General features: G+C 62.8%; 54 protein-coding genes (1 of these 54 only partly in view). 17 read left to right on the top strand and 37 right to left on the bottom strand.

The annotated features are described in order from the left end of the window. Positions 1 to 2,780, top strand: the 3' portion of a protein-coding gene (locus NLM25_RS17775) for an NHLP bacteriocin export ABC transporter permease/ATPase subunit (RefSeq protein WP_254137842.1). Its footprint begins 124 nt before the window's first position; the window shows 2,780 of its 2,904 coding nt (coding positions 125-2,904); its start codon lies off the left edge, out of view; its stop codon occupies positions 2,778 to 2,780. A gap of 117 nt (positions 2,781 to 2,897) precedes the next feature. Here the strand turns inward: NLM25_RS17775 and NLM25_RS17770 are convergent, their stop codons facing one another. From NLM25_RS17770 to NLM25_RS17725, 8 genes are all read right to left on the bottom strand, one after another. Then, a complete protein-coding gene (locus NLM25_RS17770) occupies positions 2,898 to 3,110 on the bottom strand; it encodes a hypothetical protein (RefSeq protein ID WP_254118190.1) in 213 nt (70 codons plus the stop codon). Between the two features lie 26 nt (positions 3,111 to 3,136). Next, the gene (locus NLM25_RS17765) at positions 3,137 to 3,349 is read right to left on the bottom strand and encodes a hypothetical protein (RefSeq protein WP_254137841.1); all 213 of its coding nucleotides are present in this window, start codon (positions 3,347 to 3,349) and stop codon (positions 3,137 to 3,139) included. Positions 3,350 to 3,375: 26 nt separating this feature from the next. Next, entirely contained in the window at positions 3,376 to 3,600 is a 225-nt protein-coding gene (locus NLM25_RS17760) for a hypothetical protein (RefSeq protein ID WP_254137840.1), read from the bottom strand. Between the two features lie 1,634 nt (positions 3,601 to 5,234). Further along, positions 5,235 to 5,447: a hypothetical protein gene (locus NLM25_RS17755; RefSeq protein WP_254137839.1), complete on the bottom strand. Its 213-nt coding sequence runs from the start codon at positions 5,445 to 5,447 to the stop codon at positions 5,235 to 5,237. A 26-nt stretch (positions 5,448 to 5,473) separates the two neighbouring features. Next, a complete protein-coding gene (locus NLM25_RS17750) occupies positions 5,474 to 5,686 on the bottom strand; it encodes a hypothetical protein (protein WP_254137838.1) in 213 nt (70 codons plus the stop codon). A gap of 26 nt (positions 5,687 to 5,712) precedes the next feature. Next, on the bottom strand, positions 5,713 to 5,937 hold the full coding sequence (locus tag NLM25_RS17745) for a hypothetical protein (protein ID WP_254137837.1): 225 nt from the start codon (positions 5,935 to 5,937) through the stop codon (positions 5,713 to 5,715). Between the two features lie 577 nt (positions 5,938 to 6,514). Beyond that, positions 6,515 to 6,712, bottom strand: coding sequence for a hypothetical protein (locus NLM25_RS17735; protein WP_254137836.1), 198 nt, complete (start codon positions 6,710 to 6,712; stop codon positions 6,515 to 6,517). 265 nt (positions 6,713 to 6,977) lie between these two features. After that, a complete protein-coding gene (locus tag NLM25_RS17725; protein ID WP_254118188.1) occupies positions 6,978 to 7,193 on the bottom strand; it encodes a hypothetical protein in 216 nt (71 codons plus the stop codon). A gap of 748 nt (positions 7,194 to 7,941) precedes the next feature. Between NLM25_RS17725 and NLM25_RS17720 the strand changes: the two genes are divergently transcribed. The 3 genes from NLM25_RS17720 (at position 7,942) to NLM25_RS17710 (ending at position 9,522) form a co-directional block, all read left to right on the top strand. Beyond that, positions 7,942 to 8,385: a hypothetical protein gene (locus tag NLM25_RS17720; protein WP_254137835.1), complete on the top strand. Its 444-nt coding sequence runs from the start codon at positions 7,942 to 7,944 to the stop codon at positions 8,383 to 8,385. Positions 8,386 to 8,682: 297 nt separating this feature from the next. After that, entirely contained in the window at positions 8,683 to 8,826 is a 144-nt protein-coding gene (locus NLM25_RS17715) for a hypothetical protein (RefSeq protein WP_254137834.1), read from the top strand. Between the two features lie 462 nt (positions 8,827 to 9,288). Then, positions 9,289 to 9,522 (top strand): DUF6894 family protein, encoded by a 234-nt coding sequence (locus NLM25_RS17710; RefSeq protein ID WP_254118186.1) that lies wholly within the window; start codon positions 9,289 to 9,291, stop codon positions 9,520 to 9,522. A gap of 363 nt (positions 9,523 to 9,885) precedes the next feature. Here NLM25_RS17710 and NLM25_RS17705 read toward each other — a convergent pair whose 3' ends face one another. Continuing rightward, on the bottom strand, positions 9,886 to 10,317 hold the full coding sequence (locus tag NLM25_RS17705; RefSeq protein ID WP_254137833.1) for a hypothetical protein: 432 nt from the start codon (positions 10,315 to 10,317) through the stop codon (positions 9,886 to 9,888). A 2-nt stretch (positions 10,318 to 10,319) separates the two neighbouring features. Then, positions 10,320 to 11,192 (bottom strand): formylglycine-generating enzyme family protein, encoded by an 873-nt coding sequence (locus NLM25_RS17700; RefSeq protein ID WP_254137832.1) that lies wholly within the window; start codon positions 11,190 to 11,192, stop codon positions 10,320 to 10,322. Between the two features lie 256 nt (positions 11,193 to 11,448). On the opposite strand from NLM25_RS17700, the gene NLM25_RS17695 reads away from it, so the two are divergent. The 3 genes from NLM25_RS17695 to NLM25_RS17680 all read left to right on the top strand — a co-directional run bounded on the left by NLM25_RS17695 (position 11,449) and on the right by NLM25_RS17680 (position 15,209). Further along, positions 11,449 to 12,357, top strand: a complete 909-nt coding sequence (locus NLM25_RS17695; RefSeq protein ID WP_254137831.1) for a DUF4399 domain-containing protein — start codon at positions 11,449 to 11,451, stop codon at positions 12,355 to 12,357. Between the two features lie 58 nt (positions 12,358 to 12,415). Then, positions 12,416 to 13,678, top strand: coding sequence for a caspase family protein (locus NLM25_RS17690; protein WP_254137830.1), 1,263 nt, complete (start codon positions 12,416 to 12,418; stop codon positions 13,676 to 13,678). 1,330 nt (positions 13,679 to 15,008) lie between these two features. Then, positions 15,009 to 15,209 (top strand): hypothetical protein, encoded by a 201-nt coding sequence (locus NLM25_RS17680; RefSeq protein ID WP_254137829.1) that lies wholly within the window; start codon positions 15,009 to 15,011, stop codon positions 15,207 to 15,209. Between the two features lie 83 nt (positions 15,210 to 15,292). On the opposite strand, the gene NLM25_RS17675 is transcribed toward NLM25_RS17680, so the two are convergent. From NLM25_RS17675 to NLM25_RS17665, 3 genes are read right to left on the bottom strand one after another with little or no spacing between them, the layout of a single operon-like run. Next, complete coding sequence (locus NLM25_RS17675) at positions 15,293 to 15,724, bottom strand: RidA family protein (RefSeq protein ID WP_254137828.1); 432 nt, start codon at positions 15,722 to 15,724, stop codon at positions 15,293 to 15,295. A 20-nt stretch (positions 15,725 to 15,744) separates the two neighbouring features. Then, complete coding sequence (locus tag NLM25_RS17670) at positions 15,745 to 16,923, bottom strand: acyl-CoA dehydrogenase family protein (RefSeq protein WP_254137827.1); 1,179 nt, start codon at positions 16,921 to 16,923, stop codon at positions 15,745 to 15,747. 16 nt (positions 16,924 to 16,939) lie between these two features. Further along, positions 16,940 to 19,261, bottom strand: a complete 2,322-nt coding sequence (locus NLM25_RS17665) for a bifunctional salicylyl-CoA 5-hydroxylase/oxidoreductase (RefSeq protein ID WP_254137826.1) — start codon at positions 19,259 to 19,261, stop codon at positions 16,940 to 16,942. A gap of 360 nt (positions 19,262 to 19,621) precedes the next feature. Here NLM25_RS17665 and NLM25_RS17660 point away from each other — a divergent pair, with 360 nt between their 5' ends. After that, positions 19,622 to 20,074: a MarR family transcriptional regulator gene (locus NLM25_RS17660; protein ID WP_254137825.1), complete on the top strand. Its 453-nt coding sequence runs from the start codon at positions 19,622 to 19,624 to the stop codon at positions 20,072 to 20,074. Between the two features lie 19 nt (positions 20,075 to 20,093). On the opposite strand, the gene NLM25_RS17655 is transcribed toward NLM25_RS17660, so the two are convergent. The 8 genes from NLM25_RS17655 to NLM25_RS17620 all read right to left on the bottom strand — a co-directional run bounded on the left by NLM25_RS17655 (position 20,094) and on the right by NLM25_RS17620 (position 27,863). Further along, a complete protein-coding gene (locus NLM25_RS17655; protein WP_254137824.1) occupies positions 20,094 to 21,740 on the bottom strand; it encodes an ATP-dependent acyl-CoA ligase in 1,647 nt (548 codons plus the stop codon). An 11-nt stretch (positions 21,741 to 21,751) separates the two neighbouring features. Then, complete coding sequence (locus NLM25_RS17650) at positions 21,752 to 22,909, bottom strand: ABC transporter substrate-binding protein (protein WP_254118175.1); 1,158 nt, start codon at positions 22,907 to 22,909, stop codon at positions 21,752 to 21,754. A 61-nt stretch (positions 22,910 to 22,970) separates the two neighbouring features. Continuing rightward, the gene (locus NLM25_RS17645) at positions 22,971 to 23,753 is read right to left on the bottom strand and encodes a cyclase family protein (protein ID WP_254137823.1); all 783 of its coding nucleotides are present in this window, start codon (positions 23,751 to 23,753) and stop codon (positions 22,971 to 22,973) included. Positions 23,754 to 23,787: 34 nt separating this feature from the next. Further along, the gene (locus tag NLM25_RS17640) at positions 23,788 to 25,029 is read right to left on the bottom strand and encodes an SDR family NAD(P)-dependent oxidoreductase (protein ID WP_254137822.1); all 1,242 of its coding nucleotides are present in this window, start codon (positions 25,027 to 25,029) and stop codon (positions 23,788 to 23,790) included. Next, positions 25,026 to 26,204 (bottom strand): thiolase family protein, encoded by a 1,179-nt coding sequence (locus NLM25_RS17635; protein ID WP_254137821.1) that lies wholly within the window; start codon positions 26,202 to 26,204, stop codon positions 25,026 to 25,028. Before NLM25_RS17635 ends, NLM25_RS17640 begins: the two co-directional genes overlap by 4 nt. Positions 26,205 to 26,216: 12 nt before the next feature. Then, a complete protein-coding gene (locus tag NLM25_RS17630) occupies positions 26,217 to 26,645 on the bottom strand; it encodes an organic hydroperoxide resistance protein (protein ID WP_375167832.1) in 429 nt (142 codons plus the stop codon). A 34-nt stretch (positions 26,646 to 26,679) separates the two neighbouring features. Next, positions 26,680 to 27,462 (bottom strand): aspartate/glutamate racemase family protein, encoded by a 783-nt coding sequence (locus tag NLM25_RS17625; protein WP_254137820.1) that lies wholly within the window; start codon positions 27,460 to 27,462, stop codon positions 26,680 to 26,682. An 80-nt stretch (positions 27,463 to 27,542) separates the two neighbouring features. Further along, entirely contained in the window at positions 27,543 to 27,863 is a 321-nt protein-coding gene (locus tag NLM25_RS17620; RefSeq protein WP_254137819.1) for a hypothetical protein, read from the bottom strand. Positions 27,864 to 28,086: 223 nt separating this feature from the next. Here NLM25_RS17620 and NLM25_RS17615 point away from each other — a divergent pair, with 223 nt between their 5' ends. From NLM25_RS17615 to NLM25_RS17600, 4 genes are read left to right on the top strand one after another with little or no spacing between them, the layout of a single operon-like run. Then, entirely contained in the window at positions 28,087 to 29,235 is a 1,149-nt protein-coding gene (locus NLM25_RS17615) for an ABC transporter substrate-binding protein (RefSeq protein WP_254137818.1), read from the top strand. Positions 29,236 to 29,271: 36 nt separating this feature from the next. Continuing rightward, the gene (locus NLM25_RS17610) at positions 29,272 to 30,315 is read left to right on the top strand and encodes a branched-chain amino acid ABC transporter permease (protein ID WP_254137817.1); all 1,044 of its coding nucleotides are present in this window, start codon (positions 29,272 to 29,274) and stop codon (positions 30,313 to 30,315) included. Beyond that, the gene (locus NLM25_RS17605; protein WP_254137816.1) at positions 30,312 to 32,081 is read left to right on the top strand and encodes an ATP-binding cassette domain-containing protein; all 1,770 of its coding nucleotides are present in this window, start codon (positions 30,312 to 30,314) and stop codon (positions 32,079 to 32,081) included. Before NLM25_RS17610 ends, NLM25_RS17605 begins: the two co-directional genes overlap by 4 nt. Continuing rightward, positions 32,078 to 32,791 (top strand): ABC transporter ATP-binding protein, encoded by a 714-nt coding sequence (locus NLM25_RS17600; RefSeq protein ID WP_254118167.1) that lies wholly within the window; start codon positions 32,078 to 32,080, stop codon positions 32,789 to 32,791. The genes NLM25_RS17605 and NLM25_RS17600 overlap by 4 nt, the downstream gene beginning before the upstream one ends. A gap of 186 nt (positions 32,792 to 32,977) precedes the next feature. Here the strand turns inward: NLM25_RS17600 and NLM25_RS17595 are convergent, their stop codons facing one another. From NLM25_RS17595 to NLM25_RS17570, 6 genes are all read right to left on the bottom strand, one after another. Then, positions 32,978 to 34,774, bottom strand: coding sequence for an NAD(P)/FAD-dependent oxidoreductase (locus tag NLM25_RS17595; RefSeq protein WP_254137815.1), 1,797 nt, complete (start codon positions 34,772 to 34,774; stop codon positions 32,978 to 32,980). A gap of 284 nt (positions 34,775 to 35,058) precedes the next feature. Continuing rightward, positions 35,059 to 35,784 carry a hypothetical protein gene (locus NLM25_RS17590; RefSeq protein WP_254137814.1) on the bottom strand — a complete coding sequence of 242 codons (726 nt, stop codon included), beginning with the start codon at positions 35,782 to 35,784 and terminating at the stop codon, positions 35,059 to 35,061. Next, a complete protein-coding gene (locus tag NLM25_RS17585; RefSeq protein ID WP_254137813.1) occupies positions 35,781 to 36,218 on the bottom strand; it encodes a thioesterase family protein in 438 nt (145 codons plus the stop codon). The genes NLM25_RS17590 and NLM25_RS17585 overlap by 4 nt, the downstream gene beginning before the upstream one ends. Next, positions 36,218 to 37,126 (bottom strand): fumarylacetoacetate hydrolase family protein, encoded by a 909-nt coding sequence (locus NLM25_RS17580; RefSeq protein WP_254137812.1) that lies wholly within the window; start codon positions 37,124 to 37,126, stop codon positions 36,218 to 36,220. Before NLM25_RS17580 ends, NLM25_RS17585 begins: the two co-directional genes overlap by 1 nt. Before the next feature lie 42 nt (positions 37,127 to 37,168). Continuing rightward, complete coding sequence (locus NLM25_RS17575; protein WP_254137811.1) at positions 37,169 to 38,275, bottom strand: cupin domain-containing protein; 1,107 nt, start codon at positions 38,273 to 38,275, stop codon at positions 37,169 to 37,171. Positions 38,276 to 38,342: 67 nt separating this feature from the next. Further along, positions 38,343 to 39,371 carry a carbon-nitrogen hydrolase family protein gene (locus NLM25_RS17570; protein WP_254137810.1) on the bottom strand — a complete coding sequence of 343 codons (1,029 nt, stop codon included), beginning with the start codon at positions 39,369 to 39,371 and terminating at the stop codon, positions 38,343 to 38,345. A 125-nt stretch (positions 39,372 to 39,496) separates the two neighbouring features. Between NLM25_RS17570 and NLM25_RS17565 the strand changes: the two genes are divergently transcribed. From NLM25_RS17565 to NLM25_RS17550, 4 genes are all read left to right on the top strand, one after another. Further along, positions 39,497 to 41,656, top strand: coding sequence for an indolepyruvate ferredoxin oxidoreductase subunit alpha (locus NLM25_RS17565; protein ID WP_254137809.1), 2,160 nt, complete (start codon positions 39,497 to 39,499; stop codon positions 41,654 to 41,656). Continuing rightward, positions 41,653 to 43,209 (top strand): indolepyruvate oxidoreductase subunit beta family protein, encoded by a 1,557-nt coding sequence (locus NLM25_RS17560; protein WP_254137808.1) that lies wholly within the window; start codon positions 41,653 to 41,655, stop codon positions 43,207 to 43,209. The genes NLM25_RS17565 and NLM25_RS17560 overlap by 4 nt, the downstream gene beginning before the upstream one ends. Before the next feature lie 155 nt (positions 43,210 to 43,364). Beyond that, complete coding sequence (locus NLM25_RS17555) at positions 43,365 to 43,832, top strand: MarR family winged helix-turn-helix transcriptional regulator (protein WP_254118158.1); 468 nt, start codon at positions 43,365 to 43,367, stop codon at positions 43,830 to 43,832. A 26-nt stretch (positions 43,833 to 43,858) separates the two neighbouring features. Beyond that, complete coding sequence (locus NLM25_RS17550) at positions 43,859 to 44,341, top strand: MarR family winged helix-turn-helix transcriptional regulator (RefSeq protein ID WP_254137807.1); 483 nt, start codon at positions 43,859 to 43,861, stop codon at positions 44,339 to 44,341. 82 nt (positions 44,342 to 44,423) lie between these two features. Here the strand turns inward: NLM25_RS17550 and NLM25_RS17545 are convergent, their stop codons facing one another. From NLM25_RS17545 to NLM25_RS17525, 5 genes are read right to left on the bottom strand one after another with little or no spacing between them, the layout of a single operon-like run. Beyond that, on the bottom strand, positions 44,424 to 45,152 hold the full coding sequence (locus NLM25_RS17545) for an SDR family NAD(P)-dependent oxidoreductase (RefSeq protein ID WP_254137806.1): 729 nt from the start codon (positions 45,150 to 45,152) through the stop codon (positions 44,424 to 44,426). An 11-nt stretch (positions 45,153 to 45,163) separates the two neighbouring features. After that, positions 45,164 to 46,780 carry an ATP-dependent acyl-CoA ligase gene (locus NLM25_RS17540; protein WP_254137805.1) on the bottom strand — a complete coding sequence of 539 codons (1,617 nt, stop codon included), beginning with the start codon at positions 46,778 to 46,780 and terminating at the stop codon, positions 45,164 to 45,166. 7 nt (positions 46,781 to 46,787) lie between these two features. Then, the gene (locus tag NLM25_RS17535; protein ID WP_254137804.1) at positions 46,788 to 47,264 is read right to left on the bottom strand and encodes an aromatic-ring-hydroxylating dioxygenase subunit beta; all 477 of its coding nucleotides are present in this window, start codon (positions 47,262 to 47,264) and stop codon (positions 46,788 to 46,790) included. After that, complete coding sequence (locus NLM25_RS17530; protein WP_254137803.1) at positions 47,261 to 48,601, bottom strand: aromatic ring-hydroxylating dioxygenase subunit alpha; 1,341 nt, start codon at positions 48,599 to 48,601, stop codon at positions 47,261 to 47,263. The genes NLM25_RS17535 and NLM25_RS17530 overlap by 4 nt, the downstream gene beginning before the upstream one ends. A gap of 19 nt (positions 48,602 to 48,620) precedes the next feature. Continuing rightward, entirely contained in the window at positions 48,621 to 49,571 is a 951-nt protein-coding gene (locus NLM25_RS17525; protein WP_254137802.1) for a PDR/VanB family oxidoreductase, read from the bottom strand. Between the two features lie 491 nt (positions 49,572 to 50,062). On the opposite strand from NLM25_RS17525, the gene NLM25_RS17520 reads away from it, so the two are divergent. Further along, complete coding sequence (locus tag NLM25_RS17520; RefSeq protein ID WP_254118151.1) at positions 50,063 to 50,266, top strand: hypothetical protein; 204 nt, start codon at positions 50,063 to 50,065, stop codon at positions 50,264 to 50,266. 34 nt (positions 50,267 to 50,300) lie between these two features. Here NLM25_RS17520 and NLM25_RS17515 read toward each other — a convergent pair whose 3' ends face one another. Genes NLM25_RS17515 through NLM25_RS17495 form a run of 5 tightly spaced genes read right to left on the bottom strand, consistent with a single transcriptional unit; the run spans position 50,301 to position 55,940 of the window. After that, positions 50,301 to 51,302, bottom strand: coding sequence for a formate dehydrogenase subunit gamma (locus tag NLM25_RS17515; protein ID WP_254141208.1), 1,002 nt, complete (start codon positions 51,300 to 51,302; stop codon positions 50,301 to 50,303). Between the two features lie 38 nt (positions 51,303 to 51,340). Then, positions 51,341 to 51,937, bottom strand: coding sequence for a formate dehydrogenase FDH3 subunit beta (gene fdh3B, locus NLM25_RS17510; RefSeq protein ID WP_007592757.1), 597 nt, complete (start codon positions 51,935 to 51,937; stop codon positions 51,341 to 51,343). 12 nt (positions 51,938 to 51,949) lie between these two features. Then, the gene (locus NLM25_RS17505) at positions 51,950 to 54,898 is read right to left on the bottom strand and encodes a formate dehydrogenase subunit alpha (protein ID WP_254137801.1); all 2,949 of its coding nucleotides are present in this window, start codon (positions 54,896 to 54,898) and stop codon (positions 51,950 to 51,952) included. Between the two features lie 11 nt (positions 54,899 to 54,909). Next, positions 54,910 to 55,119 (bottom strand): twin-arginine translocation signal domain-containing protein, encoded by a 210-nt coding sequence (locus NLM25_RS17500; protein WP_254118148.1) that lies wholly within the window; start codon positions 55,117 to 55,119, stop codon positions 54,910 to 54,912. A 29-nt stretch (positions 55,120 to 55,148) separates the two neighbouring features. Next, positions 55,149 to 55,940, bottom strand: coding sequence for a molecular chaperone TorD family protein (locus NLM25_RS17495; RefSeq protein WP_254137800.1), 792 nt, complete (start codon positions 55,938 to 55,940; stop codon positions 55,149 to 55,151). Positions 55,941 to 55,979: the final 39 nt, after the last annotated feature.

The raw sequence follows: 55,979 nt of genomic DNA, 5'->3' as shown, positions 1-55,979 counted from the left end.
TTCAAGTGGCAGCTGGTCACGTCGATTTGTTTGCAGTTCAGCCGACGGGCACGCGCCAGCATTTATTTCGTGTCGAAAACGGCGAATGCATTCTGGACCTGCACAATGCCTGCGAAACCTCGGGCAGCCGACTGCAAATCATCGCCGTCGGCCCCCCTGGGACTGCGCTTTTGGAGGTGCCGCGTAGTGCAGCGTCCTTTGGTCCTGTGTCTGGCTGGATTGCCCAATTGGCAACGTTCATGGTCCGCTCGTCGGCAAACGAAGCCGTTTCCGAGCTGGTGAGCGGTGAGGCGATCGAACTGCACCCGGACGAACGCCGTCGCGGTCCGATGCGGGAACTCCTGTGGGCACACCTCGAAGCCGGAACAGCAAAGGTCATGAACCTCGGCTCGAGCATCGCTCCCGGGCAGCCCCCCTCCCCTTTGACCGGTGGGCTGTGGGTGGAAGCCGGCGAGCACGGGTGCAAATTGCGTCTCGACCCGAACCCGCCAGATGCCGTGGTTCTCTGGTCCGCGATTGATCGATTCCAGGTGACGGTTATCGCCCATCTCGAGCGCAACCTGGCAGAGGGCGTCATTCGCGAGCGGGAGCGCCTGGTCCGGCGCGGCGAACTCATTGCGTCGCAAACGCTTGACTCGTTTGAGCGGCTCTCCGATGTCGTGGTCAGAAAAGCCGATCGCGCGCAATCCGAATGGGACCCGACAGATCCGCTGCTTTGCAGTTGCCGCGTTGTCGGAGAAGAACTGGGAGTACCAGTTACGCTTTCGCAGCGCGCTCAACCCGCAAGACAGGCCTTCAGCGAAATTCTGGAGATCGCTCGCACAGCCCAATTGCGGATCCGCCGTGTGCTCCTGCGCGACGTCTGGTGGAAGACCGATGCTGGACCGCTCCTCGGCTGGCACGGAGACGAACGCAGTCCAGTGGCTCTGGTGCGCAATCGGGCAAATACCTACACGATGTTCGACCCAAAGGGCGGAAGACGCCGCCCGGTCGATCGCTCCGTTGCCGGCGAGCTCAAACCGGAGGCCATCACTTTCTATCCGGCGTTGCCGTCCCGCCCGCTCCAATATCGCGATCTGCTTGCCTTTGCGATGCGAGGTGTTTCCGGCAACATCGCGCGCATCGCGTTGGCTGTGATGGCAATCGGGCTCCTGTCGCTGATGCCGCCACTGATCACCAACGTCCTGGTCAATTCGGTTATCCCGCGCACCGAGATCGATCAGCTTGTTGTTTGTGCGCTTGCGCTGACGGTCACCGCCGTAGCGATGGCCAGTCTGCAGATGATGCAAGGACGGGTCACGTTGAGGCTCGAAGGTCTGCTCGACTATAAGCTGCAGGCCGCGCTGATCGACCGACTGCTTCGCCTACCTACCTCTCTGTTCCGCGAATATACAAGCGGTGACCTGGTCGATCGCGCCATGGGCATCGACGCCACTCGCCGGATCTTCACGGGGCGTGTTCTGGGCGGCTTTACGTCCGCGTTCTTTTGTCTCTTCAGCATTGGGCTGATGCTCTACTATGACCTCCGACTCGGCGGCATTGCACTGCTGCTCACGGCGATTAGAGCGGTTGCAATTCTTGCCACGAGCGCCGTGCGACTCTACTACGAAACCAAGCAATTCAACCTGCAAGGCAAGGCCAGCGGCTTTGTGCTGCAATTGATTGCGGGAGTCGGCAAGCTGCGCGTGGCAGGCGCAACGGCGCGCGCGCTAGCGCGATGGTCGCAACAATTTGCCGTACAGAGGCGCTACTTCATCGCCTCGCAGCGAGCGGCCAACGCGCTGAGTACCTTTGATACCGCCTTTCCGATGCTGGCGACATTGACCATCTTTGCGCTTGCCTCCTACACCAACAGTCGCATTCTGCTCGATCTCGGTGCCTTTCTTGGCTTTCTGGCAGCGTTCGGACAGACCACGGCCGCGATCGGCAGTTGGGCCTCGAGCGTCAGTGAATCACTGGTGGCGATTCCTCACCTCAGCCGCCTGAAGCCCGTGATCTCCACCCCTGCCGAGATCTCTGAGGAACGGCGATCGCCCGGAGAGCTATCCGGAGAGCTCGAACTTTCCGGCATCGTCTTCCGCTATATGAAAGGTGGGCCGAAGGTCCTGGATGACATCAGCCTAAGCGTTGCGACGGGTGACTACGTCGCGATCGTCGGTCCCTCAGGTAGCGGTAAATCGTCGCTCTTTCGTTTGCTGCTCGGTTTTGAGCGGGCGGAGGCCGGCACAGTGTTCTACGACGGCAAGGCGCTCAACACGCTCGATATCAGCGCCGTGCGCCGGCAGCTTGGCGTAGTGCTGCAAGATACCAAGCTCGCAACCGGAAGCCTTTACGACAACATTTGCGGTGGCGTTGATTTACCGCTGGAGAAGGCCTGGGAGGCCGCCCGACTGGCGGCGCTGGATGCCGACATCGCGCAGATGCCGATGGGCATGCATACGCTGGTTGCGGAAGGCGTGAGTACGCTGTCAGGCGGTCAACGGCAGCGACTGTTGATAGCCCGCGCCCTTGCGCGCTCACCACGGATTCTTCTGTTTGATGAAGCAACCAGCGCGCTCGACAACCAGACCCAAAGCATCGTCGGCACCTCGCTGGAACGATTGAGCATCACCCGGATTGTGATTGCGCATCGCCTCAGCACCGTGCGCAATGCAGATCGCATTGTAATGCTCTTGCGCGGCAAAGTCGTGCAAGCAGGAAGCTATGCAGAACTCATGAGCGAGCCGGGGCCGTTTGCGGATTTTGCCGAGCGGCAGCTGCTTGAGCCGGCTCATCGCTAGCGCTCGTTGGGCATCGACACCGTGTCGAGACCCCTTCCCGTAGTTGATTGCGTCTCGATTGAAATGAGTACCCGCACACTCCCGGGAACCGCCAGGGAGTGTGCGGGCATCTCTGACTTAGCCGATCGAGCTGGTGTTCGACTGCGCGAGCAGCTGCGTGACGGCCGCGGCGCCACCGGCACCGAAGACGCTGGAGCCGCCCTGAGCCACACCAACCTGCGTCGCAGTGTTCGCCTGCGCGACGATGTTGTTGGACAGATTGCTCAGGTCGAAGAACCCGCCACACACGGCATCGAGTTCCATATCGATCAATTCACACGCTTCAATCATGACTTCTCTCCTTGGGTATACGTTGCTTAGCCGATCGAGCTGGTGTTCGACTGCGCGAGCAGCTGCGTGACGGCCGCGGCACCACCGGCACCGAAGACGCTGGAGCCACCCTGAGCCACACCAACCTGCGTCGCAGTGTTCGCCTGCGCGACGATGTTGTTGGACAGATTGCTCAGGTCGAAGAACCCGCCACACACGGCATCGAGTTCCATATCGATCAATTCAAACGCTTCAATCATGACTTCCCTCCTCAGATGTTTGTGGCTTAGCCGATCGAGCTGGTGTTCGCCTGCGCGAGCAGCTGCGTGGCGGCCGCGGCACCACCGGCACCGAAGACGCTGGAGCCGCCCTGAGCCACACCAACCTGCGTCGCATTGTTCGCCTGCGCGACGATGTTGTTGGACAGATTGCTCAGGTCGAAGAACCCGCCACACACGGCATCGAGTTCCATATCGATCAATTCACACGCTTCAATCATGACTTCCCTCATCAGTGGTTGCTGTGAACGGCACCTGGCTCAAACCAAACCAGCGCCTCACTGCCCGTGTTCTTACCGGAGAGTGGCTCTCCTATCTGTGAGACGAATCACGCACGCTCCACAGTGCTCGTCAGCCCTGGCTGCGATATCACCCGTCGGATTTATCACCCGCTGGATTTGCGCTGAATGTGCGCGCGACTTTTGCGCCCACGTCGCTTCTGCTCCTCTATCATCCGGAGGTGCAGACGCATTGGTGCGGAGCCGACGCTCATCTGAGCTGAAGCTGCACTCCTCCGCCGCATCTGGAAGCGATGGCCGGCCATCACGCTGCTTTGAATAGCGCGATGGACCGCTCGATGAGCCGCCTGCTGTGGCGTCGTTCCCGGCACACACCGGAAGCCGTTGCGAGAAATGCCCCACTGACAGGCCGCGCCCCCGCGCCAGCTCCTTGGGCGACACATCACCGAGGTTCGCAAGAAGCATTTCGAGCGTCGCTCCTGTTCTCGAGTACGTCGTGCTCACGGTCGGGGTGCTCGCTCAGACCGATGAAGGCATGCGGCTGGTGTCGCGGCTGGTCCAGGTGGGCTCGTGAAACCGGTCAGCTGGGTCGGGATGGCTGAGGGCGGGCAGCACCAAGCTCCCGAGGCTGGCAATCGTGACGGCGTTAACGCCTGCTCCAGGCTTGCAACTCAGGTCACACATGAGCGGCGCGTCGGCGATCGCGTCCAGCGCCGCATGCGGCCGATAGAAACCGAGAGCGTGAGAACCGTGGGTTCTCGTTTCAGGTCACGGAGAGAATCCTCACACCGGTCGTCGGCATCATCCGACTATTCCCGATTGGGAACATCGCCGGTTTTGAGGCAGGTACAGGGCACGGAACGGAGCTGCTTTCCACAAGTAGCGATCAACCTGGATAGGTCCATCGCCTTGCATGCTCTCCCCGCTGCCGTTGCGGCGCGACTCCGCTGGCTTTTATGCCGCACCTAAAGGCCAGGGTCGTAATCAGACTCGGATTTGCCAAGCGCGCTGCCGGCCAAGGCTCACCCGAGCGGTCTTGGGTCCGGAAAACTATCGCGACTTAAGGCCTCGGTCCCAACATTTCTTCCGCAAAGTGGCTGCGAACATGTCCATCAGGCCATGTACGTCACTCGCGTTCAGCACCGGCGGCCGGTCGCGCAGTTGCTCTGTCCGCAGCAGCATGCGACGCCTTCTCGGCTCGCCGCTCGTAGTCGTCGGCGAGAGCCTTGAGCTGGCCCGCAATCGCTCGGTCGGTCATAGTTTGGACAGCGCGGAGCAAGCTCTGCGCTACTATTAAGTATTCCTTGCCTCGTTGTGAAATCTGGGACGTCATCAAGCCCTCGCTCGGTTCTCCGGCACCTGGTCCAAAGCGATCAGCCAGGATAGCCAACTGCCATCACTTGCCCGGCGAGCTCTGCAGCGATCGACGCACTTCTTGGAACAGAGAGGGGTTCGCCACGAGTAGTGCCGGACGAGTCCAAACTTGCCATCACAAACTGCGCATCTTGCAGCTCTGCCAGATCCAACGCTCGCGTTGTCAGGGGTGCTTGTGTCCATGAGACTTCTCGGTTGAGATGAGTACCCGCACACTCCCGGGAGCCGCCAGGGAGTGTGCGGGCATCGCTGACTTAGCCGATCGAGCTGGAGTTCGACTGCGCGAGCAGCTGCGTGACGGCCGCGGCACCACCGGCGCCGAAGACGCTGGAGCCGCCCTGAGCCACACCAACCTGCGTCGCAGTGTTCGCTTGCGCGACGATGTTGTTGGACAGATTGCTCAGGTCGAAGAACCCGCCACACACGGCATCGAGCTCCATATCGATCAGTTCACACGCTTCAATCATGACTTCTCTCCTTGGGTTTTCGTTGCTTAGCCGATCGAGCTGGTGTTCGACTGCGCGAGCAGCTGCGTGACGGCCGCGGCACCACCGACACCGAAGACGCTGGAGCCACCCTGAGCCACACCAACCTGCGTCGCATTGTTCGCCTGAGCGACGATGTTGTTGGACAGATTGCTCAGGTCGAAGAACCCGCCACACACGGCATCGAGTTCCATGTCGATCAGTTCACACGCTTCAATCATGACTTCCCTCCTCAGATATTTGTGACTTAGCCGATCGAGCTGGTGTTCGACTGCGCGAGCAGCTGCGTGACGGCAGCGGCACCACCAGCACCGAAGACGCTGGAGCCGCCCTGAGCCACACCAACCTGCGTCGCATTGTTCGCCTGAGCGACGATGTTGTTGGACAGATTGCTCAGGTCGAAGAACCCGCCACACACGGCATCGAGTTCCATGTCGATCAGTTCACACGCTTCAATCATGACTTCCCTCATCAGTGGTTGCTGTGAACGGCACCTGGCTCAAACCAAACCAGCGCCTCACTGCCCGTGTTCTTACCGGAGGGTGGCTCTTCTATCTGTGAGACGAATCACGCACGCTCCACAGTGCTCGTCAGCCTTGGCTGCGATATCACCCGTCGGATTTATCACCCGCTGGATTTGCGCTGAATTTGGCGCGCGACCTTTGCTCCCACGGCGCTTCTGCTCCTCTATCATCCGGAGGTGCAGACGCATTGGTGCGGAGCCGACGCTCATCTGACGCGAGCTGAACGTATGCGAGGCAGTTGACCGCTGGATTGTCGTAGCGCGTTGCGCGCCCGACGACATTGGTGGATCCCGTTGAAGACGCGTTCAACGATATTGCGGGTTCAGTAGATGCATGGACGACTTTCGCAGGGATGTTGGCCCAGGCGCCATTCCTGATGGCGAGTTCTCCGAGCCAATCGGCGGCGTGTCAACCGCAGCAGTACCTGCTTAGTTGTGACAGCAAATGCGGGACATCGACCTGTGGAGGTCGTGATCCTTGCAGGCTAGCGCGAACAATTTGAGCGAAATTATCGGATGGGGCGGTTCACGTCGTATCGTACATTGCTGTCGCCGCCGCCCGCTGCGCCATTTCGCGGCCGCGCAGCAACCGCGTCGCTTTAGGAGCAAGACGGACATCGATTTCGGTACGCCGAGCCACCGGCTTGATGAGCTCACGGCCTAACAATACTTTGGCAGATTGTTGGTTGGCGATCGCGAAAGGATTCCCGAATCGATTTTTCAATGATTCATGGATCGTCGGAACTTGGAGGGCTGACCATGGTGGAATGGAGAGACGAGCTCAAACGCTGGCTGAAGCCATTCCCGGATCGGCTGGTCATGAGACCTGGCAGCGGATGTGTCCGGCTTGCGTTGCGCGATTGATCGACCCTGGTAGCCGCAACGGCGTTCAGCCGATGGCGGAACGCCTTGCAACGGGCACGGTTACCTGATTGAGGTGTACCCGCACACTCCCGGGAGCAGCCAAGGAGTGCGCGGGCATCTACGACTTAGCCGATCGAGCTGACATTCGCCTGAGCGAGCAGCTGCGTGAGGTTTGCGCTACCGCCATTGCCGAAGACACTGAAGCCGCCGACGGCAACACCAACCTGCGTAGCAATCTGCGGCTGTACGACGATATTGCCGGACAAGTTGCTCACGTCGAAGAGCCCCCCACCAGACACGGCGTCGAGTTCCATATCGATCAGTTCGCGCACTTCACTCATGATTCCCTCCTCAGGGGTTCGGGTGAACAACACATCTGGCTCAAAGCAAGCCGGTGCCTCACTACGCGTATTGATACTGGAGGATGGTTTTTCGATCTGTGACAGAAATCACGGGCGCCTCGCAACGGCAGTCAGCTTTGGCTACGATATGACGCCCCGCTGACTCCACGCCATGCGCGACTTTTTCTCCCACGTCCCTTCTGATTCATGCGGCATGGACTCTCGCATGCCTCAAACGACTCCGGCTGCCTCAGGCACACGTGTAAGGATTAAGCGCGGAGCCAAAGCCTGTTTGGCGCAAGCTGAACGAACGCGAGTTGGGTGCGTTCAACAACATTGCGAGTTCGGTAGAGGTAAGGGCTATTGACCCAACGCTGAGGCGAGACAGGAGCTTCCCGACAAGCCGACGCTCGCAGGCGTCGCCGCGAGCCGGATCGGCAGGCCGTTGGCATCAACGACCGCATGACTCCTGCAAGCGCGTCCATGATATGGCCCCGCTCGCCGGCCCTCCGCCAGCGAACGAAGCAAGTGATCATTGTGTCGTACGAATGGCTATCCGACGCTGGCTTGGGCGGTCAGGCGATCGGAATGCACACGAACTTCCGCGCGGTGGAGATGAGCAACAGGTACGCTCGTTGGGCATCGACACCGTGTCGAGAGCCTTCCCGAGCGCGTTGAGCGACGGTGCCCGTGTCCAAGAGAATTCTCGATTGAATTCGTCTCCGCCCCCTTCGGGAGCGGGCAAGGAGTGTTCGGGCATCGCAATTTAGTGGATGGAGCTGAAGTTCAGCTGGCCGAGCTGCTGTGTGACGCTGGCGTTATTGCCGATAGCTATGCCGATCTGCACAGCAATATTCTGCTCTATGACGATATTGCCGAAATTACCGAAATTGCCGAAGCTGAAGAGCCCGTGATGCCCATGATGTCCATGATGCCCATGATGACGCCCGTGATGTCCTCCGCTCACGGCGTCGAGTTCCGTATCGATCAGTTCACGCATTCCACTCATGATTTCCCTCCTTGGGGGGTTGCAATGAACAACATGTGGCTCGAACCATACTGGAGGGTGTCTTTTCCATCTGTGACGGAAATCACGGGCGGCGCTCGCAGCCCGCGTGTTCGATGCCATAACGGAATTCTGCTCGACATGCTCGCGGCCATCGCACGTAACGAAGACCGCCGCCGCCAGTAGGCGCAAGGGTAGGCCAAGACCAAGGCAGAGGGCCGCCGATGTCGAGCGCAACACGGCATTTCCCGCATGCTGACGGCCAAGAATGTCGTACGACGCTATTCAGTCCGCCACGGCATGCAGCCGCGCCACCATCGCGAAGATAGCTAGGAAAATGCCGCTGCGTAACTCAGGGGCAGGCCGAGGAGGCAATTCTCTACATTGTGAGCGCCGTCACGGAAGATTCGGGTCGATCTCTTCATCGTCTGGCTCATGGCTGCATGATGCGGCCCCAAAACGAAACGGCGGCGAGGAACACAGATGAACCTGAACCACATCTTTAGTCTTATCATCTTCGCGATCGGAGCGCTGTGCTTTGTGGCGTTCATAACCACCCTGAAGCCACCGCTGCATCACTCAGAAGTGGCAGTGGGTTCCATTTATGGCCGCGGGATGCCGACCTAGACTAGCCGATCAATATAGAATGCTCATACGGCCCCCCGTGGGGCAAAGGCGGGGCAATCCAGCCCCGCCACGATCAATAGACAGGCTTCCGGGCCTCCTTCCCTGTATCGCATTTGCAAGCACTGCAAGACGATGCCGCGTTCTGTTTCTATCTCTACCGGCGGTGCGCCCGCTTCCAGCGGCGGCGGGGCGAGCCGAGCCCGACCGAATGCAGGTACGATAGACAGCTGCCGCGGCGGTTTCGGCTGCTGACCGAGCAGGCACGGCTGACGCCCGCCATCGCCCTGACGCTGGCGTTGGATCCATGCCTTGTCCGTGGATGCGTGGTGCGCCCGATCACGGCGCGCGGGGCCACCAAACCGCACCATGTGCGGAGGATCACGGACAATCCGTCTTGCGGCCTAGTATGACTCCGGCATGCAGGGTCGGGCTTGCCCACCCGGATGTTCCAAGGAGGCGTACATGACTCAGGTCTATTTCCATTGCTCGAATGCTAAGGGAGTACTGATGGATCGTCGCGGTACATTCGTATCCGACCTGATCGAGGCGTGCGAGGAGGCCACCCGCAGGGTGCGATCCTTCGTCGTAGCTGCCAACCTGGAAGATTGGCGTCAGTGGGCCCTGCATGTCAGCGATGAGGCTGGGGACGAGATTTTCGTTCTGCCGTTCGCATTCGTGCTCGGCAGGCCGCACTGAGAGAATGCCATGTCGTCGGGGCTGCCATCATTCATACTTCTTCGTAAGGGGGTGAATGCGATCACGACAGCAATCATCCGGCGTGCCTTCGCCGGAGCGGTTCTCGCCCAACGGCACTCCCATCGCAGCCTGGCCCCAAACTCAAGAACAGCCTGCGACTCCAAACGGTACATTTGGGAAGGACCACCTAAAGCTCTTGCCTCCGAGAGTCGTGCTGCGCCTCTCTAATCGAGCTTGCGGATGAGGCGGAGCAGCCAAGCCAGTCGCGGCCACAGGTGCGGGTGTGTGTCGTCGCGGCGCCGGCATCATAGTAGTCGCGGACCGTCGCGCGGCGCGCAAGCAGCACTTCGGAATCGCGGCGCTCTAAAGTCGCGCGCGATCAGCCGCCTCGGTCTCAACCGCTTTGCCGATCAGAAGATTGATCGGAACGCCTTGTGCGCTGCCGCAGATCAACAGTCCCGAGCCTGATGATCCAGATGCCACGATGCGGCATTGATCCTCGTCCTTGATCAACATGCCTTCCAGCCGCCCGGACGACACTTTCAGCTGCATGCGCGCCTGCTTTTGCTCTACGCCATTGACGCTGCACAAGCCGACGTGGCGCAGCGTAACCGTCCCTGAATATTCTGCACCTAGACGTGTAACGGTTTTCGCGAGATTTCCCGTTATCTCCCATTCGTGCAGATAGCCGATTTGCCCGCTGGCAGAGTAGGACTGCGCCCGAGCGGCAGGGGCTGCGGCAAACAACACAAATATCGCCACGACGATCGCGCGTATCGTTTCCGCGCACGGCATGATTACTGCAACTCCCGCACGACGCGAAAGCCGTTGGCGTAGTAACGCACGTCGACGTCGTAGCGAAACCTCGCCGAAGATCTGACGTCGCTGGCCTTGCTGAGGAAGTTCCCCCCGCGCAGCACCCGCAGACGGCAGTCGCCCGACGTCCAGGGCGACGCGTCCTTCGGCGCATTGCGATATGAATCGTTCCAGCAATCCTCGACCCATTCCGCAGCGTTGCCAGAAGTGTCGTAAAGCCCGAAGCCATTTGGCCGGAACGAGCCCACTGGCACGACCTGCTGCTTGATCGGACTACCACAGCCCTCGCACTGGGCATGACCCGCGCCGGCCTCTTTGCCCCACCAGAATGACGTTCTGGTTCCCGCGCGCGCGGCATACTCCCATTCCGCTTCGCTGGGCAGACGGTATTTCTGTCCGGTCCTCTGCGACAGCCAGGCGACATACAGCTTGGCGTCTTCCCAGCTGACATTGATGACTGGGCGGTCGCCGCGGCCCCAGCCGTGATCCTCGGGGCGCACTTTGCACGCGCCGGCATCGGCGCACGGATCCCACTCCGCGAACGTCACCTCGCGGCGCCCGATGGCGAAGGGCTTGCGAATGCTGATCAGGTGCTCGGGCTTCTCATAGGGCGTGTCATTGGATCCCATCACGAAGTCTCCCGGCGGCACAACCACGAGCTCGGCGCAATTATCGCAATCGCGAAACAGCTCCCCCGGATCCAGACTGGCGCCCTGTTGTTGAGCCACTCTGGTGCCGGATGGCACGGACGGTTGGTCGCCAGACGGGCCGCTGCTCAGCCCTCGCTGGGCGCCTGCCGCAGCACTTGCAAATAGCACTGTGAGAAAAATCACAGACAAGACGGCGGATTTCATATTGTGATCTCCGGTCGGCTCGAACGATCGGGAGTATGCACACGTCACATTCAATGTCGCATAGCATGCTTCATTCGGCCGCGACCGGCAAGGCGCCGGTCGCGCCGCGGGATTTGAGTTTACATTGGTCGGTAAAGGAATATCGTTCCATCCTCGTTCGTTTTTCCGGACGGGCATATTATCGAAGCTTGCAATTATTTCAGATTCCCGCGGCTTCTGCGGTCCAGATTGTGGTCCATGCATTGGGAAGATTGCGATGATGCAACGATTGCTGATATCGATTCTGGCTCCAATTATCGGCGGTTTGATGCACTGCCACGCCGCACAGGCCCAGGCCCAGATGGGCGGACCGACGCCGTCGCCACCCGGGGCCGCCGTCTATTTCATCGGCTTGAAGGATGGCGACACGCTGCCAACCAAGACCACTCTCCATTTTGGTCTGCGTGGCATGGGCGTTGCGCCCGCAGGTTCGGACCGCGCCAACAGCGGTCACCATCATTTGATCGTCGACTCGCCAACGCCGGCGCTGAATGCCGAAATTCCCAACGATTTCCAGCACCTCCATTTCGGCGCGGGACAGACCGAGGCAGAAGTTTCGCTGACGCCCGGCGAGCACACGTTGCAGTTGGTATTCGCCGACAAGAATCACGTGCCGCATTCGCCGCCGGTGATCTCCGAGCGAATCAAGGTCAAAGTGGCTGACCAAACTGGCCCCGCGGTGACTCAAGCAGCTCCGGCGGCTGGCGGACGTCGTTCCTCGCCGAAGGACGCTAAGGTCTATTTCATCTATCCGAAGAACGGCTCCTATATTTCTCCGAACCCGGTTATCCGCTTCGGCTTGTTGAACATGGGCGTGGCGCCGGCGGGCTACGACAAACCCAACACCGGCCATCATCATTTGATTGTCGATGCCGAGTTACCTCCGCTGAACCAACCGATCCCGAACGACTTCAACCACCTGCACTTCGGCGCAGGCCAGACCGAAGCGAAGGTCACGCTCCCGATCGGCCAGCACAAGCTGCGCCTGCTGTTCGCCGATTATGCCCACGTGCCGCACGATCCAGCGGTGTTCTCCGAAGTCATCAACGTCACGGTGACGGAGAGCGGTCAGCCGCCGAGAAAGCGAAAGTACCGCCATCGCTCCTGGCGGAGTTACGGATATTGATGCAGCGATGAAACCACGCCGGCTCCTGATCTACGTCCTCTGCCTCATCGTCAGCGCGATGCTCGCCGATGCGGCCGCAGCGGAGCGTCGGGTCGCGCTGGTGGTCGGAATCTCCGCCTATACGAACGCACCGACGCTGTCCAATACCGGCAACGACTCCAAGGCGATCGCGGCGCTGTTCAAGTCCATCGGTTTCGACACCGTAATTTCGCGCAGCGATCTCGGCGTCGTCGACTTCAAGCGCACTGTGCGCGAGTTTCTCATTACTGCAGAGAACGCCGATGTGGCGGTGGTCTATTACGCCGGCCACGGCATCGAGATCGGCGGCATGAATTATCTGATACCGATGGATGCCAGGTTGAGCCACGACTACGACGTCGACGATGAGGCTATCGCGCTCGATCGCATCATCTGGGCGCTGCAACCGGTACGCCGCCTGCGTTTGATACTGCTCGACGCCTGCCGCGACAACCCGTTTGCGGCCAAGCTGCGGTCCGCAAGCCGCTCGCCGACCAGAGGCGGACTTGCGAAGCTTGATGAAATCAGTGCCGATACGCTGGTGGCCTTCGCCGCCAGGGCCGGCTCGATTTCCTATGACGGCGACGGCGTGAATAGTCCCTATGCAACCGCGCTGCTCCGGCACCTTGCCGAGCCCGGTGTCGACATCCGGATCGCGCTTGGCCGCGTGCGCGATGAGGTTATCACCATGACCGGTGGACGGCAGGAGCCGTTCATCTATGGCTCTCTCGGCGGCGCGACCATCTCCCTGGTGCCGCAGCTCGGTGCGACAAATGCCGCGCCGGCATCGTCACCCCAGGCCGCTCCACCAGTTTCGGCGCCGGCCTTGCCGAAGCCGGTCGGAGTCAATCCGACGCCGCCAAGCGCGCCGCCGGCGGTGAAGGCGGAACTGCCCAAGGCGGCGCTTCCCGCACAGCCGGCCCCCGAAACCACGGACCCCTGTGTCCGCGACGAAGCGAGGCTGGCGCGTCTGCGTGCCACCCCTGCGCCGGACGAGATCACTAACTTCCAACGCGAGGTCGCCTGCAAGCGGCTGCGTCCACAAGTACAGCGTCTGTTTGAGAGTATTGTTAGCAATACCGCTCTGCCTCCTGGTGGAAATGCGGCGCCGCAAGCGGCTCCGAAGCAGCAGGCGCAAAATGAGTCTGTCCGTTCCGAGGATGCTTGCACCCGCGACATGGCGCGGTTACAGAGCGTGCGCGCTGAGCCTACGGTCGAGGCGATCACCAAGCTCGAGAGAGAATTGGGCTGCGAGCGGCTCCGGTCCCAGCTCCGCCGATTGCGCGAGAGCCTCGCTCCTTGATCTCGTCTGGACACTTCACGATGTGTCCATGACATTTCTCGATTGAAATTTTTGCCTGCCCCCGGGAAGCAGCCCAACTCGAAGGCGGGTTCCGCCTGGAGTTCCGCGCCAAAAGCGGCCTCTTCCGCGAAAGAGCCAGTCACTCAATTACTCGACAACATTCGCTCGAGTGCGTCGCTGTCGAGATCAGTCGCGTTCGAAGACTTTGGCGCCAGGGTAAGCTCGCCGGGCGTACGTGACGACCAGCTCCCGGTCCTGAATCGCCAGGAACGGAGTTCGGAGCTGGCACGATCCGACGATAAGGTGCCACAAGCCATCAAGTCTTTTAATCACGACGTTCATAGTGCGCTCCTCGAAGAACAGCAAAACAACTGATCGACGCGACAATCTTACAAGTCACGCGCTAGGGCCGTGATCCTAATCACATAATGTGACGCACCCCGCCGAGATCGTGCGAGATGAAGAGGTAGGCGCGCCTCAGCTCGCGCTGCAGATCGACCAGGGGGTTGAGAACCTGCGCCGGCATGCTGTCGCAATCTTCGGTGCCACGTTACTCGCCGCGGTGATGGAGCACCTTCGTCATGTAGTCGAAGTTCCAGTGACGCGCATCACGGTCGTTGCCCCTGGGATCGGCTATCCCTGGACGTGTGTTGGGAAGCACGTTCCAGAGACAACCGTTACTCTTCATTGAACCTCGGAGGTTAAATGACTCGGATTAGAATTTCCCATAGCTGGCGGACCATTCGCGGTGCTCATATCCGTATCGTCCATCGGCGTAAGGTCGCGGTTAAGTCGGGCTCAAGCATTGTTCGATCTGCATGTCGGGGAATGGCCACTTCTGGCAACGAAGGGGCAACTATAAAGCTGAAGGTATCGTCATCATCGTGATCGTCGTCCTGCCAGCAGATGGCGACGACAGCTAGGCCGCCCTGATCGGCGGCCTCTTTTGTTTTTGCCGCAACCGTCGGCGGGGTGTCGCCAGCCGTTGGCGGTGCTTCTTGCGGTGAGACCGGCGCCGGTGCCTCGTTCGGCGAGTCTCTTCGCCCTCACCGAAGGCCGACCTCGGAAAAAAATCTGGGCGTCTGGGTGGGCGTTTAACGGGAAAGGCGGTCAAACTAGAATTCGCCCTGCTGCCCGGTAGAGCGCTCGAGTGCGAGCGCGATCACATCGCACAGCCTCCAAGTCTGGCAACATAAAGAGCGGATCAGCACCCACAGACCAGGAGACTACACATGATCGACGACAGCAAAATTGCCAAGGACGATGCCAACGGCGTCGGAAGTGCGCGGAAATCCGGGCAACGAAAGGTTTTCAAGACAGGAGGCAGGAAATGAGTCCTCTTTCGGTTATCGGCTGGGACATTATCGGGTGGGATAGCCTCACGCCGCAGGGCGTTCGGTTCGGCATTGCGACCATCCTTGCGCTGTTTGCGGTGGGCCGCCCCGGGCCGTCAGTCTTTGAGTTTTTTGCCGGCCTGATCTGCATCCTGGGTGCTGGGCTCATGGTGGCGCAGGCGGTCTCGCTTGGTTGACTCCTCGCGGCCGGGTTTGCTCTCGGCACCCACATGTAACGGAGGCGACCATGGCTCAGCAACAGCGGGAAAGCCTGCGCGCGTCAACGAGGAATAACGGCAGTCGCTTCGATCTCGACGCGCGCTGCTGGCTCGACAAGACGTACGACCTGGACGAGCGCCATGCTCGGGTAGTGGACGCCGACGACGTCACGATAGGCTTTGCCGAGCATCTTGAGATTGGAAACGTATTCGTCCATGTCGACGACATACCAGGTCAGGCGCACGAGATGTTCGGGTCCAGCACCGCCCTCCGCCAGGATCGCCACGATGTTTTCGAGAGTCTGCCGCACCTGCGCGACAAACCCGTCCGCAAATTGACCGGCAACGTCCCAGCCAACGACACCACCGGTCACGACGAGGCGTCCTTCGGCCATGATGCCGTTCGCATAGCCCTTCGGCTGCGGCCAGCCGCCAGGCTGAAGCACCCGCAGACCACGGGTCGCGGCGGTCAGTGTGAGCTCTTCTTGTTTCATTGTGCTAAAACTCTCTGCAATCAGCGCGGCTTCAGCAGCTCACGCGCCACGATCAGCTTCTGAACCTCGGTCGCGCCCTCGTAGATGCGAAGCGCGCGGATTTCGCGATAGAGGCTTTCGACGACCTCCCCCTTGCGCACGCCACGACCACCGAACATCTGTACGGCCCGATCGATGACGCGCTGCGCGGTTTCGGTGGCGGTTAGCTTTGCCATCGCGGCTTCGCGGGTGGTGGGTAATTTCTGAACGTCGCGGCGCCAGGCCGCGCGATAGGTCAAGAGCGCTGCTGCATCGACGTCCGTTGCCATGTCGCCGAGCGTGGCCTGGGTCAGCTGGAGATCACCCAACGTCGCCCCAAACATGCGCCGGCTGCGCGCATGCGACAGCGCCTCGTCAAGTGCGCGCCTCGCAAAGCCGAGGGCCGCCGCGGCGACCGAGGCACGAAAGATGTCGAGCGTCTGCATCGCGAGCTTGAATCCGCCACCTGGCGCGCCGAGACGCCGGCTTGCCGGGATCCGGCAGTTCGTGAAGCGCAGTGTCGCGAGCGGATGCGGGGCGATGACATCGATACGCTCGGCGATGCTGAAACCGGGATCACTGGGGAAGACGACGAAGGCCGAAATGCCCCGGGCGCCCGGCGCCTCGCCAGTGCGCGCAAACAGCGTGTAAACGTCGGCGATCCCGCCGTTGGAGATCCAAGTCTTCTCGCCATCGATGACGTAGTCGTGACCATCGGCGCGCGCGGTGCAAGACATCGCCGCGACGTCCGATCCCGCGTCCTTCTCCGACAACGCGAAGGCCGAAAGCCATTCGCCCGACCGGACTTTCGGCAGAACGGTCTCGCGGAGCTCCGCGGAACCGCCGAGCGCGATTGCGCCGGAGCCAAGCCCCTGCATGGCAAAGGCAAAATCGGCTAGACCGTCGGCATAGGCGAGCGACTCGCGCGACAGGCAGATCGAGCGCGAATCGATCGTAGCCGCATCACCGTCAGGTGCAGCGACCGCACAATCGAGCAACCCCGCCTCGCCCATCGCACGCACGAGCTTGCGACAGGCGCCGTCGACGTCGCTGTGATCGATCTTGTCGAGAACTCCCGACTGCACGAAGCGGTCGAGCGCCTCGCCGATCGCGTGATGACGCGGCTCGAAGAACGGCCAGTCGAGCCACTCGCGCCGGATGACCTTTGCAACGGAGCTCATATGTTCCCTCCTCCGCTCATTGGGCGGCAGCCGCTGCAGCGGCGCGTGCCAGATTGGTTTCGTATTGCCCCTTGGCCGATAGATATTGCTTCGGCCAACCGACTGCAGTGATGCCGATACGTGCTGCTTCGTGCAGCGTCCAGGCAGGATCGGCAAGATGCGGCCGCGCAATGGCGCAGAGATCGGCGCGGCCTGCGGCGAGGATCGAGTTGGCGTGATCGGCCTCGGAGATCGCACCGACAGCGATGGTCTCGATACCGACCTCGTTGCGAATCAGATCGGCGAAAGGCGTCTGGAACAGGCGACCATAGATCGGCCGCTCCTCCTTCCAGACCTGCCCCGACGAGCAGTCAACCACATCGGCACCGGCCTCCTTGAACATCGCAGCGAAGATTGCCGCGTCGGCCGGCGTGTTGCCGCCTTCGGTCCAGTCGTGGCACGACAGCCGCACCGACATCGGCCGATCCGACGGCCACACCGCACGCATGGCGCGAAAGACCTCCAGCGGAAAGCGCGCACGTTTCTCGTGGCTGCCGCCATATTCGTCATTCCGCCGGTTGGTCAGTGGCGACAGGAAGCTCGACAGCAGATAGCCGTGGGCGCAATGGAGCTCGAGCCACTCGACGCCGGCCGCCGCCGCCCGGCGCGTGGCCGCGACGAAATCGTCGCGCACGCGGTCCATGTCGCTGCGGTCCATCGCCCGCGGCACCTGTCCGTTGGGCAGGTAGGCCAGCGCCGATGCCGAGATCAGCGGCCAATTGCCCGTCTCCAGCGGCTGGTCGATCCCCTCCCACGCGAGCCTGGTCGATCCCTTCCGCCCGGCATGGCCGAGCTGAATGCCGACCTTGGCGTGTCCGAGGCTGTGGATCAGTTCGACCAGCCGGCGCCATTGCGCCGCTTGCTCATCGTTCCAGAGCCCAAGGCAGCCCGGTGTGATCCGGGCATCCGGCGAGATGCAGGTCATCTCGGCGAAGATCAGCGCGGCGCCCCCCATGGCACGCGCGCCGAGATGAGCGATGTGGAAGTCGTTGATGAGCCCGTCCTGCGCCGAATACATTGCCATCGGCGAAACCATGATGCGGTTCGCAAGCGACAAGCCACGCACGCTGTGCGGCGTCAGCATCGGCGGCGGGACACGTTCGCCGTCCTTGACGGCGATCCCCGAGCGCGCGGCGAACCAGCGCTCAAAACCCTCCAGCCAGGTGCGATCACGCAGGCGGAGGTTTTCGTGGCTGATGCGCTGTGAGCGCGTCAGCATCGAATAGAAAAATTGCGGCGGCTCCAGCGTATCGGCATAGCGGTGGCCAACCACCTCGAACCATTCCATGGCGTTGCGCGCCGCATTCTGGATGCGCGCGACATCGACACGGCGCACCTCCTCGTAGGCTTCCAGCACAACCCCGATGTTGTCGCCGCCATGACCGTGACGGTCAAATTGGTTGGCTAGCTCGATGGCGTCGTCGAGCGCGAGCTTGGTGCCCGAGCCGATCGCGAAATGCGCGGTGTGTGCCGCATCGCCCATCAGCACGACATGGGAGCGGCCGTTGAACACGCTCCATTTGCCGCAGATCAAGCGGCTGAAATTGAGCCAGGCCGACCCGCGCAGATGGCGCGCGTTGGTGAGGAGCTTCGCGCCGTCGAGCGTCTCGGCGAAGACCTTTTCGCAGAACTCGATTGATCCTTGTTGATCGAGCTCGCCAAGCCCGTGGGCGTTGTAGGCCTCTTCCGTGGTCTCGACGATGAAGGTCGCGGTCTCGGCGTCGAACTTGTAGATATGCGCCTGGAACCAGCCATGCTCGGTCTTCTGAAAATCGAACGTGAAGGCGTCGAACGGCCTCTTGGTGCCGAGCCAGATGTAGCGGTTCGGCCGGATCACCATGTCAGGCTGGAATTGCTCGGCATAGCGGGCGCGGATCCTGGAATTGACGCCATCGCAGGCGACGATCAGGTCAGCATCGGGAAACTCGAGATCGGACTCCACGTCTCGCTCGAAGACGAGCTCGACGCCCAGCGCCTCGCAGCGCCGTTGCAGGATGTTGAGCAGGTGCTTGCGCCCAATACCGATGAAGCCATGGCCAGTAGTACGCTGGCGAGTCCCCTTGAAGACGAGCTCGATGTCGTCCCAGTGGTTGAAGGCGTCCTCGATCTCGGTCGCACTTTCGGGATCGGCAACGCGCATCGCCGACATCATCGCGTCGGAGAACACAACGCCCCAGCCGAACGTATCGTAGGGCTTGTTGCGCTCGACGACGGTAATGATGTGCTCCGGATGGCGGCGCTTCATCAGGAGGCCGAGATAGAGCCCGGCCGGGCCGCCACCGATACAGACTATGCGCATGATCCCTCGCTTTCGCGCGCCGCGCCATTTGCCGAGCTGCAAACCCCCGGGAATGCCGATCCACAAATTATTTTAAGCATAAAATATTTCGACGGCGCACGGATTGTCAAGATGCCTGTCGGCGGCTTTTGAGATCGCCACCAAGCGTTGCTACAATCTTGTGACTGGCTGCAGATTTACTGCAAGGCCAGGCCGATTCTCCGGGGATTCCGCCAAGCCTTGAATTTACTTTTGGCACGAACTATCTTGCAGATGTTCATGACGCCGCCCGTTCTCGACGGGCGGGACGCTCCCAGGAGATTCGATTTGGCACTCGCGAAGGAGTCCCCGCCTGTTTCGCCCAGGAATGGGGCAGACCAGGTGGCCGAGTACAGGGCCCAAACGCGGCTTTGGCTCCGGCTGCTGGCCTGCACGACCCTGATCGAGGGCGAGCTGCGGCGCCGGTTTCGCGACGAATTCGACTTCACCATGCCTCGCTTCGACGTGCTGGCCCAGCTCGACCGCGAGCCGAGCGGACTTGTGCTGGGAGAGCTGCCCAAGCGCCTGATGGTATCAGCCGGGAACCTCACGCCGATCGTGGACCGCCTGGTCGAGGACGGTTACATCACCCGCACGCCGTCGACGCTCGACCGCCGCGTGCAGATCGTCTGCATGACGGTCGAGGGCCGAAAGGCCTTCCGGCGCATGGCAAAGAGCCATGGCTCATGGCTCGCGGAGCTGCTGGCGGAATTCCCGGCTGAAAGGCTCGACGGGTTGATCGGTGAGCTCGACCAGCTAAAGGGCGCCGTCAGGGACTCGCTGGAAAAGCGGTGAAGCCCCGCGGCGTCGGACGTTAGCGCCGCACTTTGATTCCAGCCGCCTCGCGGTCCCAAATATCCGTCGTCACGCCCGCCTCGCGCAGTACGCCCTTCTTGATCTTGCCGTTCTCCGTCAGAGGCATCTGGCCCACAATCCGCACGTAGCGGGGAATGGCGAAATAGGCGATCTTCCCTTCGCAATGACGGATGATTTCGATCGGCTCGATCGATTGGTCGGGCTCCGGCAGGATCGCGACTGCAACCTCGTCCTCGCCCAATTCCGAAGGCAGCGGATAGATCGCGCAGGCCGCGATCGCGGGATGGGACTGGATGGCCTGCTCCACCTCCCATGAAGAAACATTCTCGCCGCGCCTGCGGATCGAATCCTTCATGCGATCGATGAAGCGATAATGCCCGTCCGGATCGCGGACCACGCGATCACCGGAGTGGAACCACAGGTTTCGCCAGGCCTCGACCGTCTTCTCCGGCATGCCGAAATAGCCGGTCGCGAATGCAAAGGGCTCCTTGGCGCGCAGCAGCAGCTCTCCGGCCTGCCCGACCGGAAGCTCCGCATCGTCGGCATCGACGATCCGGGCTTCGATGCCATCAGCGAGATATCCCATCGTCCCCGGACGGTCGGACGGAATCGCGCCCGCGAACACGAAATTGGTCTCCGTCGATCCGTAACCGTCGACCAGCGGCACGCCAAACCGTTCAAGAAACGGCGTGTGGATCTGCGGCGGCACACCGCCGCCGAGGGCGACGCGAAGCCGATGCGCTCTGTCGTCTCCGGTCTTGGGCTGCGCCAGCAGCATCGATGCCATGGCGCCGAGCAGATAGCCGACGGTCGCATCGTGCCGTCGCGCGGCAGCCCAGAAGCCGGAGGCGGAGAATTTCGGCTCCAGCACGTAAGTGCATCCGTTCAGCACGGCCTGATAGAGCGCATTCAACGCGTTGGTGTGGAACAGCGGCAGCGTCGTGAACAGCACGTCACCTTCGCGGATGCCGAGTGCCCGGGCCGAGTAGATGCCCCACCAGAACAATTGCGCCTGCGGGCAGCACACGCCCTTGGCGGGGCCCGTCGTGCCGGACGTGTAGAGAATGGCTACCGTGTCGCCAGGCCGCACCTGACTGGCGGACGCTCGATCGTTCAGAGCGGGCAGCGGAACTGGCGAGATCTTCCCGCTGTCTGCCTCAGCGGCAGTCCCGATCATCCAGACCTGCGAAGGAAGCTCAACGTCCGCCTCGACAGTGTCAATCGCGGCAAGAAACGGCGCTTCGACGACGAGGAGAGAGGGCTGCGAATTGAGGAAGATGTGGGAGAGCTGGAATCCACGCAGCGCCGTGTTGATCGGCACCACGATCGCACCGAGCCAGGCACATCCGAGGAAGACCTGAAGAAATTCCGGCCGGTTGGAGCACATCAGGGCGACCCGGTCGCCGGGCTGGATCCCAGCGTCGACGAGCGCCTGCGCCGATGCAGCCGCGATCGCGGCGGTCTGCGCGTAGGTCCAGCGCGTCTCCCCCGAGACGAGCAGGGCGCGATCCCCGTAGCGTTCGGCCTGCCGCGTGAGGATGGTGGAGAGGATCCGGTCAGACGGTGGAAACAGCTCCACCGCGCGGGCCCAAGCCGGCGCCGCAGCCGCCTCCCCGGCCCCCGACATCGCGCTGGGCTCCGCCATATGCGCCTCGCTCACGGCAGCAGTTTGTATTTGCCGTCTTCGATCTGAACCAGAATGCGCGCACGAGCGTCGACGCCGTGCCGATCCGCCGGCGTATAGGTGTAGACGCCTTGTGTCCCCACCACGTCCTTGATCGTGAACAGCGCCTCGCGCAGCGCGTTGCGGAACTCCGGCGTGCCCGGCTTGGCGCCGGTCGCCATCGCGCGCTTGGCTGCGTCGACGAACACCAGCCAGCCGTCAAAGGAGTATGACGAGAACGAATCCGTCGGGGCCTCGCCATTCGCCTTCTCGAACGCCGACCGGAAATCCAGCGCGACCTTCCGGATCGGATTGCTGGCTGGAAGTTGCTCGGCCGCGGTCACCGGTCCGGTCGGGCAGATGATGCCGTTGGCGGCCTTGCCCGCAAGGCGCAGGAAATCGGCGCTGATGAGCCCGTGATTGCCGTAGAGCGGTCCTTTATATCCGCGTTCGGACAAGCCGATGACCGGCAACGCGCCGGGCGTACCGGTGCCGCCGAGCATGATGGCGTCAGGGCGCGCGGCGACCGCGCGCAGCACCTGGGCCGTCACCGAGGAATCCGATCGCGCATATCGTTCGTTCGCGATGACCTTGATATCGGCCGCCTTCGCACTCTGCTCGAGCGAACTGTACATGAGGTCGCCGAACGCATCGGAGAAGCCGATGAAGGCGACGGTTTTCAACCCGTGAGCCTTCATATGATCGACGATGCCCTGGACGAGGAGCGGCGTTGGCTGCGGCGTCTGCACGACCCAGGGGCCGCCATCGCCTGATGGCACCGGCGCGATCGGGGACACCGCAATCATCGGGATCTTCATCTCGATCGCCGCGGTCGCCATCGCCAGCGTCTGGGGTGCGCCTGACGTGCCGATGAGAATATCGACCTTCTCCTGCTCGACAAGCTTGCGCGCATTGCGCGCCGACGCCGTCGGATCGGAGCCATCGTCGAGCTGAATCAGGCGAAGCTTCTCGCCACCGACCTCGCCGATATAGGCTTGGCCCGCCGCAATCCCCTTCCCGTTCGGAATCCCGATCGACGACACCGGTCCGCTGAGGCCGGTCACGAAGCCGACGAGAATGTCCGCTTGCGCGATCTCTGGCACGGCAATGAGCAGCACGGTGGAAGCCAGCAGGCTCTTCATCAAGTTCATGGCACCTGTCTTTCGTGAGTGGTTTCTTCTCTTGTCTCGTTCGGCAAGCGCCATGCCTTCGTCAATTCGACCCAACCAGCGCAATGACCCGGAGCGGACTGCCGGAGCCGTTCTGGATCTTCAGGGGCGAGGCCACGATGACGGCGCCGGTGGCCGGAAGCTGGTCCAAATTGCAAAGGCATTGCAGGCCGTAGCGGCCCGCACCGTGCAGGAAGTGATGCGCCGGATAAGGCGGCTCGAAATGTCCGGCCTGCCCCGCATCGGTGCCGATGGTCTCGGTGCCGAAGCCGATGATGCCGCGCTCCTCCACCAGCCACTTCATGACCGCGGGGTTCGGGCCCGGCGTGTGCGCACCGTCGTCCCTGAGGTTGGAATAGTCGCGCCAGCCCTTCTTGGACCAGTCGGTGCGCAGCAGGACCCAATGGCGCGCAGGGATGCGCCCGTGCTTCGATTCCCAAGCCTCGACGATCGGTACCGTCAGCACGAAGTCGGGATCCTGCGCGGCTTCCGTGGAGCAGTCGATGACGCAGGCCGGAGCGATCATGTCCTTGGCCGGCATCGTGTCGACGGCATTGTTCGGCAGATCCTTGCCGGTGAACCAGTGGATCGGCGCATCGAAATGCGTGCCGGTGTGTTCGCCAAACGTCACGTTGTTCCAGTACCAGGCCGGGCCACGACCATCGTATCGCGAGATTTCCTGGATGCGGACAGGCGCCGCCTGGCCAAACTCCGGCGGCAGCACGATGACCGGAAAATCCGGGCTGAGCGTAAAGGTCAGATCGACGACGCGCACGGCGCCGGAAGAAATTGCACCGGCCAGCTCCAGGAGATTCTTGCTTTGCATAGTCACGTCCTCCGGCTTGGTTGAAATCAGCCCCTCACCTGTCGAGCTCGCGCTCGAGCGCTTTCGGATTGGCCGCGAGACGCTGCCGGATTTCTTCGGCGACGTCCCCGACATACATCTCTTCGAGCCCGCCTCTGAGCCCCGACACGATCGCCTGCGCGATCGCGCGCGGCGCGACCTTTGGCGGCGGCACGGTCTGGAACCACTCGGTGTCGACAGGCCCGGTGAACAGGTTCATGACCTTGATGCCGCCCGGCCGCAGCTCCGCGCGAAGGCAGTGCGAGAGAGACAGGCACGCAGCCTGCGAGGCCGAGTAAGCGCCAAAGGCCGGCCAGTTCGCGAGCGCGTAGACCGACAGGATGTTGACCCATGCGACGCTGTTGTTGACGCCGTCGGCGCCGCGCATCCGCATGGCGGGCCCAAAGGCCTGTGCGAGGTTGATGAAGCCGAGATAGGCCTGGTCGATCTCGTCCCGCGCGATGCTCGTCCCCTTGCGATCGAGCAGACCACCCGCTCGCACATACTCGGTCGTATTGACGAGGATATCCACCTTGCCACCGATGTCGGCGGCAAGATCAGCGGCAGATTTTTCATCGGCCGCGTCGAGCGTGACGACCTCAACGCCCTCTTGCCCGCGCAGCAGATCCTCGCCGGCAAACGGCCGCCAGGGTTCGGCCACGCCAACGAACACCGTCTTGGCGCCCGCGGCCTTCAACGCCGCGACGGCCTCCTGGCCGACTACGCTGCGGCCGTTGGTGACGAGCACCCGCCTGAATTTCGGATCGGCCGTCATTTCCCGCCATTGCCTGTCGTCTGCCATGTTGGGAGTCTCCCCCTCGGGTCGGGCAAAGGCCACCGCCTGACCGCTCTTGTCGAGCTGAAACGACATGCGGACCGGCGCGCCCTCGGCGCAGTCGGCATGGAGATGCGCGACGATCGTCGGGCCGCAGTCCATCTTGACGAGACCGATCCGCCAGGGCGCGCGTTCGCGGAAATAGACGTCGCTCGGCACGCGCGCGGTCGTCTCGGCGAGAAGCGTGCCCCGGCCCGGCGCGTCCGCAAACGCGAGCGCGGGTGACAGGCAGGACGGACAAGCATCCCGCGCCGGATAAGCGAAAGCGCCGCAGGCGTCGCAGCGCTGGAGCATGAAGCGCCCCTCGGCCGCCGCCCGCGTGAACCCGTGCGATGTCCGGCTACGCGGCCTCGGGGGCGATGCCGGGAGCCGCGTCCGCAGCAGCGGGTTCTTGCGGCGGGGCGGCTTGATCGGATCGATCATCGTGAAGGCCCTGCAAAGATCGCGGCGCCCGAGGCGAGGCCACGGTCATAATTGATCATACCGAACCCGGAGGCCAAGCCGAGGCGCGCATTCCTGACCTGCGTGGGACCCGCGGTTCCCAGGACCTGCCGCAGCCCCTCGACGAGACCAAGATAGGCACCGGCGGCGCCAGCCTGTCCGACGGAGAGCTGTCCGCCCGAACTGTTGTGCGGGAAATCGCCTTCAATGGTGAGATCGTGCGCGCGGACGAACTCCGCACCCTCGCCCTTCTTGCAAAAGCCGAGATCCTCGAACTGCATCATCGTGATGACGGGATAGTCATCGTAAGTCTGGACGATATCGAGATCGTCGGGCTTCACGCCGGCCATGGCATAGAGCTCGCCGACGTCCATCGCCCAGCCACCACGCACCTGCATCGGGTCGTCCGCAAAGGCGTTGTGCCGTTCGATCGTCGACAGCAGTCGCGCCGCGGGCAGCCCAAGCGATGCGGCGGTCTCCTCGCGCATCACCAGAAAAGCTTCCGCGCCCGCGCAGGGCATCACGCAATCAAAGAGGTGGATCGGGTCGGAAATCGGCCGCGCCGCCAGATATTGTTCGAGCGTCAGCGGCACTTTCATCAGGGCGTGCGGATTACGTAGCGCATTGGCGCGCTGAGCGACCGCGATCCTGCCGACGTCCTCGCGCGTGACGCCGAAGCTCCGCATATAGTTGCGCGCAATCAGCGCGAAGCTCGCATTGGCGCCGCCCGCGCCGTAAGGATAGACGGCGTCCTGGTTGAAGCGCGAGAAATTCTCGAGCGTCAGGCGGAAGGAATCTACATGGTTGGTGTCGCCCGCCACGCAGGCGACGATGTCGGCGTCACGAGCCTGGACCGCGCGCGCAGCCTTCCGCAAGCCCGCGATGGCGCTGGCGCCGCCAAGCGGAATCGTGTCGAGCCAGCGGACGCAAAGACCAAAATGCTGCGTCAGCCCGATGCCGCTGTCGGTGCCCATGGTGAAGCTCGAGACGCAAAGACCGTCGATATCAGAGGCCTTGATGCCGGCCTGGGCTACGAGCTCGCCAAGCGCACGGCCAATCCACCATTGCGCGCTCTCGATGGAATAGCGCGCATAGGGAATCGTGACGGGAGCCGCCATCACGATGCCGTCGTACGGTGTGCGCTGGGAATTCTTCACCGGTCGCGCGCCTCAGATCACCGTCAGCCTGACGTCGATATTGCCGCGTGTTGCGTTCGAATAGGGACAACGCTCATGCGCACCGGCGACGACCTCCTCGGCGACCGCCTTCTCGACCCCGGGCAGATCGACCTTCAATTCGACGGCGAGCGCATATCCGACCGGGACCGGCCCCATGGCGACCTTTGCCGTCACAGACGGCTCAGCGGACGGCACGATCTTCCGCGTGCGCGCCACCAGCTTGACCGCGCCAAGAAAGCACGCGGCATAGCCGGCCGCAAAGAGCTGCTCCGGATTGGTCCCCTCGCCGCCGGGACCGCCCATCGATTTCGGCAAGGACAACGAGACCGACAGGAGACCGTCCGAACTTGCGGCCTTGCCGTCGCGGCCTCCAGTGGCCGTGACCTCGGTCTCGTACAGGATCTTTTCGGGTGTCATCATGTCTCGTTCTCCAGAACTCGGCGCTGCGCCCGCCCTAACGCTTGTTGCGTGCGAGCATGGCGCGAAAATCGCTGCGGGCCAGGTCGCTGGCGCGACCGAAGCTCGGCCCGCGGCTGGGCTCGGTGCCATTGAGGCGCCTGAGCTGCACCCACATCTCGGCGCTCTTGAGCGCAACGGCCGCGCAATTGACGACAGGTGCGTGCCCGACCTTCAGGCCATGCTCCCGTCCAATCAAGAGACCGGGAAGGACACCGGCGGGGATCACGACATCGGCGCCGCGCTCGGTCAACGGCAGCGCGCAGGCGACGAAATCCCTGATCATGCGGGCCTGGGCCGCTTCGTTGCCCGCGAACGCATCGGCAAAATCCTCCGGCTTGCAGCCCATGCCGGTGACGTGAACGACGCGGTCACCGAGACCGTAACGTTCGGCCTGCTCGTAGTGCCAGACTTCGAAAACGGGGTCGAGCGTGACGAGACCCAGGCGCCGGCCGAGCTGCGATGCCGCCAGCAGCGTCGCCTCGCCGGTCCCGATTACGGGAATGGCGAGCGCCGAGCGAAGCTCGTAGAGACCGGGATCCTGGAAATGTCCCATGACGAAGGCGTCGAACCCACCCTCCTCGGCCGCGATGCCGTTGTCGATCGCCTGGACCGCGCAGCGCAGTTCGGCGAGCCGTCCGAACTCGCGGTCCGGCGGCGAAATCCCTTCGACATGGACCGTCGTGCCGGGCGCCGCGATTTTGTTGAGGTATTCCGACAGCAGCACCATGTAGGGCGCATTCGCGCTCGCATCAACGAAGCTCTGCCAGAAGATGCGCATCGTCCTTCTCCTCGAGCGGTCCATCGGAGGATCGGTCGCCGGCTGCCACGATATATTTCAACCATAAACTAATTGACCCGTCAAATGGGCACGGCAACTCCGACGGGAGGCCCCCTTGTGCAGCGGCGACGACGCCCTTTTTGAGGGACAAAGAGATCAAGGAAATGGCGCACTCTGATGGAATTGTATGCAACAACATTTTTTTCTGACAGCGCCGTGACGCGTGTTGACGGCCCCGCCGGGAATACTTTAGGCTTTAAGTAATCCTCCACCGGCTGCGGCCGATGGCCAAGATAATGATGTTGCAGGGCACCGATTTTGAGAAACTCGATCGCGTGGACATTCGTCGGGCTTGAAGAGCCGGCAGCAGCATCGCCGGTCGCGCATCGCGACTGCGGCAATCACGTCTCGTCCCCGCGAAAGGCACCCGCCGGCTTCCGCCGATGGGCCCGCGATTTGAGCGGCACGCGTCGCTATGGTTGCTGACGCCCGGCCGAGCGAACTCTTTTCGGCCGCGCCCAGCGATTGGCGCCGCAACAATGCTTTCAATCGGTTTGTTCCCGGCCCGGGCTTCGCGCCCGGCCTGCATTCATTCGTACCCAGCATCAACGGAGGAGAACGCACATGCGAAATACTCTGAGTATCCTCGCACTCGCTGCCGGCGTCCTGGCGGCGCCCGCCGCTCGGGCCGACATCACCATCGGCTTCGTCACATCACTGAGCGGCAACGGTTCGTCGATCGGCATTCCCTACGGGCGCGGCATCAATGCCGCCTATGAATACAAGAAGACGATCAACGGCCAGACCGTCCGCCTGATCCAGCTCGACGACGGCTCCGATCCGTCGGCCGCGACCCGCAACGCGCGAAAGCTGGTGGAAGAGGAGAAGGTGGACCTCCTGATCGGTACCGCCACGGCACCGTCGACCATCGCCATGGCGGCGGTGGCGAGCGAACTGAAGGTGCCGATGATCGCGGTCTCGCCGATCGGCAAGCTGCCGGAATCGCCGGAGCAATGGGTCGTCTCGGTGCCGCAGCCGGCCTCGCTCCTCGTCAAGATCGTCGCCGATCGCATGAAGCGCGATGGCATGAAGAACATCGGCTATATCGGTTTCTCGGATGCATGGGGCGACCTCGTCTATAACGGCGCCAAGGCCGCCGAGCCGATCGACGACATCAAGATCCAGACCAATGAGCGCTATGCCCGCACCGACACGTCGGTGACCGCGCAGATCCTGAAAGTGATGGCTCCACGCCCCGACGCCGTGCTGATCGGGGGCTCCGGAACGCAAGGCGCACTGCCCCTGCTCACCCTCTCCGAGCGCGGCTTCAAGGGAAACACCTACGGCACGGTGGCACTGGTCAACCCGGACTTCGTCAACGTCGGCGGCAAGGCCGCGGACGGCATCCAGGTCTCCGCCGGCCCCGTGATCGTGGCCGAACAGCTTCCGGACGAGCACTTCGCCAAGAAGATCGCGCTGGATTTCCGCGCCGTCTACCAGAAGACCCACAACATCCCGACCACCGACGGTTTCTCCGCCTACTCGTTCGACGCCTGGCTGATCTTCGCCAACGCCGCCGAGCGCGCGCTGAAGAGCGCAAAGCCCGGTACGGCCGAATTCCGCACGGCGCTGCGCGATGCGATCCTCAGCACCAAGGAGCTGCCAGGCGTGCATGCCGTCTACAACTTCAAGCCGGGCGCCGTGACCGGCGTCGACGAGCGGTCGCTGGTCGTGGTGCGCCTCACCGGCGGCGCCTGGAAGTACGCGCCGTAAGCGCAGACACAGTCACAACGGGGGAACGGCGTCTCAATGACGAGCGACATCGCAGCCATTCTTGCGATCGACGGGATCGCCACCGGCGCAGTCTATGCGCTGGTGGCGATCGGGACCGTCCTCATCTTCACGGTGACGCGGGTCATCTTCATCCCCTTTGGTGACATCGCCGCCTTCACGGCGCTGACGCTTGCAGCGCTCGACGCCAAGCGCTTTCCGGGCACGGGAGCACTCGTCGTGATCCTGGCCTGCCTTGCGACCCTGATCGAAATCATCTCGCTCCTGCGCGCCGGCGAGATTCGCCTCCTGCCGCGCGCGCTTCTCCTGTACCTCGTTCTTCCCGTGGCCGTGGTCGGTGCTGCCTGGCTCGTCATGCGCATGGACCCACCCCTTGCCATCCGGCTCGTGCTCGCACTGATGCTGATCACGCCCATCTCACCGCTGCTGGATCGGATCGTCTTCCGCCCGATCGCCGACGGCACCGTGCTGCTGCTGCTGACCGTCTCGGTGGCGCTGCATTTCGCGCTGGTTGGCCTCGGCCTGCTGTTCTTCGGACCCGAAGGCGTCAGAACCGAGCCGCTGACTTCGCTCTCCACGGAATTCGCCGGCGTGCTGATCTCGGGCCAGACCATGCTGATCGTGATCGCGGCGCTCGTCTTCAGCGGCCTGCTCTACCTCTTTTTCGACTTCACGCTGGTCGGCAAATCCCTCCGTGCCACCGCCGTCAATCGGACCGGATCGCGGCTGATGGGGATCCGGCCGGCGCGTGCCGGCACGATTGCCTATCTGCTCGGCTCGCTCATGGCCGGCGTATCGGGCATCCTGATCGCGCCGGTCAACACGGTGTTCTACGATTCCGGCTTCCTGATCGGCCTCAAGGCGTTCGTCGGCGCCATCGTCGGCGGCATGACCAGCTATCCCGGCGCCGCGATCGGCGCCGTCGGGGTCGGCATCCTCGAAAGCTTCGCGTCCTTCGAGAGCAGTGCGCTGAAGGACGTCATCGTGTTCTCGCTCCTGATCCCGGTCCTGATCTGGCGATCCCTCGCCTCGCTGCATTCCGAGGAGGAGATCGAGGAATGACGCGCCTTCATGTTCAGCTTGCGGCGATGGCCGCAGTGGTGTGCCTGGCACTCGCGCCCTTCGTGCTCAGCCCCTTCAGCATCACGCTGATGAACTACATCGGCATCTATTCGCTCGTCGCCATCGGGCTCGCGCTCCTCACTGGCGTCGGCGGCATCGTGTCGTTCGGACAGGCGGCATTCGTCGGCGTCGCAGCCTATGCGACCGCCTGGGTCTCGGCACTCAATGGATATTCGCCGTGGCTTGGGCTCGTGTTCGGCGTGGCACTGACCTGCGGCGTCGCGGCGATCCTCGGCGTCGTCACCCTGCGGCTTCAGGGCCATTTCCTCTCGCTCTCGACCGTCGCCTGGGGTCTCGCCATCGGCTTCCTGTTCGGCAATGTCGAGGGGCTCGGCCGCTTCAACGGCATCTCCTCGATCCCGCCGATCAGCATCGGCTCGTTCGCGCTGGTCACCAGCGCGCAGATCTACTTCCTGATCTGGGGCATCGTCGCTACCGTACTGTTCCTCGGCTACAACCTGCTGGACTCCAGGCTCGGCCGCGCCATGCGGGCGCTGCGCGGCGGCAACACGCTGGTCGAGAGCCTCGGCATCAACGCCTTCCGGATCAAGCTCGTGACCTTCGTGATCGCGGCCTTCCTCGCCGCGCTCTCGGGCTGGCTCTACGCGCATATGAGCCGCTTCATCAGCCCGGGCCCGTTCGATGCCGGCATGGGCATCGAATATCTGATGATGTCGATGGTCGGCGGCGCCGGCAGCCTGCTCGGCGGCGTCGTCGGTGCTGCCATCGTCACCCTGCTCAAGAACAGCGTGCAGGACTATCTGCCGCTGATCGCCAAGGGCGCGTCGGGGCAACTCGAGATCGTCGCCTTCTCCGGGCTGTTCATCCTGTTCCTGCAATGGGCGCGGCAGGGCATCGTGCCCTTCGTCGCGCGCTATTTGCCGAAGATCCAGCGCGAGCGGCCGCAGCCCGCGCCGCCCCTGCCCCGCCGTACGCAGCCGACGCCGGGCGAGCTGCTGTTGAAAGTCGACGGCGCCGAGCGCCGCTTCGGCGGTCTCATCGCGGTGAACAAGGTCAGCTTCGAGGTGCGGTCGGGCGAAATCCTCGCCGTCATCGGCCCCAACGGCGCCGGCAAGAGCACGATGTTCAACTGCCTGACCGGCGCGCTCAGGGTCAACAAGGGCGAGATCGTCTTCGCGGGACGGCCGATCACCCGCGAGGCGCAATCGCGCATCGCCAAGGCCGGCATCGCGCGGACCTTCCAGCACGTCAAGCTGAGGCCGCGCATGAGCCTCCTGGAAAACGTGATGCTCGGCACCTACGCCCGCACGGACACGGGCCTGTTGGCCGGTGCGTTCCGTCTCAACCAGCGCGAGGAAGCCAGTGCCCGGCACGAGGCCTTGACGCAGCTCGAACGTGTCGGGCTCGGCGACAAGCCGTTCGAGCTCGCCGGCAATCTGCCGCTCGGCAACCAGCGTATCCTGGAGATCGCGCGCGCGCTCGCCGCGGACCCGACGCTGTTGGTGCTCGACGAGCCGGCGGCCGGCCTGCGCCGCCAGGAGAAGCTGCGCCTTGCCGAGCTGCTGAGGTCGCTGCGGGCGGACCATCTGACCATTTTGATCGTCGAGCACGACATGGAGTTCGTGATGTCGCTGGTCGACCGCATTGTCGTGCTCGATTTCGGATCGAAGCTCTGCGAGGGCGCTCCAAGCGCGATCCGCAGCGACGAGCGCGTCCAAGAGGCCTATCTCGGAGGCGTCGCGTGAGCGAGATGTTTTCCATGCGAGACGTGACCGTCTGCTACGACAACGTCGAGGCGGTTCGCAACGTGTCGCTGTCGGTCGAAGAAGGACAGATCGTCACCGTCATCGGCCCGAACGGCGCCGGCAAGACCACGCTGCTGATGGCGGCGATCGGACTGCTCGCCTCGCGCGGCCGCATGGTCTTTCAGGGCGGCGACATCGGAAAAATGTCGGTCGAGGACCGCGTCGAGCGCCGGCTCTGCCTCGTCCCGGAAAAGCGCGAGCTGTTTTCCGACATGTCGGTCGCCGACAATCTCCTGCTCGGCTCCTACAGCCTGCGCGACCGCTCGGGCGTGCAGAAGACGCTCGACGAGGTCTACGACCGCTTCCCGCGCCTGAAGGAGCGGCAGCGCCAGGCCGCCGGCACGCTCTCCGGCGGCGAGCGCCAGATGCTGGCACTCGGGCGCGCGCTGATGGCCAAGCCGAAACTGCTCATGCTGGACGAGCCGAGCCTCGGTCTCGCACCACTGATCGTCCGCGAGATCTTTCGCACCATCGCCTCCTTGCGCGACCTCGGCGTCTCCATCCTGCTGGTCGAGCAGAACGCCCGCGCCGCGCTCGAGACGGCCGATTATGGCTATGTGCTGGAGACCGGCGAGGTCGTGCAGTCAGGCCCGGCCAAGGACCTCATCCACGATCCCCGGCTGATCACGGCCTATCTCGGCGGGCACTGAGACCAGTTTTGATCAGGTCCGGCGCGCGGCACAACAAGAATCGCCGAAAACAACCCCATGCACAGTAGCCGGCGATAGCGATATCAATGGCTTAACGTCGAACGATTGCGGATTTTACGAACTCAAGTTGATCCGTCGGGCAAAACAGTGGCATAGTGTCACCATCGCCGCCCATGGATGGCAACTTCAGGCCTTGTGATGGACAGTTTCCAGGCCATAGACCGGCGTTGGGATGCCCTCTTGGCGCGCCTTCAACTGCAGGGAAAGGAATTGCGAATAGTGTCGTGACTGATGCAGATTGCCGCCGTGGAACCATAGTCCTTCCTGCTGTGTCGGCTTCCACATGTTGCGCTGCTCGCCTTCCCATGGACCGGGGTCCTTTGTCGTATTCGAGCCGAGGCCCCAGACCTTGCCGACCTTGTCGGCCACTTCTCGACTTACGAGATCGGCGACAAAGCCATTCATCGAGCTGTAGCCGGTGGCATAGACGATCACGTCCGCCGGCAATTCTGTGCCGTTGTCGAGCCTGACGCCGTTAGGCATGATTTCCTCGACCTGGCCAGCGAACAACTTGATCTTGCCGTCAATGATGAGTTGAGAGGCGCCGACATCGATGTAATAGCCTGAGCCCCGGCGCAGATATTTCATGAACAGCCCGGAATCGTCGTCACCAAAGTCGAGCCTGAAGCCCGCCTTCTCCAGCCCGGCATAGAAAGCGGCGTCATCCTGGCGGATCTTGTCGTAGACCGGCTTCTGAAACTGATTCAAAATCCGGTAGGGCAGTGAGGCAAAGATCAGATCGGCCTTCGCCGTCGTCATTCCGCTCCGGACGGCTCGTTCGGAATAAAGATCGGCGATGCTCTCCATCAGCGAGTCCGAGCGCACAATGTGTGTCGTGGAGCGCTGCACCATGGTTACGTCGACGCCCGCCTCGTACAGCGCTGCGCAAATGTCATGGGCCGAATTGTTCGAGCCGATCACCACCACTTTCTTGCCCTTGCAGCCGTCCGAGCCGGGATGGCGTGAGGAATGGTGCTGCTCGCCCTTGAAGGTTTCCATTCCTTTGATTTTTGGCATGTTCGGCTTGGCCGACATGCCGGTCGCGAACACAAGCTGCTTGGGCCGCAGCGTGATCTCCTTGCCATCACGTTCGAGAACGACGGTCCATTCCTTCTTGGTGTCGTCCCAACTGGCGTGCTTGGCCGTGGTGTTCGTCCAATAGTTCAGCTCCATGACCTTGGTGTACATTTCCAGCCAATCGCCGATCTTGTCCTTCGGCGAGAACACGGGCCAGTTCTTGGGGAAATCGATGTAGGGCAAGTGATCGTACCAGACGGGGTCGTGCAGGCAGAGCGACTTGTAACGGTTGCGCCAGGAATCGCCGGGGCGCGCGTTCTTTTCGACGATGATCGTCGGCACACCGAGCTGGCGCAGCCGCGCCCCGAGCGCAATGCCGCCCTGCCCGCCACCGATGATCAGTGCATATGGCTGGGTCTTGGATCCGAGTTGCTCGACTTCCTCGTCACGCAGTTCCTTCCAGGTCTTGGCGCCAGGATTGACGCCGTGCCTGGCGCCGAGCGGCCGGCTGAAGCCAGCCTTTTCCTCATGGCCCTTGAGTTCAGCCATGGTCGTCAAGAGCGTCCAGATCTGACCGTTCTGCAGGCGGATGAGACCATATCCGCGCGCGACCTCGGTCTCGAACGAGATCCAGGACTCGGTCACGCCGCCGGCCTCGGTTGGCGTTTCACCCTCAGCGACCTTCCAGCTCCGCGGCTTCACATGCGCGAGGCTATGCGCGAGCATGTCGCGTATCTGATCGCGGCCCTCCATTGTCTTGATGTTCCAGGTGAAGGTAACAAGGTCGCGCCAGTAGCATTCTGGCGCGAACATTCCCACGGCAGCGTCGAGATCGCCCGTCGCAAGCGCAGCTTCAAACCTGTCGAGGAAAACCTGGACGCGCGCGGTAAGCGTGGTGTCGAGCATCGCTTCCTCCCGGATGTCGTTTGCACTGCGCAGGTCGCGTCACCTTATCCCAACTATCGCGGGAATCCAGACTCGCGCGGCAGGGTTCCCGGCCGGCTTCAACGCCTCTCAGCGATCGCCTGCGACAACGCTGCTTTGCCTACCGACGAGGTCGGTAGAACGAGAGCTCTATTTGCTGCAATGCATGATTCCGGAATTGGCCCAACGCGGACCTCTGGTGACGCCTGCCATCACTTCGCTATCAGGAGCACAGCAGACCTCATCCCTGATCTGCGACGCCAGGCCTATGAGGGCATGTCCTGGCTAGGCGCCGGTCGAACCACCCGCGTCAGCATCGGAAAATGCTTGTTGCCACCCGCGAATGGCGGGAATCTTACGAAGTCCGCGCGCATGCGCGTGATCACGTCGGAGGTCAGCGCATGCGAGAGCGCCGCCGGACTGTCGAACACCAGCTTGTTGCGCTGCATGTGCTCGATCCGCTGCGACGGCAGCTGGTCGACCCAATCGATCCGCGTATAAATCTCGATCTGACGGACGTTCGGGAAAGTTCGCATGATCGACGGATGATGCTCGAGATAGTGCAGGTTCCAGGCATTCATGTCCTCGGCCGGCCCGGGATAGTGCACGAGATAGCTGCACGGCGTGGCCGTGCCGGGATGATGCTCGGCGACATCGACCGGAAAGGAGCGTGTCAGCATCACCTGATGGGTGACGTCCAATCCGGTGAGGCTCGATAATCCGCCGCCGGTCGCGAGGCTGGCGAGCGCTCCGCCACGATTGAGCGCGGCCTCGCACGCGAGCAGGTCCGGAAACCGCAATTGTAGCGCAAAGGCCGGCCCCGGACCGTCAGCCTTGTAGGGATGGTCCGCCGATTGCTCCAGCGGTGTGAACAGCAGGCCCTCGGTCATCTGCGGGACCGCCCCGATCAGCACTGCGACGGCGTTCAGTGCCTCCGACCGGACGCGCCGTCCGCCTGCCGGATCCGAAAACGTCATGAACAGGGAGATCATGATGGAGCCGCTTCGGTTGTCTCGTCGGCATTCATGTGCGCCACGAGCGCGGCGCGGACATCATCCGGCCATGGAATGGCATGGTGATGCACGAGCGAGGTCGCGGCAAGGATCTGGCGGGCACGCCAGCGCATGCCATCTGCGCCCGAGACGACATGCTCCAGATGCAGCGATGATCCCCCCACCCGGCCGACGCCGAGCTCGAACGTGAGGAGATCGCCGAACCGCGACGGCCGCGAGAAGTCGCAGGTCAGATGCACCGTAGGCGTTCCAATCTTCCGGACCGTGATCAACTCCGGCCAGGGAAAGCCGATCGTCGCCCAGAATTCCTCGACGACGCCGTTGAGGATGTTCAGATAGGACGGAAAATACGCGATCCCCGAGGGATCGCAGTCCCCGAAGCGCAGTTCGCGGTCGAACGAGAACGACGTCATCAGATCGCGACAACCGGGTGTCTGATGACACCGACGCCGTCGACGCCGGCTTCCACGACGTCGCCCGGCCACAGCCATTCCTGCGGGCTCATCCCCGCGCCGACGCCCTCGGGCGTCCCGGTCGCGATGATGTCGCCAGGCTCGAGCGTCATCCCCGACGAGATGTCGGCAATGAGGACCGGAATATCGAAGATCATGTATCTGGTGTTGGAGTCCTGCTTCATGACCCCGTTCTTGGTCAGCCAGAGCCGCAGATCATGCGGATTGGGAATCTCGTCCGCCGTCACGATGCAGGGGCCGAACGGCGCATAGGTGTCCATGCCCTTGGAGAAGATCCACTGGCCGGCGCGGCGATTGTCGCGCGCGGAAATGTCGATCATCACCGAATAGCCGAAGACGTGGTCCATCGCCTTCTCGACCGGGATGCGCGTCGCGGTCTTGCCGATGATGACGGCGAGCTCGACCTCCCAGTCGAGCTGCTGCGTCATCTTCGCGTTGTGGTGAATTGCGGCGCCCGGGCCGATCACCGATGTCGGCGGCTTCGAGAACACCACCGGCTGCTTCGGCAGGTCCTTGCTGGTATCGAGGCTCTTGGCGGATTCGGCAACATGCGCGCGGTAGTTCAGCCCGATGCCAAAGATGTTCTTGCGCGGGCGGGGGATCGGCGCCTGCAGCTTGACGTCCTCGACCGGGACGGCGGAGCCGGTCGGCAGGCGTCCATTGGCGCTTTCCAGACAGTCTCGCAGCGCCGGGAGCAACGTCACACCGTTGTCGATGAACGAGAGCATGTCGCTCGGCCATTCAAGGCCACGCGACGCACCGAGGCGCTCGACGTCGACGACCAATCCGCTGACGAGAACCCCGAGGCGGGGTCCGCTGGAGCCCGTGGTGTAGGTGACAAAACGCATAGCAGCTTTATCCGGCTCTTTCGGTTGAATTCTGTGAAGATGTCAGGCGGCAATCGGCTGGTGGCCCGCATTGTCGCCATAGGCCTCTTCCCGGTAGAAGCCGAGACCTTCGATGACGGGCAGATCGTTGAAGCAGAACAGGCAGGCGTCCTCGCTCTGGGACGTATTGCCGTGCTCGTGCCATGCCCAGGACGGAACGCAGAAGATGTCGCGCTCCTGCCACTCGAAGCGCTTGCCGCCGATCACGGAATAGCCGCTGCCCTTGGCGACCTGGTAGATGAAACTTCCGGTATGCCGATGCGACTTCGTCCTCTCGCCCGGCCGCAGCAATTGCATGCTCGCGCCGATCGTCTGCATCACGTGTCCGCCGGTGATCGGATTGACGTAGTTCATGAGAATGCCGTCGTACGGCGATCCATCGGTTGCCGCGGCATATTTCCGCAAGGAGTCGTAGGTCGGTTCCCACTCATATTTGAACATCGGGGAATAGCCCTTCGACCATGGCGAGGCTGCCGGCCGCAGGCCCGGATTGCCCCAGGTCTTGGTCATGTCGTCCACGGGATAACCGGATTCTTCCTGCTGAACCTTCGGATGGACCGCGAAAAAGTTCGCTTCCAGCGCATTGACCAGCGGAATGTCGAGCCCGTCCTGCCAGATGCAGACCGAGCCGTTGCCCTCGACGCCGTGCTCGTGCCAGGTGCCGTTCGGCGTGAGCACGAAATCCCGCGCCCCCAACGTCATCTTGTGTCCGTCGACGACGGTATAGGCACCCGCCCCTTCCATGATGAAGCGCAGAGCTGAAGCAGAGTGCGCGTGCGCAGTTGCGACCTCGCCGGGATGCATCACCTGCAATCCCGAATAGAGCCAGCCGACGGCAGCCGACACGTCGCGGCGGCCAGGATTGTTGAGGTAGATCACCCGCCGCCCGGCCTTCTCCGGCGAGACCAGCTCGACCGAGCGCAGCACATGCTCGCGCAGATCGCTGTAGCGCCAGAGCACGGGAACGGACGCCGATTGCGGCTCCCATGGCTCGATCTTGTTGGCGACCGTCCACAAGGCGCCGGCTTCGTATTTTTCGAGGTCCTTGTAATAGGCCTTGAGCTCGGGCGTGTCCTCGACATTGGCCCGGCCGACGATGTTTTCGCGCATCCTATCCTCCAAGTCCTGTCTGCAAGTCCTGTCTGGTGGCGTCGTTGGCTCGACGCGTCCCGAGCTCTCATTCCGATTTGCCCGGGATCGACGAGAAGCCTGCCTGCTCCCCGGCATCCGCGGCAACGCGCTCTCCGTCCGCCAGGCCAAGCGGCGTCAGCGGACGACGATTGACCCTGAGATCAAAGATGTCGAACCGGTTATAGTGCCCGACAATGTCATGCATCTGCTTCGGCTGGATGCAGCGCTCGAGATCGATGTCGGCGTAGACGATGCCTTCGTCGTCGATCAGCGAGTCTCCGACCACGCGGCCGTCAGGACCGATGATGCCGGAGAATGCGCTGGACTTGCGCTGCAGGCGTGCCCGCGCGTCGGGAACGACGGTCTCCATCGCCGCAATGATCTCTTCGGAGACCGTCGAACAGGAGACGACCGTAAAAATCTTGCCTTCAAAGGAATGGGCAATCGCGCGCAACTTGATCGCCTCCGCCATGTCGTAGTCGGGGGGCGCGACGGGAAGCGAGATGTAGCTCGCGACATGCACGAGCTCACCCTGCCCGAGCAGCGCAAAGCGCGCCAGCGTATTGGTATTCTCGCCGCACGCCAGGGCGCCGAGACGTCCGATCTCGGTATCATAGACACGCAGGCTCGATCCGTCACCGCCGGTCCAGGTCAGCTTCTCTGCCCATGTCGGCACCAGCTTGCGATGCTTGCCGAGCAACGCGCCGTCCGGGCCGATGAAGACCAGCGTGTTGTAGATCGCGCCGAGCGAGACCGGGCTGCGCTCGTTTACGCCGAGCACGACATGGCAGCCCGTATCGCGCGCCGCCTTCCGGACGACGTCGATCTCCGGACCCGGCACCAGCACCGACGCCTTGGCGAGCTTCTCGAACCATGCGCTCCCCGTGACGGGATCGGTGATCCAGTTCCAATAGGGATAGCCGGGAACGAACACCTCGGGGAACGCGACGAGTTTCGCTCCGTGGCTTGCTGCCTCACGGACCAGTGAAGCCGCCTTGTCGGCGGTCGCGCTCGGGTTGAGATATACGGGTGAGGCCTGGACGGCGGCAGCTCTAAAGCGAGGCAGCTTCAGCATTGGCCCTACCCTGTCGCTGGCTCATGACCGCTTGCGGAGCAGAGCCCTGCGAGCGTGATAGCATGGCGCCGCGTTGACTTACTTTACATGTAAACGTATGCTATCGCATATTTCTGGAGGGTGCAATGGCTGAACGGTCTTTTGCTCGCGAGGTCGAGGATCTCCGGCTCGGCGATGGCGACACGTTCCGCGGCGAAGGCATCCTCGCCATCACCAAGGCGCTGCTGCAATCCGGCGTAGCCTATGTCGGAGGCTATCAGGGTTCGCCGATCTCGCATCTGATGGACGTGCTGGCAGATGCCAAGGACGTGCTCGACGATCTCGGCGTCGTGTTCCAGAGCTCCGCCAATGAAGCGGCAGCAGCCGCCATGCTGTCGGCATCGGTGATGTATCCCCTGCGCGGCGCGGTGGCCTGGAAATCGACCGTTGGCACCAATGTCGCCTCCGATGCGCTTGCCAATCTCGCCTCGGGCGGCGTCACCGGCGGCACCATGATCATCGTCGGCGAGGACTATGGCGAGGGCTCCTCGATCATGCAGGAACGCACCCATGCCTTCGCGATGAAGTCGCAGATGTGGCTGCTCGACCCGCGCCCCGACCATGAATGCATCGTCAATCTGATCGAGAAGGGATTTGAGCTCTCGGAATTCTCGAACACGCCCGTGATGCTCGAGGTCCGCGTTCGCGCTTGTCACATGCATGGCAGCTTCGCCTGCAAGGACAACGTCAAGCCGGCGCACACCATCAAGGACGCGCTCAACAATCCAAAGCGCGACGTCAACCGCATCGTGCTGCCGCCGGCGGCCTATGAGCACGAGCAGGAGAAGATCAGGACGCGGCTGCCCGCGGCGATCGGATTCGTCCGCGACAACAAGCTGAACGAGTGGATGGGGCCGAAGCAGGGCAAGGTCGGCATCATCATGCAGGGCGGCATGTACAACAACGTGATCCGCGCGCTGCAATATCTCGGGCTGTCGGATGCCTACGGCAACACGCAGGTCCCGCTCTACGTCATGAACGTCACCTACCCCGTGATCGACACGGAGGTCGCGGAATTCTGTCTCGACAAGGAGGCCGTCCTCATCGTCGAGGAAGGCCAGCCGGAATATCTCGAGCAGGCGATCAACACCGTGCTGCGCCGCAAGGACATCCAGGCGCGCGTCCATGGCAAGGATGTGCTGCCGATGGGCGGCGACTATACCGCGCAGGTCCTGCTCGGCGGCGTCCGCGAATTCCTGGAGAAGACCGAGCCACGGCTGCTCGGCAACCGGCCGCCCGCGCCGGATGCTGCGCCCGTGCTCAATCATCCCGCCATCGAGAAGCTGAAGCAGGTCGTGCCGGCGCGCCCGCCCGGGCTCTGCACCGGCTGCCCGGAGCGGCCGATCTTCGCCGCCATGAAGCTCGTCGAGGAAGAGCTCGGCCAGCACCACGTCTCGGCCGACATCGGCTGTCATCTGTTCTCGATCCTGCCGCCCTTCAATATCGGCGCGACGACCATGGGCTTCGGCCTCGGCCCGGCCTCGACCTCGGCCTTCAACGTCAAGGCCGACAAGCGCTCCATCGCGGTGATGGGCGACGGCGGCTTCTGGCACAACGGCCTGACCAGCGGCATCGGCAACGCCGTCTTCAACAAGCATGACGGCGTCTTCGTCATCGTCGACAACTATTACACCTCGGCAACCGGCGGTCAGGACATCCTGTCGTCGCGAGCCATCAACAAGCGGCGCGACACCAACAATTCGATCGTCAAGGCCGTGAAGGGCATTGGCGGCCAATGGGTCCGCCAGATCGACCGCACCTACGACGTTGGCAAGATGCGCGACACGCTGAAGGAGGCACTGACGACGAAGGAGGATGGCCCCAAGGTCATCGTCGCCTCCAGCGAATGCATGCTGAACAAGCAGCGCCGCGTGAAGCCGCAGATGAACAAGGCGATCAAGGACGGCGTCCGGATCGTCAAGGAACGGTTCGGCGTCGACGAAGATGTGTGCACGGGCGACCATGCCTGCATCCGGCTCTCGGGCTGCCCGTCGCTCTCGGTGAAGCAGCTCGACGATCCCTTGCGCGACGATCCGGTTGCGGCCATCGACAATTCCTGCGTCGGATGCGGCAATTGCGGCGAGGTCGCCGAGGCCGCGGTGCTTTGCCCCTCGTTCTATCGCGCCGACGTCATCCACAATCCGACCGGCTGGGACACCTTCAAATCGAAGGTCGCGATGGCCGTGATCGGCTGGCTGCAACGGCGGCGCGATCGCCGGCGCCCCGCGCTCGAGGCACTGGCATGAGAGACGAGACGGTCCGGCTGGCCCTCCCCGCCGCAGGCGACGCGACTGAGCGGCCGATCTCGATCGCGATCGTCGCGATGGGCGGCCAGGGCGGCGGCGTCCTGACCGACTGGATCGTGCAGCTCGCCGAGAACCACGGCTGGGCCGCGCAATCGACCTCGGTGCCCGGCGTCGCCCAGCGCACCGGCGCCACGATCTACTACATCGAGGCGATGCCTCTGCTCGACGGCCGAAGGCCAATCCTGTCACTGATGCCGACACCCGGCGACGTCGACGTCGTGATGGCGGCGGAATTCATGGAGGCCGGCCGGTCGATCCTGCGCGGCCTCGTGACGCCGGATCGCACCACGCTGATCGCGTCCAACCACCGCTCATTTGCAATTGGCGAGAAGATCGCGCCAGGCAACGGTATCGCCGACAAGGGCGCCGTCACCGGCGCGATCGGGATTGCCGCGAAGACCGAGATCATCTTCGACCTCAACGCACTGGCCATCGAGCACGGCAGCGTCATTTCGGCCGCGATGTTTGGCGCGCTCGCTGCGGCCAGTGTGCTGCCCTTCAGCCGCGAGAGCTATCTCGATGTGATCCGCGCCGGCGAGAAAGGGGCCAAGGCCAGCATCGGGACGTTTGATGCCGCGTTTGATCGCGTCAAAACCGGGGCGGCTGAGGTTGCGGCACCGGCGCAGGTCAACACAGCGCCCTCTTCCGCGCCGCTCGATCCTGAGCTCGGCGGGCTTGTCGCGCGGCTGACGCAGGAATTGCCCGGGCCCGCGCAGGCGATGGCGCGTGCGGGCTTGAGGAAGGTGGTCGATTTCCAGGACGTCGCCTATGGCGCGGAATATCTCGACATCCTCGGCAAGCTGTCCACCGCGGACCGGAACGCCGGCGGCGCCGAGCGCGGCTACGCGTTCACGCAGGCCGCCGCAAAGCATCTTGCCAATGCGATGAGTTATGACGACGTCATCCGCGTCGCCGACCTCAAGACCCGCAGCAGCCGTCGCACGCGGATCGAGACCGAGCTGGAGCTGTCGCAAGGCCAGGTGCTCCAGACGACGGAATTCATGCACCCCCGCATGGAGGAGGTCATGGGCATGCTGCCGGTGGGCCTCGGCCGCTGGTTGGGCGCGAGGCCACGCCTGCTCGGCTGGCTTGATCGCCGCGTCAACAAGGGACGCCGGGTGCGGACCTACTCGCTGCCCTGGTTCCTGGCGCTCTACGTGGTGGGCGGGATGCGCGGCCTGCGCCGCCGCTCGCTCCGTCACGCCGTCGAGACCGCTCACCGGAACGAGTGGCTCAAGGCCGCGACCGACGCGGTCGGCACCAACTACCAGCTCGGTGTCGAAATCCTGCAATGCCGCCGCCTGGTGAAGGGCTATTCCGATACCCACAGCCGGGGCCTGTCTAAATTCGACAAGACGCTGGAGGCGATCAAGCTGGTCGAGCGGCGCGACGATGCCGCCGACTGGGCACGACGCCTGCGGGAGGCCGCACTGAAGGATAGCGCCGGCAGGGAGCTCGACGGCGTGATCCAGACCATCAAGACTTTTGCATGATTCCATCGGGCCGGGACGCAGGATTGGATTGCCGTTCGCCCGACAGGACGTCAGGATCGGGCATCTTGACTACGATTCTCAGGTTGCTAATCGGAGTGAAAGACCCGCGATAACCCCTCCAGTTGACGAGACATTTTGTCCTCGATGGTCATGCGATGCCGGCAGCACTCAAAGAGAACATTGGTCCCGCCTATGGGCAGATCGAAACCAGGCTCTGGCTTCAGCTGCTATCCCTGCACGGAGAGATTTTTGCGTCGCTGAATGCGATGCTGGGTGCGGAGTTCGGACTGTCGCTGGCGAAGTTCGACGTGCTGGCCCAGCTCGACCGCTACCCGGACGGAATGGCGCTCGGGCAGCTGTCGCAGAACCTGAAGGTTTCCGGCGGCAACGTCTCGGGGCTGGTGCAACGCCTTCTGGCTGACGACCTCATCAGCAAGGAAATGTCGAGCGAGGATCGGCGATCGTTCATCGTGCGCCTGACGCCCAAGGGCGAGCAGCTGTTCCGGAAGGCGGCGGACGTCCACAAGAGGCATCTCAGCAAACGGCTGGAGAACATTCCGGCCCGGGAGCTGGACACCGCGCTGTCGGTGTTGCGCTCCCTCTCCTCGAAAATTCGCCCCTGAAGCAAGCAGTAAAGTCGCAAGAGATAATGGCCAAAGACTCCAAGAGCAGGTGGAAATCGGGTCCGCCCCGGACGCGGGACCAGCTGCAAAGCTACATTCCGTATCTGTTCAACCGCCTCGCCAATCGCTGGAACCTGGACCAGAACCGCGACCTCACCGAGCACGGCATCAACAATGTCGTGTTTCGAACGCTGTCGGTGCTGTTCATCTACAAGACCCTGACCGTCAACGAGATCGCCGTGCTCGCCGTCACCGAGCAGTCGACTGCGAGCCGCATGGTCGAGTCCATGGTGTCGTCGGGCCTCGTCAAGCGCGAGATCGCGGAGGAGGACCAGCGTCGCCGCGTGGTGGGGCTGACGCCTGACGGCGAAGCGCTGCTACGCAAGATCTGGCCGATCATGACCAACAACTACGACCGGCTGATCGCGGGCATCGACCCCGACGAGATAGAGGTCTGCGCCCGCGTGCTTGCGAAGATGGTCGAGAATATCAGGCAGAACCAGATCTGACTGTGTTTGTTTGGAGCATGATCTCTTCGGAAAACCGCTTCACACTTTGCGCTAGCGCGGCCCTCCGGGTCCGGATCATGCTCTAAGGACCAAGCCCGACGAGGCTGGTGCCGCCGCAGACATAGAGCACCTGCCCCGTCACGAAGTCCGAGCGCTCATCGAGGAAGAACTCGATCGCATGGGCGACATCCTCACGCGAGCCGAGCCGCCCGATCGGCACGTTGCTCGCCATCCGCTGCTGCTGCTCTGAGCCTTTCGGAATGATGCCCCAGAAATTGTCGGTCAGGATCGGCCCCGGCGCGACGACATTCACGGTGATGCCGCTCGAGGCAAGCTCCAGCGCCCAGGTCCGCGCCATGCCATGCACGCCGGCCTTGGTGGCGGAATAGGCCGAGCGCGTCGCCGCGCCCATCGCCGCGCGCGAGGAGACGAACACGACGCGGCCGAAGCGACGCGAACGCATCCCCTCCATCGCAGCCTGGGTCAGGAGCATCGGCGCGCCGAGATGCAGTTGCGCCAGCGTCAGAATGTCCTCGGGTTTTGCATTTTGCAGCAGGTTCGGCAGGATGATGCCGGCATTGTGCACGAGGCGATCGATGGCGTGATCCCGGCAGATCTCTTGCGCGATGGTGCGCGTCGCCTCGATATCAGTCAGATCGGCGCAATAGGCGGCGAGCAGATCATGGGTCCAGCCCGGCTTCTCCAGCCCGACCGAGACGACGCGCTGGCCTTTCTCGACGAGCCTCTTGGCGAGCGCTTCACCGATTCCCGAATTGCCGCCGGTGACGAGTGTCGTACGGATCGCGCTCATGATCAGCTCCCTCAGACCTGCCGCCGCTTGAGCTCGCGGAGATCAAAGAACGCGCCCTCACCCATCAGCTTCGCGACATAGTCCTTGAGCCCGCCGCGCTGGATCTTCTCGGTCGCGGTCAGCGGCAGGCTATCGACGAAGCAGATCCAGCCCGGCGCCTTGTAATAGGCCATCTGCCCCAGGCTCCAGCGGACAATGTCTTCGGCGAGCGCGCGGTCCGCCCCCGCCCGCTCCGCAATGATGACGGCCGCGACCTCGTCGCCGCGCACCTGATCGGGGGTGGCCGCGACCGCGGCCTGCCGGATCACGGGATGGCGATTCAGGACGGACTCGACCTCGACCGCGGCGATGTTCTCGCCGGAGCGGCGGATGACGTTCTTCTTGCGATCAACGAAATGAAGGTCACCGTCCGCATCGCGCGATACGATGTCGCCGGTGTGCAGCCAGCCGCCTTCCCACGCCTCGTCGGTGGCATGCGGGTTTTTCAGATATTCCCGGAAGAAGCCGTAGCGTGGATCCGTGCCGGCCCGCCGCACCAGCAGCTCGCCCGGCATGTCCACCGGCGCATCGTTGCCGCGCTCGTCGACGATGCGGATCTCCACCTCGGGCGCCGGGCGGCCGAAGCAACTGGTGCCGATCTTGCGCGGCTCGACATTGGCAGCGATCACGCCGCCGCTGCCCGTCTCGGTCATCGCCCAGGCTTCGATCAGCGGAAAGCCGAAGCGCTCCTCGAACGGCGCATGCAAGAGCTTGTCGACGCCAGCGCCAAATCCAAACCGCACGGTATGGGCCTTGTCCTGCTCGGAGACAGGCGCGCTCATCAGCATCGAGGGCATCACGCCGAGATAATGCAGGCAGGTGGCGCGGCTGTCGCGCACCGAATTCCACCAGCTGCGCGGATGAAAGCGATCGAGCATGGTGAGGCTGCCGCCGACCGACAGCATCGCCATCAGCGACACCGCCATCGCGTTCATGTGGAACAGCGGCAGCGGCGTGATCATGCGTTCGCCTTCAGCCTTCAGCCCACACAGCCCGCCGACGTCGCGATACCAGTTTCCGGAATGCAGGAAATAGGTATTGGTCAGCACGCAGCCCTTCGGCTGCCCGGTCGTTCCCGACGTGTAAAGCAGCGCGCATTCGGTCACGCCGTCGCCTGCGGTCGCGGCCAGCGTGCCGCCAAATGGCGCGGGAACGTCGTCGTCATCGGCCACCACCGGAATCGGCCGGCCGGCCTGACGGGCCGCGGTCTCGACCTCGGCGCGCCGCCCGGCGAGCACGAACGCCGCGTTCATCTCGGAATGCGCGATGATGTATTCGAGCTCGCTCATCCGCAAATCCGGATTGATCGGCACGACGGAGACGCCGAGCGCGTTCAGCGCGAACCACAACTCGATGAACACCGGCCGGTTCTGGAGCAGAAGCCCGACCCTGTGGCCTTCGCCATAGCCCCGGCTCGCAAACGCCGTTCGCCAGCGCTCGACCCGATCTAGCATGGCGCGGTAGGAAATCTCCCCGGCCGCGATGCCGTAGATGTCGGCGGTCTCCGGCAGAACGTTGAGGAAGCCCGCCTCGCCGCGACGGAGGGCGGTTTCGCGAAAGCGCGCGTAGACTGTGGTCGCAGCGGTCAAGGCATTCTCACATGAAGAGCTGGATGTTGCCGAACGGCGCGTCGAAATTGACGAGATCGACGCGCTTGAGCTTGATCTTCAGGCTGTCTCCGACCTGAACGAGATCGTGCGAAGCCCATCCCGAGAAGCGCTCCAGCATGTCGCCGCGCGTCTCCGTGTAGATGTAGGAGGTCCGCGCCTTGAATACGCCGGCCTCCGGATCGCACGCGATGATTTGCGGCGCCTGGAACAGATGATGGCACCGGCTCTTCGGCTTCTGACTGAAAGTCCGCTCGCCGGCGAGGCGCTCGACCCGCACCTTCAGCAGCAGCAGGTCCTCGTACATCAGGGACGGTTGAAGCACCGGGTCGTGCTGCTGCCATTCCAGCGGCATCCAGTAACGCCCTTCGGGATGAAACAGGTCGAGCCAGGCCTGCCACTGCATCGTGTCGAGGAGGTCGGCCTCGCGATAGATGAAGTCCGTGATGGTCTTCTCGGTGATCATTCCGCGGCCTCGATGCGCTCGCCCATGTCGATGGTCATGAACTTGGCCCAGGCATGAAACTGGTTTCGCATCTGCCGTTCCGATGTCCCGTTGATGACGGCGGTGACGTCCGCCTGCTCACCGGCCTCATAGAGGCGCTGGAGATTGACCCATTGATTGCCGTTGGACTTCAGCCCTTCCTGGGCGCGCTCATACATCTCGAGGTCGTCGTGGCCGACGATCGATGTCGGCGCATTGATGAAGCGGTTGTACATCAGGGCGCGTTCGTAGAGCTTGTCGGGCGCCCCGACCAGGCGATAGACCCAGCTTTCGACCAGCGTCTTGTCGACCGCGATCGGAATGAAATTGCGCAGGATCTGGACGGCGCCCTTCACCATGATGTTCGGGAAATAGACGGTGTTGTGCCTGACCTCGCCGAGAATCTCGTGCGCCCGCTTCTCGCCGTAGGCCGCAACCATCTGGCCGACATAGCCTTCGATGTCCGAGTAGTTGGAATGGATCGAGTTGGCGACGCCGGTGTGACCATGGCCGTTCGGCCAGATCCTGATGCCGCTCTGCTCGTAGAACTCGTACGGGCTCATGAAGGGACCGTAGAGCTGCACCGCCATCGGCGTTTCCGTGGAGGAGCCCTGCTCGCGCTTCCAGACCTTGACCGCGGTGCCCGCCGAGCTTTCATGCGCCACCATCGGATGGCAGGTGTCGGTCTGGTTCTCGACCAGCATCTTCCAATTGCAGGTGTGCATGTAGCGGATCGGCGCAGCGACGACCGCGAGCTTCCCCACCGGCGACCGGTCGACCATGTTGTCGATGGTCGACAGGCTCTCACCGAAATAATCCTCGAAGGAAACGCCGTTGTCGTTCAACTGCACGAAGATGAAATCGCGGTAGACGACGACGTTCCTGATCCTCGACAGCCCCTCATTGGCCTGCGCATCGCCGAACCCCGTCCCCTCGTAGCCTTTCTTTAGGGGAATCGCGAGCAGCGAGCCGTCGGTCTTGAACGACCAGGCATGATAGGGACAGCGGAAGAATTTTCCGGTGTTGCCGCATGGCTCGGAAGCAATCTTCACGCCCTTGTGCGGACAGCGATTGTAGAAAACGTGGATCGCGCCGTCGGTATGACGGCTCGCCAGCACCGGCTGCCGACCAATATTGGCAGTGATGAAATCACCGGGCTTTGCGAGTTGGCTCGCGTGCCCGACATAGATCCAACTGTTCGGGAACAGATGCTCCATCTCGAGCTCGAAGATTTCAGGATCGACATAGACGTCGCGATGCACCTCGGCGTCGCGCACCAGCGCGTCGATCGCTAAGGCATTGTTCCGGTATCTGTCCATGACGCCCCCTTGCCTCCCGCTAGAGATCCAACACCAGCCGTTCCGATTTCGCGCGCGACACGCAGATCTGCATGACCTTGTTTGACGCCTTCTCGTCGTCGCTGAGAATGACGTCGCGATGATCGGGAACGCCCGAGATCACGCCGCATTGGCAGATGCCGCAATCGCCGCGCTGGCAGTCGTAGAGAACGTCGAGACCTACAGCCTCCAGCGCCTGGATGATGGTCTGGCCGGCCGCGACGGTGACGACCTGCCCGCTCGACTTGAGTTCGACCTCGAACGGCTCGTCGGGCGCGCCCGGCTGCTCTGCCTTGAAGAGCTCGTAGTGGATGCGGTCCGACGGGATGCCCTTCGCAAGCGCGGCCGCCTTCACCGCCTCGATCATTCCCCCAGGGCCGCAGACGTAGATGTGGCAGTTTGCCGACACATCACCGAGCGCCGCTGCGATATCGAGGCGGGAGTCGTCGTCGTCATGATGGATGGAGAGGCTGTCCGGGCAGATCTCCTGCAATTGCGGCAGGAACGCCAGCATCCCGCGCGCGCGGCCCGCGTAGTGCAGGCGATACGGGTTGCCGCGAGCTTTCAGCTCAGCCGCCATCGACAGGATCGGCGTGATGCCGATGCCACCGGCAAGCAGCAGCGCAGGTGAAGCCTCTCCGTGCAGACTGAAATTGTTCACCGGCGCGGTTGCCTTTACGACATCGCCGATCTTCAGCGCGTGCATGAACTGCGAGCCTCCGGTCGAGGCCTGCTCGCGCAGGACCCCGAGCGCCAGAGCACCGTCCGGGAGTCCCGGCAAGGCCATCAGTGAATACGGCCGGTCTCCTCCATTCGGGAGCGCCACGCGAACATGGGCGCCCGCCTGCCATCGCGGCGCGACACCGTTCTCCACGCCAAACACAAGGCTCCGTACCGACGCGGTTTCCGCGGTACACGACCTCACCTTGAGCTTGAGCGGATGCGCGTCCATTCAGGCATCTCACAATTATATGAATTTGCATATTTTTAGACATGTAATAATTGCCTGTCAATCGTCGGGTGGCAGCCTAAATTGCCGTCCGCGGCGGCCGAGGGCGTCTGCACTCAAAGAGGCTGTCGGGGGGCGCGCTCCGGCCGCCAGGCGAAAAACGGGCTCAGCTTCCGGCCGCGGGTGGGAGGCCCCGCTCCTGTCAATGCGATCGCGCCCCACGTCCGCGTCGGCCGGCCATTCGCCTGGACACAGTCCTGATCGCAACAACGACGATCAGCGGTAACCTGCTTTGCAGTCAAACTGTCCAGGCCGCCGAAAAACTCCTGCGAAGGTGACATCGCTTCAACGAAACTGGACCAACGAGGATCGCCCGCCCTTTCGTTGGCCGTGGGCCCCCGAAAAGCTTGGAAAAATGTGATGCGGGTCACATCACTGGGGCGAATTAAAGCTTACGCCGTCCTGGAGAATGCAACTCCGGATGGAGATGTCGGATGAAACGCATTATGCTTTCGCTTGTTTCGGCCTTGCTCGTCATCAGTGCGGCCAGCAGCATGCTCAGATCGCATGCACTTTTTAGCTCTGCACAGAGCGGCATGCCAAATATTCAGGAGCTGCAAACAGGCCGAGCGGGCACACTACCGGAGCAGCAGATCGAGGACCGGTCCGTCCTGTTCGCCAGAGAGCGGACGCAATAGAGCATACCGGACCAACCTCTATCAGCCGTCCTTTTCATTCAGCCGCAGCGGTCGCCCGTTGCGGCTTTTGACCGCTCGGTCCAGTTCGCCCCATCTGCTCGTCGAGCCAAAGGCTGTGATGTTCGCGTGCCCAGTTGAGGTCGACCTCACCCGAGCCCATGGCCTCGAAGGCTCCCTCCATCCCGATCGTGCCGATGTAAACATGCGCAATCATTGCGGCCACGAATAGTACGGACACCACGGAGTGGATGATCTGGGCCACCTGCATGCCTTCGATACCACTCATGTAGAACGGGAACATCAGCGCGTATCCCGTTGCGGCGACGAGGCCGCCCCCGATCACGACGATCCAATAGATCATCTTCTGGCCGGCATTGAAGCGATAGGCCGGCGGATGATCATGGCCGACAAGGCCCCCTCCCCGCCTGATCCAGGCAACATCTACCTTGTTCGGGATATTTCCCGCGATCCACATCAGGAAGATCAGGACGACGCCGATGGTGAACGGGAAGCTCAGATAGTTGTGGGCATACTTCGCCCATTGCGACCACTCGGAGAAGGCCTCGAAGCCAATCAGCGGCAACAACAGCGGCCGCCCGAAGGTGATGTTCAGACCGGAGATGGCGAGGATGATGAAGCAGCTGGCTGTCATCCAATGCACGAAGCGCTCAAACAGGTTGAAGCGCACGATCGCGCGTCCCGATCGCCCGCTTTCGAGCCGCACCATGCCACGGGTCAGATAGAAGATCACGAGCAGCGCCAACATGCCGATAATCGCGACGCCGCCGATCCAGCGCAGCGTGACATTGCGAAACTCCCGCCATTCGCGCCCCTGCGGTTGCTCCAGCACGCCCGACCTCTGATCCGGAATGCTGACGCGGCCCTGGATCCGGTTGAGTTCCTGCAGCAGTTGCTGCTCCTTGACGGAGCTCGCGGTCGGGTTGACCTGCTGGGCTCTCGCAGGAACCGCCGTGATCACCAGAAGCAGCGCACATGCGCCGAACAGCAAGCTAACGAATCGTCCAAATGACGCCATCTGCGCCTCCCGCATCGCGTCCTTGACTGCCGTCCGCGTCAGGACTCGATCGTCTCGCGATACGCGGTCTTCCAGCCCCACGCGCCGGAGCCGTAGCCGCGCTTCATCACGCGTTCCTTGTAGATCTGGGCGATAATCTCCCCGTCGCCGGCGAGCAACGACTTGGTCGAGCACATTTCGGCACACAGCGGCAGCTTGCCCTCCGCCAGCCGGTTTGCGCCATACTTCTCGTATTCCTCCTTGCTGCCGTCGGCCTCGGGGCCCCCGGCGCAATAGGTGCATTTGTCCATCTTGCCGCGCGAGCCGAAGTTTCCAACCTTGGGATATTGCGGCGCGCCGAACGGACAGGCGTAGAAGCAATAGCCGCAGCCGATGCAGAGGTCCTTGGAGTGCAGCACCACGCCGTCGGCAGTGGTGTAGAAGCAGTTCACGGGGCACACTGCCGCGCAGGGCGCGTCGGTGCAATGCATGCAGGCCATCGAGATCGAACGCTCGCCCGGCTTGCCGTCATTGATGGTGACCACGCGGCGCCGGTTGATACCCCAGGGCACCTCATGCTCGTTCTTGCAGGCGGTGACGCAGGCATTGCATTCGATGCAACGGTCGGCGTCGCAGAGGAATTTCATACGTGCCATCGTCGTTGCTCCTTATGCCGCCGAGATCTGGCAAAGGGTGACCTTGGTCTCCTGCATGTTCGTCGCGGGATCGTATCCGTAGGTGGTGATCGTGTTGGCGCTTTCGCCGAGCACGATCGGATCAGTGCCCTTCGGATAGTTGCCCCGGAGATCCTTGCCGGCGAGCCAACCGCCGAAGTGGAAAGGCATCCAGGCCACGCCCCTGCCGACACGCTCGGTGACGAGCGCCTTCATCCTCGCCCTGGAACTGTTCTCGGCGCCCGTGACCCAGACCCAGCCGCCGTCCTTGACGCCGCGATCGGCGGCATCGGCCGGATTTATCTCGATGAACATGTCCTGCTGCAGTTCGGCAAGCCACGGATTGGTCCGGGTCTCCTCGCCGCCGCCCTCATACTCGACGAGACGTCCCGAGGAGAGGATGAGCGGGAACTGCTTGGCGATCCCCTTCTCCACAGCGGCCTTCTGCACCGAGAAGCCGATGTTGGGCATGCGAAACTGCTTGGCATCGGGCAGCGTCGGATATTTCTCGACGAGGTCGACACGTGGCGTGTAGATCGGCTCGCGATGGACCGGAATCGGATCAGGCAAGCCGAAGGCGTTCATGCGTGCCTTGCCATTGCCATACGGCACGCAGCCGTGTTTGAGTGCGACCCGCTGGATGCCCCCTGAGAGATCGAGCGACCACGACACCAAATCCGGATTGGTCGGATTGACCTTCATGATCGTGGCCATCTCCGCTTCGGTGAGATCCGTGTCCCAGCCAAGCTTCTTCAGGCTCGCCAGCGTGAATTCGGGATAGCCGTCCTGGATCTCGGAATCCTTGGAGTAGGATTTGTCGGCCAGCAGACTGACCTTGCGCGTGGTCCCGTCGGGCAGCTTCTCCTCGCGCTCGATGCCGAAGCGCGGCCGGAACGTGCCGCCGCCGTCCATCACCGCGAGATTGGTATTGTAGAGCAGCGGCGTGCCGGGATGCCGGACTTCCGGCGAGCCCCAGCACGGCCACGGCAGGCCGTAATAATCGCCGCCGACCTCGGGATCGTCCTTGGGCGCACGCATCGTCAGCATGTCGAACTTCGCCTGGTTCTTCATGTGCGCCTTGAGCCGCTCGGGCGATTGCCCGCAATAGCCGGTCGACCAGCTGCCGCGGTTCATCTCGCGCAGCACGTCTTCTGCTTCAGGCAGATTGTTATCGACCTTGATTTTCTTGAACATCTGGTCGGCGAAGCCGAGCTTCCTGGCCATCAGATAGATGACCTCGAGGTCGTCCTTGGATTCGAAGATTGGCTTCACGATCTGTTCGCCCCATTGCAGCGAGCGGTTCGAGGCGACGCGCGATCCCTTGCACTCGAATTGCGTAGCCACCGGAAGAATGTAAATGCCATCCTTGCGGCCGGCCTCGACCGCCAGCGATGCCCAGGTCGTGGGGTGCGGGTCGGCAATGACGAGCAGGTCCAGCGCCTTCAGGCCCTTGAGAGACTCCGGAATGCGCGTGATGCTGTTGCTGGCGTGTCCCTGAACGAACACGGCCCGCACATTGTCTTGCTGAGCGACCTGATCCTTCGGCAACGTCACCGCCTCGAACCAGCGGGTGAGCGGAATGCCGGGAGTTTCCATGATCTGCTTGGAAACAAAGCGCGACTTCAAGAACTCGTAGTCGACGTCCCAGACCCGCGACCAGTGCTTCCACGCGCCCTCGGCGAGGCCGTAGTAGAATGGCAGCGTCACAATATCGAGACCAACATCGGTCGCGCCCTGCACATTGTCGTGGCCGCGGAAGATGTTGGCGCCCATGCCCGGTCCACCGACATTGCCGGTCATGAGCAGCAGAATGCAGCTCGCCCGCACATTGGCCGTGCCGACGGTCTTCTGGGTCTGGCCCATGGCCCAGATCAAGGTCGACGGCTTCTCGGTAGCGAACATCTTGGCGACCCGCTTGAGCTGTTCGGCGGGAATGCCGGTGACGCGCTCGACCTCTTCCGGATTCCATTTCTCCACTTCCTTGCGGAGATCGTCGAAGCCGTAGACGCGCTGCCTGATGAATTCCTTGTCCTCCCAGCCGTTCTGGAGGATGTGCCACATGATGCCGTAGAGTATCGGAATGTCAGTGCCCGGACGCATCCGCACGTATTCCGTCGCGTGCGCCGCGGTGCGCGTCATGCGCGGGTCGATGACGATGAAGTTGGCCTTTTGCAGCTCCTTGCCCTCGAGCAGATGCTGCAACGAAACCGGATGCGCCTCGGCCGGATTGCCGCCCATGATCATCTGGGTCTTGGCATTGCGGATATCGTTGTAGCTGTTGGTCATCGCGCCGTAGCCCCAGGTATTGGCGACGCCGGTGACGGTGGTCGAATGGCAGATACGGGCCTGATGGTCGGTGTTGTTGGTACCCCAGAACGCCCCGAGCTTGCGGAACAGATAAGCGCCTTCATTGGTCATCTTGGCCGACCCGAGCCAGTAAACGGAATCCGGGCCCGATTTTTCGCGAACATCGAGGATCTTGTCGCCGATCTCGTTGATCGCAGTCTCCCAGGAGACGCGCGCCCATTGCCCGTTCACGAGCTTCATCGGATAGCGCAAACGCCGCTCGCTGTGCACCAGCTCGCGCACGGAAGCCCCCTTCGCGCAATGAGATCCGCGATTGATGGGGGACTCCCAGGTCGGTTCCTGACCGATCCAGACCCCGTTCAACACCTCCGCGGTCACCGTGCATCCGACCGAACAATGCGTACAGATGCTTTTCCTGACGGTGGCGCCGGCGGCCAGCGGACCCGCCACGGCGGCTTCCGCCTTGCGCACGCCGGAAACCGGCATTGTGCCGAGTGCCGCGAGCGCGCCACCCGCAAGACCGGACCGCCGCAGGAAGGTGCGGCGATCGAGACCGCCGGCCTGGTGTGCCAAGGTATCGGCGACTGAGCCGCGGTGGCCGGATCCAGAATGCTGATCTGATCGCTTGATAAGCACGGCAGCCTCCCTCAGGCGGGATAGCGGTTGACGCGGTAATAGGCCTTCACGTGATCGGATTCCTTGTAGCGCGCCTTGCGCTTCTCATCGTCATTCTCGCTGTCGGCTTGCGCAGAGCCGACGAGCGGCGTCGCCAGCGTGGCGCCAGCGCCTACCGTGCCGATGCCAACCTTGCGGAGAAAGTCGCGCCTTCCGACGGTCGCTTGCTTGTCTTCGTTCATCGCATTTCTCCCGGACCAGCCTGCGCTGGTCACTCAGCGAACGAAAATGCTTGCCTCTCGACCTCGATAAACAGGCGGCCGAGCGTGCCGACCGCGCGATAGAATCTTGCGCTTGCCGCCTGTTCCATGTCGGCGAACAGGCGTCCCATCCAGGGCGAGACGTGTTTCTCGAACAGTGCGCGCTGCACATCCGTCGGCGCATCCAGTTGGCCGTCGGCCATTCCTGCCATGATCTCGCAGAGGATGGCGGCATGATCCTCTGGTTCGAAATTGCCCTCGGCGCGCGCGATGCCGAGCGCCGCGAGATCGGTTCGCAAACGTGACAGCGGCCGTTCGTTGAGGAAGCCGGTCAAATAGTAGGAGGCGTAGGGCAGCAACTCGCCGCGCCCGAGACCAACGAAGAGGTCGAAATATTCCCGCTCGACCTGAGCTACGCTCGCGCGCGAAGCGGCTTCCGCCAAGCCGGCGTGAGCCTGACCAAGCGGGGTCCCGTCTCCGCTCAAACTGGCAAGCCGATCGAGCAAGTTCCTGGACGGCGCAGCCGCGAGCAAGACGGCGAGAAGGCCATATTCCCGCGATCGCGCGACATCGATCGGATCGATGCTGTCTTGCGACACCGTGCGTTCCTGACGGTGATCGGGATAGAGATCAGGCCGCAGTTCTGCCCGGGGAACACCTGTTGCCGCTTCCACCGCAATCACCCGCTGAGCGGGTATCTTGCTCCAGTTCGAAACCGAGGGCTGGCTGATGCGGATTTTGCGCGCAAGCCGGGCCACGCCGCCTGCGGCGTCAATGGCACGATCAAGCCCGGCGTCACGCATATGGACCTCCGTCGCCCGAGACCCCCGAATGACCGATTT

It is taken from the genome of Bradyrhizobium sp. CCGB01 (assembly GCF_024199795.1).
GTDB lineage: Bacteria > Pseudomonadota > Alphaproteobacteria > Rhizobiales > Xanthobacteraceae > Bradyrhizobium.
The sequence above is the reverse complement of the archived record's forward strand: the minus strand, read 5'-3'. Positions and strand labels throughout refer to the sequence as shown.

Excerpts from the sequence above, each read along its gene's own strand:
- NLM25_RS17770 (WP_254118190.1), bottom strand. The coding sequence starts at position 3,110 with ATGATTGAAGCGTGTGAATTGATCGATATGGAACTCGATGCCGTGTGT.
- NLM25_RS17765 (WP_254137841.1), bottom strand. The coding sequence starts at position 3,349 with ATGATTGAAGCGTTTGAATTGATCGATATGGAACTCGATGCCGTGTGT.
- NLM25_RS17760 (WP_254137840.1), bottom strand. The coding sequence starts at position 3,600 with ATGAGGGAAGTCATGATTGAAGCGTGTGAATTGATCGATATGGAACTC.
- NLM25_RS17755 (WP_254137839.1), bottom strand. The coding sequence starts at position 5,447 with ATGATTGAAGCGTGTGAACTGATCGATATGGAGCTCGATGCCGTGTGT.
- NLM25_RS17750 (WP_254137838.1), bottom strand. The coding sequence starts at position 5,686 with ATGATTGAAGCGTGTGAACTGATCGACATGGAACTCGATGCCGTGTGT.
- NLM25_RS17745 (WP_254137837.1), bottom strand. The coding sequence starts at position 5,937 with ATGAGGGAAGTCATGATTGAAGCGTGTGAACTGATCGACATGGAACTC.
- NLM25_RS17725 (WP_254118188.1), bottom strand. The coding sequence starts at position 7,193 with ATGAGTGAAGTGCGCGAACTGATCGATATGGAACTCGACGCCGTGTCT.
- NLM25_RS17715 (WP_254137834.1), top strand. The coding sequence starts at position 8,683 with ATGAACCTGAACCACATCTTTAGTCTTATCATCTTCGCGATCGGAGCG.
- NLM25_RS17710 (WP_254118186.1), top strand. The coding sequence starts at position 9,289 with ATGACTCAGGTCTATTTCCATTGCTCGAATGCTAAGGGAGTACTGATG.
- NLM25_RS17705 (WP_254137833.1), bottom strand. The coding sequence starts at position 10,317 with ATGCCGTGCGCGGAAACGATACGCGCGATCGTCGTGGCGATATTTGTG.
- NLM25_RS17700 (WP_254137832.1), bottom strand. The coding sequence starts at position 11,192 with ATGAAATCCGCCGTCTTGTCTGTGATTTTTCTCACAGTGCTATTTGCA.
- NLM25_RS17695 (WP_254137831.1), top strand. The coding sequence starts at position 11,449 with ATGATGCAACGATTGCTGATATCGATTCTGGCTCCAATTATCGGCGGT.
- NLM25_RS17690 (WP_254137830.1), top strand. The coding sequence starts at position 12,416 with ATGCTCGCCGATGCGGCCGCAGCGGAGCGTCGGGTCGCGCTGGTGGTC.
- NLM25_RS17680 (WP_254137829.1), top strand. The coding sequence starts at position 15,009 with ATGAGTCCTCTTTCGGTTATCGGCTGGGACATTATCGGGTGGGATAGC.
- NLM25_RS17675 (WP_254137828.1), bottom strand. The coding sequence starts at position 15,724 with ATGAAACAAGAAGAGCTCACACTGACCGCCGCGACCCGTGGTCTGCGG.
- NLM25_RS17670 (WP_254137827.1), bottom strand. The coding sequence starts at position 16,923 with ATGAGCTCCGTTGCAAAGGTCATCCGGCGCGAGTGGCTCGACTGGCCG.
- NLM25_RS17665 (WP_254137826.1), bottom strand. The coding sequence starts at position 19,261 with ATGCGCATAGTCTGTATCGGTGGCGGCCCGGCCGGGCTCTATCTCGGC.
- NLM25_RS17655 (WP_254137824.1), bottom strand. The coding sequence starts at position 21,740 with ATGGCGGAGCCCAGCGCGATGTCGGGGGCCGGGGAGGCGGCTGCGGCG.
- NLM25_RS17650 (WP_254118175.1), bottom strand. The coding sequence starts at position 22,909 with ATGAACTTGATGAAGAGCCTGCTGGCTTCCACCGTGCTGCTCATTGCC.
- NLM25_RS17645 (WP_254137823.1), bottom strand. The coding sequence starts at position 23,753 with ATGCAAAGCAAGAATCTCCTGGAGCTGGCCGGTGCAATTTCTTCCGGC.
- NLM25_RS17640 (WP_254137822.1), bottom strand. The coding sequence starts at position 25,029 with ATGATCGATCCGATCAAGCCGCCCCGCCGCAAGAACCCGCTGCTGCGG.
- NLM25_RS17630 (WP_375167832.1), bottom strand. The coding sequence starts at position 26,645 with ATGATGACACCCGAAAAGATCCTGTACGAGACCGAGGTCACGGCCACT.
- NLM25_RS17625 (WP_254137820.1), bottom strand. The coding sequence starts at position 27,462 with ATGCGCATCTTCTGGCAGAGCTTCGTTGATGCGAGCGCGAATGCGCCC.
- NLM25_RS17615 (WP_254137818.1), top strand. The coding sequence starts at position 28,087 with ATGCGAAATACTCTGAGTATCCTCGCACTCGCTGCCGGCGTCCTGGCG.
- NLM25_RS17610 (WP_254137817.1), top strand. The coding sequence starts at position 29,272 with ATGACGAGCGACATCGCAGCCATTCTTGCGATCGACGGGATCGCCACC.
- NLM25_RS17605 (WP_254137816.1), top strand. The coding sequence starts at position 30,312 with ATGACGCGCCTTCATGTTCAGCTTGCGGCGATGGCCGCAGTGGTGTGC.
- NLM25_RS17595 (WP_254137815.1), bottom strand. The coding sequence starts at position 34,774 with ATGCTCGACACCACGCTTACCGCGCGCGTCCAGGTTTTCCTCGACAGG.
- NLM25_RS17590 (WP_254137814.1), bottom strand. The coding sequence starts at position 35,784 with ATGATCTCCCTGTTCATGACGTTTTCGGATCCGGCAGGCGGACGGCGC.
- NLM25_RS17585 (WP_254137813.1), bottom strand. The coding sequence starts at position 36,218 with ATGACGTCGTTCTCGTTCGACCGCGAACTGCGCTTCGGGGACTGCGAT.
- NLM25_RS17580 (WP_254137812.1), bottom strand. The coding sequence starts at position 37,126 with ATGCGTTTTGTCACCTACACCACGGGCTCCAGCGGACCCCGCCTCGGG.
- NLM25_RS17575 (WP_254137811.1), bottom strand. The coding sequence starts at position 38,275 with ATGCGCGAAAACATCGTCGGCCGGGCCAATGTCGAGGACACGCCCGAG.
- NLM25_RS17570 (WP_254137810.1), bottom strand. The coding sequence starts at position 39,371 with ATGCTGAAGCTGCCTCGCTTTAGAGCTGCCGCCGTCCAGGCCTCACCC.
- NLM25_RS17565 (WP_254137809.1), top strand. The coding sequence starts at position 39,497 with ATGGCTGAACGGTCTTTTGCTCGCGAGGTCGAGGATCTCCGGCTCGGC.
- NLM25_RS17560 (WP_254137808.1), top strand. The coding sequence starts at position 41,653 with ATGAGAGACGAGACGGTCCGGCTGGCCCTCCCCGCCGCAGGCGACGCG.
- NLM25_RS17555 (WP_254118158.1), top strand. The coding sequence starts at position 43,365 with ATGCCGGCAGCACTCAAAGAGAACATTGGTCCCGCCTATGGGCAGATC.
- NLM25_RS17550 (WP_254137807.1), top strand. The coding sequence starts at position 43,859 with ATGGCCAAAGACTCCAAGAGCAGGTGGAAATCGGGTCCGCCCCGGACG.
- NLM25_RS17545 (WP_254137806.1), bottom strand. The coding sequence starts at position 45,152 with ATGAGCGCGATCCGTACGACACTCGTCACCGGCGGCAATTCGGGAATC.
- NLM25_RS17535 (WP_254137804.1), bottom strand. The coding sequence starts at position 47,264 with ATGATCACCGAGAAGACCATCACGGACTTCATCTATCGCGAGGCCGAC.
- NLM25_RS17530 (WP_254137803.1), bottom strand. The coding sequence starts at position 48,601 with ATGGACAGATACCGGAACAATGCCTTAGCGATCGACGCGCTGGTGCGC.
- NLM25_RS17525 (WP_254137802.1), bottom strand. The coding sequence starts at position 49,571 with ATGGACGCGCATCCGCTCAAGCTCAAGGTGAGGTCGTGTACCGCGGAA.
- NLM25_RS17520 (WP_254118151.1), top strand. The coding sequence starts at position 50,063 with ATGAAACGCATTATGCTTTCGCTTGTTTCGGCCTTGCTCGTCATCAGT.
- NLM25_RS17515 (WP_254141208.1), bottom strand. The coding sequence starts at position 51,302 with ATGGCGTCATTTGGACGATTCGTTAGCTTGCTGTTCGGCGCATGTGCG.
- fdh3B (WP_007592757.1), bottom strand. The coding sequence starts at position 51,937 with ATGGCACGTATGAAATTCCTCTGCGACGCCGACCGTTGCATCGAATGC.
- NLM25_RS17500 (WP_254118148.1), bottom strand. The coding sequence starts at position 55,119 with ATGAACGAAGACAAGCAAGCGACCGTCGGAAGGCGCGACTTTCTCCGC.
- NLM25_RS17495 (WP_254137800.1), bottom strand. The coding sequence starts at position 55,940 with ATGCGTGACGCCGGGCTTGATCGTGCCATTGACGCCGCAGGCGGCGTG.